Genomic DNA, 42,674 nt, shown 5'->3' with positions numbered 1-42,674 from the left:
AAAGTCCGGGCTTTGCGCATAAAAAAAGGTTGTGCCAGCATTTTGACACAACCTCTTTCCTTTTGCTTCTGTGTTGAAAGAAAACTTAAATAAGGCTTAAACCCGATGGTTGATGAACAAAACGTTTGCAGAGAAGTTTAGTATATGCAGATTGCGGTTACACACCGATTGGTTGATGTGGATGAGAGTCGTTTCATTCGTAGTTGTTCGTTTGTGAGTGTGTGTTTTCCGCAATCTGCTTTTCCCTTCTCCTTTTAGTTTTTAACTCTTCAATTATTCTCCAGCCACCAGTCTATCAGCTTTCTTGCGATGCTCAGCTTTCGTGGAATTTCGGGCAGGTTGTCTTTGGAATAGAAAGCGGCGGAGGTCAGTTCATCTTCCTGCAGTTTTATTTCCCCGCTTTCGTAGTCGGCAATGAAGCCCACCATCAATCCGCTGGGATAGGGCCAGGGCTGGTTGCTGAAGTAAGTGATGTTCTTTACTTTCAGCCCCGTTTCCTCAAAAACTTCCCGTTCCACACATTCTTCCAGTGTCTCGCCGGCTTCGAGGAAGCCTGCCACCAGTCCGTAGAAGGTTCCGCGGAAGTTCCGGGCATGCACCAGTAGGATTTCGTCTCCTTTGCGTATCAATACGATGATGGCGGTGGAAACGGGAGGGTACATCTCATTGCCGCAGTCGGGACACTTCTTCATGATGGGGGTCTGGTGCTCCATAGCGGTGCCACACACGGGACAGAAGCGGCTGTGCTCGTCCCAGTAGAGTATCTGGAAAGCCTTTCCTGCGGAACGGTACTCGTCTGGCGCGATGTAGTCGTACGATGCTCGCAGGCCTATCATTACCCATTCGTCGGTTTCGGTCACGGGCTGTTCCAAGGCGAATGCACGTACTTGCTTGCCGTTGGGGGGGAACACTTCGTGTATATTACTTCCGGCTTCCGGTGTCAGAGGAGGCTCTATACTGACGGGTACGCTGTATTTTATTTCTCCTTTGTCTGTATATCCTTTTTTCAGCAGCAGTTGGTCTTTGAAGAAGACGAACCACTGCATGCAGGGTTGGGGTTCTGTTGATTTTTCCATTGTTTGTTGTTTTATTATTTTGGGGGGATGAACACGAAAATACAAAGGCACAGAGATTCTTTTCAAATTAATTTCTATGTCTCTGTGTCTCTGTGCTTGCCCCCCTAAATTTCGTTTGCTGTGTCTTTTTCTTGTCGCACATAGACCGTTGACCTTCCCATTCCGCGGCGGCGCAGGAACCCTTGCCGGATGAAGTTGTTCAGTTCGTCTATGGCGGCATGTCTGGTTAGTCCGCTTAGCTGGATGTATTCGTTCTTGTTGATACATACATTCTGCTTGAGGAACAGTTCCAGTTCGGCTTTTCTTGTTTCTTCGGTGGTCTCTACTACTTTTTTCGATTTCTTGGTAGTGGAGTGTACACGTTCCAACGTCATTTTCTTCTTGATGTTGTTGCGGAACGTGCTGCTGATGCGCAGGTGTACGTTTTGGAATTGGACGGATTCGGAGCGGATTTTCTTTTTCTCGTCGTCGGTCTCGCGCAAGCATTTCAGTGAAGTGCTGAAGAATCCGAGTTCTCCCAGCTCCACGATGTTTCCGTTGGCCAGCAAATCGCACAACTCGTCAATGCAGGCATCCAATGCTGCCCCTATCACATTCTTGGGCAGATGTTGGAAAGTTGCGATATGTTCCACAAACTCCTTTTGGGTATAAGTCCTTTTCGGGCAGATACGTGCGTGGAGTGCTTTCTTGTCTTCTTTCCCGTCGGGCGAAGGCGTTTCGTAAAGGTCGTAATACGCGCTCATAAGATATTCATTTTTGTTTATAGCGATAAACAGTTCTCGTCGCTTCGGGGAATTATTTTTGTCGCTAAGCGGATTAATTTTCTTCTTCCTAAAAACTAATCGTCCGACAACTGTTGCGTTATCGTCCAACGGTTGTTTAATTATCGTCCGACAGCTGTCGGACGAAACAGAAATGGGTATGGGACGATTAATTCTTAGTGAACAAAGGTATAAAATATAGTGATACGAAGAGTAGTGTTTGGGGAAGAAAGTTTTAGTTTTCGGCAAAAGAGGGATATTGGGAATGATAATTAGTTTTTGGAAATAAAAAATCCCCCGTTAAGGACGAGGGAACCTAATGTTTTCACAACGGAATAATCCTTATTGTGACTTGCTTCATTTTAGTATGACAAATGTATAAAATAAATATGGAAATACAATGCTTATATTGAAAAAAAAAATACCTTTGAAGAAAATATTCAAAATATAATACTATGAGAACGATACTTGGATTGGATTTGGGAACCAATAGTATAGGATGGGCTGTAATAAACTCTGTAATTAAAGAACAGACCGAGAAAATTTGGATAGAAATGGCTGGCAGTAGAATAATTCCGATGGATGCTGCTATCTTGGGAGACTTTGACAAAGGGAATTCTATATCACAGACAGCCGAAAGAACCCGTTTTAGAGGGGTGCGTCGATTGAGAGAGCGACAATTACTACGCCGTGAACGGTTGCATAAAGTTTTGAAGATTCTTGGCTTCCTGCCGGAACACTATTTAAAAGGAATAGATTTTGAAAAGCATACGGGTAAATTCTTGTCAGGCAGCGAACCGAAATTGCCATGGGTAAAGGATAGATGGGGAAAATACTCTTTTTTATTTCAGACAGCGTTTAATGAAATGTTGGCGGATTTTGCAAAACACCAACCTTCATTGGTTTTTGATGGTAAAAAAATCCCTTATGACTGGACAGTTTATTATCTCCGTAAGAAAGCTTTGACAGAAATGATAAGTAAAGAAGAACTGGCATGGATTCTTTTGAACTTTAATCAGAAACGTGGTTATTATCAGCTTAGAGGAGAAGAGGAGGAAGACAATGCAGGAAAATCAGTTGAATTTTATGCATTGAAAGTCTTGTCGGTGGAAGCGACTGATGAAAAGAAAGGCCGGGATATATGGTATAATGTACATCTGGAGAATGGATGGGTATATCGTAGAAGCAGTAATGTCCCATTGGACTGGGAAGGACGGGTAAAAGAGTTTATTGTCACTACTGACTTAAATCCGGACGGTACTCCAAAGCTTGATAAGTATGGTGAGGTGAAGCGTTCTTTCAGAGCGCCTAAAGAGGATGATTGGATGTTAATAAAGAAAAGGACTGAAGCGGACATTGCCGGTACTCATAAAACGATTGGGAGTTATATATATGATGCTTTGTTGCAGGAGCCACAACAAAAGATAATGGGAAAATTGGTGAAAACAGTAGAACGAAAGTTTTACAAGGAGGAACTGAACTTGATTTTGCAGAAGCAATGTGCTTTTCATGCAGAATTGCAGGATAGAGATTTATACATGAGGTGTATTGAAGCGTTGTATCCAGGTAATGAAGTGCAACGGAGAAATATAGCTAACCGGGACTTTATCTATTTGTTAATAGATGATGTCTTGTTTTATCAAAGGCCGTTGAAAACCAAAAAGTCATTGATAGCTAATTGCCCTTATGAGGAAAATGAATATGTAAACCGCAAAACAGGTGAAATCAAAACAGCTTCGTTAAAGTGTATAGCCAAGTCACATCCTCTTTTTCAGGAATTCCGTTTATGGTATTTCCTTTCCAATATTCGGGTATATCAAAAGGAAAGGGAAGTAAATGGAACTTTACATTTGGATGTGGATGTGACAACGGAGTTTTTGAAAACAGAAGATGATTATGTGGCTCTATTTGATTGGCTGAACTCTCGAAAGGAAATAGATCAGAAAGCTTTTCTGAGATATCCTGCGTTTGGACTGAAAAAGGAAATAAATAATTATCGTTGGAATTATGTCGAGGATAAGTTCTACCCATGTAATGAGACGAGACATGCGATTCTTTCCCGTTTGGAAAAGGCCGGTATTGGTATTGACTTTTTATCTGATGAAAAAGAAACAGCCTTGTGGCATATCTTATATTCTGTAAGTGACAAGCAGGAAATAGAGAAAGCATTGGCGACTTTTGCGGTTAAGAACGGATTGAATGAATCCTTTGTGGAAGTGTTCAAGAAGTTTCCTCCTTTCAAGTCTGAATATGGCGCTTATTCTGCCAAGGCGATAAAGAAGTTGTTGCCTTTGATGAGGTGTGGAAAGTATTGGGATATGTCGTTGATTGATGGTACAACCAAGGAAAGAATAGAAAGGATAATAGCAGGTGAGTGTGATGAGAGTATAGGTGCCAAGGTTAGAGAAAAGGCGATGAACTTGTCGGATATATCTTGTTTTAAGAGGCTTCCGTTGTGGTTGGCTTGTTATGTAGTGTATAATCGTCATTCCGAAGATAAAAAAATAACCAAATGGGAAACCCCTGCTGATATTGATGCTTATCTGGCTGCTTTTAAGCAACATTCACTACGAAATCCTATCGTAGAACAAGTGATAACCGAGACATTGAGAGTTGTCAGGGATATTTGGAAACAGGTTGGGAAAATTGATGAAATCCATATTGAGTTAGGGCGCGAGATGAAAAATCCTGCGGACAAGCGAAAAAGAATGACTACTCAGATTCTGGAGAATGAAAATGCCAATTTACGTATAAAGGCATTGCTTGCTGAATTTGTGAATCCGGAATATGGGGTAGAGAATGTCCGTCCCTATTCATCAAGTCAACAAGAAATATTGCGGATTTATGAGGATGCAGTTTTAAAGGGGGAAGAACAGATTCCGGAAGATATAGATGTGATATTGAAAAAATTCAATACCAGTAAATTACCGACGAAATCAGAATTCTTGCGTTATAAATTATGGCTGGAACAGAAATATCGTTCACCTTATACCGGTGAGCTGATACCTTTGGCTAAATTATTTACTGCTGCGTATGAGATAGAACATGTTATACCTCAATCCCGCTATTTTGATGATTCATTCTCTAACAAAGTGATATGTGAATCTGCTGTGAACAAGTTGAAAGATAATCAACTGGGATATGAGTTTATCAAGAATCATCATGGACAGAAAGTGGAAGTGGGTTTTGGAAAGACAGTAGAAATCTTTTCTGTGGATAGTTACGAACGTTTTGTAAAAGAACAATATGCAAAATCGGGCATAAAAATGAAGAAATTGTTGATGGATGATATTCCCGAGCAATTTATTGAACGCCAATTAAACGATAGCCGGTATATCAGTAAGGTTGTCAAAGGACTTTTGTCGAATATCGTTCGTGAAAAGAATGATAGCGGTGAATATGAACCGGAGGCTGTTTCAAAAAACATATTAGTTTGTACAGGAAGCGTGACGGACAGGCTGAAAAAGGATTGGGGCATGAATGACGTCTGGAATAGTATTGTAAGTCCTCGTTTTGAACGTTTAAATGCTTTGACCGAAACCCAGTGTTTTGGACATTGGGAGAATAAAGACGGAAAAAAAGTTTTTCAAACAGCAGTGCCCCTTGAATATCAGAAAGGATTCAGTAAGAAGCGTATAGACCATCGGCATCATGCTATGGATGCAATAGTAATAGCTTGTGCTACACGGAATCATGTAAACTATCTGAATAATGAGTCTGCAAGCCGGAATGCGAAAATTTCCCGTTATGATTTGCAGAGACTGTTGTGTGATAAGAGTAGGGGGGATGGTAATGGTAATTATAGATGGATTATAAAGAAACCATGGACTACTTTTACGCAAGATGCAAGGGAAGCGTTGAGTGGGATAATAGTTAGCTTGAAACAGAATTTGCGTATAATAAATAAAACAACCAATATCTATCAACATTTTGATGCAAATGGGACTCGTGTTTATGAGAAACAGAAAATCGGTGATAGTTGGGCTATCCGTAAACCGATGCACAAAGATACGGTTTTTGGAGCGGTAAATTTAAGAAAGGTAAAGGTGGTACGCCTATCTGTCGCTTTGGATACTCCTTCTATGATTGTTGACAAAAGAGTAAAAAATAAGGTTCTTGAATTGTTATCATATAAGTATGATAAGAAGAAAATTGAAAAATATTTCAAAGAGAATGCTTTCTTGTGGAAAGAGCTGGATATAGCCAAAGTCGCTGTTTATTATTTTACGGAAAATACTACTGAACCTTTAGTTGCAGTACGTAAATCATTGGACTCAACTTTCAATGAGAAGAAGATAGCATCGGTGACGGATACTGGCATACAGAAAATACTCCTGAATCATCTGAAATCAAAAGAAGGAAAGGCGGAGTTGGCTTTTTCTGCAGAAGGTATAGAAGAAATGAACCGTAATCTTTTACAACTGAATGATGGTAAAGGACATCAGCCTATATATAAGGTGAGGGTGTATGAACCGCGTGGAAATAAATTTAAAGTCGGTGTACTTGGCAATAAAGGTGCCAAATGGGTGGAAGCTGCTAAAGGTACTAACTTGTTCTTTGCTATTTACATAACAGAAGATGGAAACAGAACGTATGAGACTATTCCTTTAAATTGGGTTATAGAGCGTGAGAAACAAGGGCTTGTTCCTGTACCGGACAGAAATGAAAAGGGAGATAAATTATTGTTTTGGCTGTCTCCTAATGATTTGGTATATCTGCCAACCGAAGAAGAGCGGGATTTTGGTAGGATAAATGAACCGATAGATAGGGGGAGGATTTATAAGATGGTTTCATCTTCTGGTAATCAATGCTTTTTTATACCTCAAAGTATATCAAATGCTATTATTCCCACTAAAGAATTAGGTTCTAATAATAAAGCAGAAAAATCATGGGATGGTGAAATGATAAAGAATATTTGTATTCCAGTAAAAGTTGATAGGTTAGGCCGTATTATAGAAGTTAAGTATAGAGTAAATGAATAATATAAAGTTGTTTCAAGAGAAAAAGATTCGTTCCGTATGGAACGAGGAAGAACAGCAATGGTATTTCTCTGTTGTAGATGTAGTTGGTGTATTGACTGATAGTGTGAATCCTACGGATTATCTGAAGAAGATGCGAAAACGGGATGAAGAACTGGCTACTTACCTGGGGACAACTTGTCCCCAGGTAGAAATGGTGACAGATACAGGAAAAAAACGAAAAACGTTGGCGGCAAATGTGCAGGCTTTATTCCGCATCATTCAATCTATTCCTTCTCCTAAAGCTGAACCTTTCAAGCTTTGGTTAGCACAAGTAGGTTATGAGCGTGTACAGGAAATAGAAAATCCGGAATTGGCTCAAGAGCGCATGAAAGAACTATATGAGCAAAAAGGTTATCCAAAAGATTGGATTGACAAACGTTTGAGAGGAATCGCCATTCGTCAGAATTTGACGGATGAATGGAAAGAAAGGGGAATCACGGAAAAAAGTGATTATGCCATTCTTACGGCAGAAATATCTAGAGCAACGTTTGGATTGACTCCTTCGGATTATAAAATATATAAGGGGCTGACGAAGAAAAATCAGAATCTTCGTGACCACATGTCTGATTTGGAGTTGATATTTACAATGCTTGGAGAACGTGTCACAACGGAAATTTCTCAGAAAGAAAAACCAGATACATTTACTAAAAGTAAGCAAGTAGCACAACGTGGAGGAAATGTAGCCGGAGTAGCACGTGAACAAGCTGAAAAAGAGTTGGGTAGAAGTGTTGTTTCTCCTGAAAATTTTCTGTTGGATTCTGATAAACAGAATGATACTTTAGAGCTTCCTTTTCTTGAAAATGATGAATGAATAACTTGTAAAGTCTATATGCTATGATTAAGAAAACACTTTATTTTGGGAATCCGGTCTATTTGTCTTTAAAAAATGCCCAGTTGGTGATTAAATTGCCGGAGGTGGTGAAGAACAGTGCTTTACCCGAAGGGTTCAAACGAATGTCCGAAGTGACTAAGCCAATAGAAGATATTGGAGTAGTGGTGTTGGACAATAAGCAGATAACCATTACTTCGGGAGTATTGGAAGCTTTGCTTGAGAATAATTGTGCAGTCATAACCTGCGATTCTAAAAGTATGCCGGTTGGTTTAATGCTTCCTTTGTATGGGAATACTACACAAAATGAAAGGTTTCGTCATCAACTTGGTGCGTCTCTACCATTGATGAAACAACTTTGGCAGCAAACAATAAAAGCCAAAATAGAGAATCAGACGGTAGTATTGCATGAATGTGCTGGAGAAGAAATAAAGTGTATGAAGGTGTGGGCTGCAGATGTAAAGAGTGGAGATTCTGATAATTTGGAGGCTCGTGCAGCTGCTTATTATTGGAAGAATTTGTTTAAAATAGAAGGCTTTACAAGGGATAGAGAAGGTATTCCTCCTAATAATTTGTTAAATTATGGGTATGCTATTTTGAGGGCAGTTGTTGCTCGTGCTTTGGTGACAAGTGGGCTTCTACCTACTTTGGGAATACATCATCATAATCGTTATAATGCTTATTGTCTGGCAGATGATATAATGGAACCTTATCGCCCTTATGTGGATAGGTTGGTATATGATATATTCAAGGAAGCAGAACCGAATTGTGTTGAATTGACGAGAGAATTGAAAGCGAGGTTACTGACAATTCCTACATTAGAGACTGTTATTTCGGGAAAACGTAGTCCGTTGATGGTAGCTGTTGGGCAGACTACGGCTTCTCTGTATAAATGTTTCAGTGGTGAGTTGCGTAAAATATCCTATCCAGAGATGTGATGGACCGGTTTAGTGAATATCGCATTATGTGGGTATTAGTGTTGTTTGATTTGCCTACCGAAACCAAGAAGGATAAAAAGGCGTATGCGGAATTTAGAAAGAATCTGCAAAAGGATGGATTTACGATGTTCCAGTTCTCTATATATGTTCGTCATTGTGCGAGTTGTGAGAATGCGGAGGTACATATAAAAAGAGTTAAATCTTTCTTACCGGACTATGGAAGTGTCGGAATTATGTGCATTACGGACAAGCAATTTGGAAATATAGCACTTTTTTATGGGAAAAAGACTGTGGATGTGAATACGCCTGGACAACAATTAGAATTATTCTGAAAAAATCCCGCGCAATGGCGGGATTTTTTTAGAAGCAGCATTCTTTTTTTATATTCTAACACTATGTGTAATCGTTTGAATATTAGATTGTTACTTGTAATCAGCTGTTTCCAATGGTTCAAAGATACTAAAATGAAAGCAAATCACAACCCGTTCGCTATACGCGTTCGGCCTTTTCTTGCTGTTTCCAATGGTTCAAAGATACTAAAATGAAAGCAAATCACAACAGTGGGGATGTGTCGGTTTGCTCTGTTGGCGCTGTTTCCAATGGTTCAAAGATACTAAAATGAAAGCAAATCACAACTAACCAAGCTTATGCTGAGAACGTAATCGAGCTGTTTCCAATGGTTCAAAGATACTAAAATGAAAGCAAATCACAACGGAACTTCTACTGGTCTCAAGGTCACTTATGCTGTTTCCAATGGTTCAAAGATACTAAAATGAAAGCAAATCACAACGAAAATGAAGTAATAGATACTATGGTAAATGCTGTTTCCAATGGTTCAAAGATACTAAAATGAAAGCAAATCACAACGGCTAGTTACACTGGTTTACGTGAATTGCAGCTGTTTCCAATGGTTCAAAGATACTAAAATGAAAGCAAATCACAACGGACATAGCTTTGCCAAATTCTACTTATCGCTGTTTCCAATGGTTCAAAGATACTAAAATGAAAGCAAATCACAACAAGCAAGCAGTATTGGATTATAATGATTATGCTGTTTCCAATGGTTCAAAGATACTAAAATGAAAGCAAATCACAACTCAAACCGACCGGACAAAAACTAAACTCTAGCTGTTTCCAATGGTTCAAAGATACTAAAATGAAAGCAAATCACAACGTACTTCTCACATAAACGTCGAACACAAAGCTGTTTCCAATGGTTCAAAGATACTAAAATGAAAGCAAATCACAACGGTTTCGTCTGTGATGAAACCATCTGACAGCTGTTTCCAATGGTTCAAAGATACTAAAATGAAAGCAAATCACAACTTGTTGGTGTTACTTTCTCATATGTCATTTGCTGTTTCCAATGGTTCAAAGATACTAAAATGAAAGCAAATCACAACTTAAAGAATATATTAAAAATAATTTGAATAGCTGTTTCCAATGGTTCAAAGATACTAAAATGAAAGCAAATCACAACACATGAGACATTACCGAAACCCTTTCACGAGCTGTTTCCAATGGTTCAAAGATACTAAAATGAAAGCAAATTACAACGTGTGTGCGTGTCTGTGTGTGTATTTGTTTTCCAAAGATAGTGAATCTTAATAAGAATTTCTCTGATTCTCCTACTATTTTGTATCTTTACACGCTTTTCTTTATACATAAGTACTGACTACAAATAAATCATATTGTGGAAATAACCGAACGCATCCGTCTCCTCCTTTCCGAAATGAACCGGGGAGTATACGAAAAAGAAACCGAGATAAACCTCTCCCTGCTGGTAGCCCTGGCAGGTGAAAGTGTTCTTCTTCTGGGACCTCCGGGAGTAGCCAAGTCGATGGTAGCCAGGAGGCTAAAGTCGGCTTTTACAGATGCCCGTGCCTTTGAATACCTGATGTCCCGCTTCTCTACCCCCGACGAGATATTCGGTCCCGTCAGCATCAGCCGGCTGAAAGAATCCGACAAGTACGAACGTGCCATCGACGGCTATCTGCCCACATCCGATGTCGTGTTTCTGGACGAAATATGGAAAGCAGGCCCTGCCATACAGAACACTCTGCTGACCGTCATCAACGAAAAACTTTTCCGCAACGGCGACAAGGAACTGCGCCTCCCCCTCAAACTGCTCGTAGCCGCCAGCAACGAACTGCCCGCGCAGGGTGAAGGGCTGGAAGCTCTGTGGGACCGTTTCCTTATCCGCATCCTCTGTACCTGCGTCAAGCAGGAGGAGTCTTTCTACAAGATGCTGCTGGACGATTCTGCCGACCATCCGGAAACGACTGCCTGCGAATGGCAAATCTCCGACCGCGAGTATGCCGAATGGCAAGCTGAGATACGTCGCGTGACCTTGCCTCTCGATGTTCTTTCCTGCATCACAGCCATCCGTCGGGGCCTGACAAGCGTGGAGATGCAGGACTCGGACCTGCACCGTAATGTATACGTCAGCGACCGCCGCTGGAAAAACATCGTGAAGCTGCTCAAGACCTCCGCCTTTGTCCACGGCCGCACAGAAGTCTCCCTGACCGACTTGCTTCCCGTTTACCACTGCCTATGGAGTGAGCCTGATGAGAGCCTTGCCATCCGTGACATCGTTATCCGTGCCTTGTTCGTGCCCCACACAAAGCAGATTGCCGGTATCGCCTCCTCGCTGAAATCCGATTTGAAAGTCAGCCATGTGCGCGAAGCTCTCGACAAGGCCCGCCTTGCCGGCGACCGTAGGGATGATGACCTGCTGATAACGGACCACTTCTACTACCAGGTGGAGAAACATGGTACGGGCAACACCTACATCTTTATCGTGGACTACAAGAATCTGAAGGAGTATAGCGCCAAAGATGCTCCCACCTTGGGCGTAATGTATGCCGATCCTTTCAATCCCAAGCGTACTATCATCCGCGCCTTTGCCGATACCGGCGCCATGAAAGAGAAAGGCACCGAACGCGTCACCCTCTACCGCGACGACAAGCATCTCTACATCAATGGTGTGCGCTTCCCCATGCGGCGCCTGCAGCGGGGCGAGGAGCAACAACTCTGGCTGGGAAACCTCTCCATCACCGACCGTGATTATGAGACGGAACTGGACACTGCCGCCGCCGGCATAGACCGCTTGGTGAGAGACTTGTCCGACAACCTTTTCGTCTCCGAAGAAGACAAAAAGAGCGTAGCGCAATACGTCTCCATCGTCCGCAAGGAAATAGCTTGGGCGCGTGTGGACATGCGTAAACTGAGATATGGAGACGAATAATCCTCCGGTAACCGAGAAGAAGATGAACACCACCGCTACCCGATATGACGCCGCCTTCTACGTGCAGGCACTAGACCGCTTCGTAGCTACCGGAGAGTGTGCGGAGACGGATACTGAGCCTTTGTATGCCTATCTTCTTTCTGTGATGAACGACTCTATGGTCAAGGTGCAGGTGCTAAGTGATGAACTCTGTGCCCGTATCTTTTACGACACCATGATTCAGTTCATACAATTGAATTTGGATAAGGAGAAATATAACTTCAGGAAAAGCCAGTCGGAACGGAATGAGATGAAACTCGTGCTGGAATGGTCCATAGCAAAGCGGAAAGACGGCTGGCAAGCCTTGCTCCAGCAGATTTCCGACAAATACCGGAAGTACGGCTTCGACTCCCGCTTCTATCGTAGCCACTTCGGCACCGAAGGAGGGCATGCGGACGATGAAGTCTGGGAGAAAATGGTGGATGACTGGGAAGGCGCTTTCCAATTGAAGATGCACGAAGAAAAGGAGAAAGAGATAGCTTTCCGCAAAGACGCCCTCGAGCGCAGACTCCGTTCCAATCTGAAAGACATCCCCGAGTACGTCCGCCAGAACCGGGTGGACAAGGACGAATTCTTCCAGACTTGGGGCATGATGAGCGGTCTATGGAATACCGTCGACTTTGAACGTATACGGAAAATCGTGCGTATCCAGCGGTCGTGTCCCGAGATAGTGAAAGTGGCCCGCAAGATGGGGCGTATGGCAGATGACGAAGGACGTGAGCAAATCCGCGTTGCCGAGGGAAATGTCTACAAAATGGAGCACTCCTCCAAATGCGACATTCTGGGCATCAGCACCGGCAACGACCTCAATGCCCTGCTTCCCATTGAGCTTGCCCATTCCGCTGACAGCGAACTGGAAGATTTGTTCGTCTACAAATACCTTACTCGCAAGCTCCAGACCTTCCGTTATAAATCGGAAATCATGCAGCCTGCCCGGCGCATCGAAACCAAGCCTGCCCGTCCCAAAGGTCCGATGATTGTCTGTCTGGACACCTCGGGAAGCATGGCTGGCAAGCCGGAGAAGATTGCCCACTCCCTGCTGATAAAGCTCCTGGAGATAGCCGACCGTCAACGGCGGAACTGCTTTCTGATAGCCTTTTCCGTCTCCATTCATCCGATTGACGTAAGGAAAGAGCGGGCAAGGCTGCTCGAATTCTTCTCAAAGACAGCTTGCGGGGATACAGATGCCACCCGTATGCTGGAAGCCACGTTCCGCCTGCTCAAAGGAGGCAGGGAGTATATGAATGCCGATGTGCTTTGGGTCAGCGACTTCAAGATTCCTCACTCTTCACCTGCCTTTATGGAGGAGATTCGCCGTTGCCGGGAAGCCGGTACGCACTTCTACGGTCTGCAGATTGGTATCACGGACAATGAGTGGACACCGTTCTTCGACCGTATCTATCGGGCGGGATACATTCCTTCGCGGAATTACTGAAATAGGGTTTGCCCTGAAAGCGTGCTTATTGAAGGCTATGTTTCAGCAGTAAATATCTGCCTGCCACTTGCACTCCCATTTCCCGGCAGGTCGGTACTTATTTAAAATAGCCGTTAAAATCTTCTTATTCATCGTTTATCCGTGGTTCTTTTTGCAAAGTTATACAAAAAGAAGAATCGGCATATGATTGGTAATCTTTGAAAAGAAAACGGATGTGGAAGATAACTCCGTTAAAGGGTTTCCTGCTTCAGCGCTTCCACAAACCGGTCTATCTCCTGTAGTTTCGCCGGGATGTCGATGCCTTGCGGGCAGTGCGGGTTGCATTGGCCGCAACCGGTGCAACGGTTTGCCTGGCGAAGGCGGGGAACACTGCGGTCGTAGCCTATCAGGAAGGCGCGGCGTGCCTCGCGGTAATTCTCGTCCTGGCTGCTCTGCGGCACGTTGCCCTCGTTGATGCAGCGGTTGTAGTGCAGCAGGATGGCTGGAATATCCAGTCCGTAGGGGCACGGCATGCAGTATTTGCAGTCGTTGCACGGCACGGTGGGGTATTGCAGCATTCGTCGGGCGGTATCTTCCAGCAGGGTACACTCTTCTTCCGTACATGGAACAAGCGGGGAGAAGGTACGCAGGTTGTCTTGCAGATGCTCCATGTACGTCATTCCGCTTAGTACGGTCAGCACATCGGGGAAAGTACCTGCGAATCGGAAGGCCCAGGAAGCTACGCTCTCCTGCGGACGGCGTTGTTTCAGACGTGCCATCAAGTGGTCGTTCAGGCGGGATAGGCGTCCGCCCAGCAGCGGCTCCATGATGACGGCGGGAATGTTTCGCTTCGTCAGCTCGGCATATAGGTATTCGGCATCCGTGTTGCGGGTATTCACTTCTTTGGCATGCCGCCAGTCCACGTAGTTCAGTTGGATTTGTACGAAGTCCCATTTCAGTTCGTCGTGGCGGGAGAGCAGGTAGTCGAATACTTCGATGTCTCCATGATAGGAGAATCCGAGGTTGCGGATGCGTCCGGCTTCGCGCTCTTTCAGCAGGAAGTCCAGCATGCCGTTGTCCAGATAGCGGGAGTGGAGGGCTTCCATGCCGCCCATGCCGATGCCGTGCAGCAAGAGGTAGTCGATGTAGTCCACTTGCAGGTCGCGGAAAGAACGGTGATACATGGCAAGAGACTCTTCGCGGCTGTGCGTGCCGGGACTGAAGTTGGACAGCTTTGTGGCAAGGAAGAATTTCTCCCGTGGGTGGCGTTTCAAGGCAATGCCCGTGGCGCGCTCCGACAGACCTTGCACATAGGCGGGGGAGGTGTCGAAATAGTTCACTCCGTGGGCAATGGCATAGTCTATCAGGTCGTTCACGGCTTCCTGGTCTATTTCGTCTCCATTTCCGTCGGCACGTTTCCGGGTGGGCCATCGCATGCATCCGTATCCCAGCAGAGAAACCCGGTCGCCCGTGTTGGGATTGGTGCGGTAGGTCATTTTGTCGGTTGGTATCTCGCCCAGCGCGGCCGATTCGCTGTCACCGTTGTTCTTGTTGCCCGAACAGCCGTATAGGGCTGCTGCCGAGGCAAGCGTTCCTGCACCGGCGAGTTTGAAGAAATCGCGGCGGTTTATCTTGTTCTTATTGTCTTCTTTCATTGTGATAGGACTGAAATTATAAATGGATATTAGGGTGATAAACTTGCTTCAGACAGTTCTGTGCATCACATGGCCTTCCACATAAATGGCACTGAACGGACGCGACGGACAAAGGTTCTCGCATGCTCCGCATCCGATGCAGCGTTCGGTGTTGACTACCGGTATCTTGATGGAGGTTTCGTCTTCCGGGTCTGAAGGAACCATCTGTATGGCACCGGCCGGACAATGGCGGGCACAGTTCCCGCATTCCATCTTGTCTGTGATGCAGATGCAATTCTCCTTAATCCATACGGCATGACCGATTTGGACGGCCGATTTCTCGGCGAGGCTCGTCAGATGGATGGCATCGGTAGGACACACCTCCGCACACTTGGCGCATTCGGGGCGGCAGTAACCGCGTTCGTAGGACATTTCCGGCTGCATCAGTTTTGTCAAGTCCGAAGAAGGACGGAGCACTTGGTTGGGACATACCGATATGCAGAGCTGGCAGGCTGTGCAGTGTTGTGCAAAGTGGCGGGCGCTCAGTGAGCCCGGAGGAGTGATGGGAGTGGCGCGCTTGGGGATTTTCTTGTCCTCGATGACAGCCAGTCCGCCGTCCACTTTCTTCTCCTGCGCCTTGAGGGCTGCCGTAGCAGCAAACACAGCAGTTGTAGAGAGAAATGCGCGGCGGGTGTCGTTTACCTGCTCCGGTGCCACGGAGGTTTCCCGGGAGACTGCAACGGAGGCCGGCTTGCGGCGCGTGTAAGTGATGGCACCTTTCCTGCACTTGTTGATGCAGTCCATACATGCCACGCAACGGCTGTAATCTATTTCGTGTGCCTTGATGTTGATGCACGATGCCTTGCAGTTGCGGGCACAAAGTCCGCAACTGTTGCACTTCTTTGTGTCAATCACCGGTTTCAGCAAGGAGTGCTTCGAGAGGAAGCCAAGCACTGTACCTACCGGACAGATAGTGTTGCAATAGGTACGTCCGCCCCGCCATGCCAGCACGATGAGGACTACCAGAGTGACCGTGGCAATCAGCAGGGTAGTGAGACTCTTCATCCATACATCCGTTTCATAGAAGGCATAGCTGTCTGCACGTTCGGCCAGGTAGGCCAGTCCGTTGTTTGCCCACTGGTAGAGCGGGGAGAAAAGGCTGGAAACGATGCGCCCGTATGAGCTGTAAGGGGCCAGTAGCGCGACAAAAGAGTTCAGCCCGCCGACGATGGCAAGTACGAATACTCCCAGCACGCCGTAGCGTAGCCATTTCAATGCGGGCGAGTAGCGGAAACGGTTCTTCTTCCGTTTGGCGGAGAGCCGGGAAACAATGTCCTGGAATACTCCCAACGGGCAGATGACGGAGCAGTAGATGCGTCCGAATACCAAGGTCAGCACTGCAAGAAACAGCACTACACCGATGTTCAGTGCCAGCACGGCCGGCAGGAATTGTATCTTCGCCATCCATCCGAACCAGGTATGCAGTGTTCCCGTGAAGTCGAGGAACAACAGCGTGATGAGTGCGAAGAAGATGACGGCAAGGGTCAGTCTGATGGTACGTAGCATAAATGTATTGTATAGCGGTTAGTATTCGTTCTTTATACCTTTTTTCCCATCTCGTAGGCTTCGTGCATGGAAGGCTTGTCGTTTATCTCGCCCACCTTCCAGGCACCCACGCCATAAATGGTGCCGCATTCTTTGGGCTCTTCCAGGCAGTCGAGGAAGCCACGGAAACCATCGATGGTACGCTCCATCATGGGGACACTTTCTTCGGCGGCGGCGATGATGAAGTAGAACTCCTTGTCCTTTATTTCAAGGTAGCGTGCGCAACAACGGTCAATCAGTGTCTTCATCTGCGCGCTCATGGTGTAGAAGTAGACGGGGGTTGCCATGACGATGACGTCGGCGGCAATCATCTTTTCCACCACTTCGGCGGCATCGTCCTTTTGCGGGCAGGGTTTGCCGTACATGCTGCATACGCTGCATCCCGTGCAGTAGTTGATGTGCTTGTCTTTCAGGAAAATCTTTTCTACTTGATGTCCGGCCTCTGCGGCACCGCGCATGAATTCGTTGCACAAGAGGTCGGAGTTTCCATTCTTGCGAGGGCTGGAGGAGAGGATTAATACTTTTTTGCTCATATTCGTTGATCGTTAGTTAGTAAATGATTACGTGCTGCAAAAATAGGCAGATTTTATGAGAACGGCAGTATACACATTACGGTTGTTGTTACCTAAATTACTGATTCATTCCAAAAGTATCTCCCGTTCGATGCCGGTGTCTTTCAGAAACTCCCGGTCGTGGCTGATGGCAATTACGGTGCCGGCGTAGTCGCGTATCGTTGCCGTTATTATTTCTATACTCTCGATGTCCAGATTGTTGGTGGGTTCGTCCAGAATGAACATATCCGGGGTATTGTCGGCAATCATCAGGCAGCAGAAGGAGAGGCGCATCTTTTCTCCGCCACTCAGTTTGCCGCACGGCTTGTTCCACACGTCGCGGGGAAAGAGGTAACGGTTGAGGATGGTTTTCACTTCATGTTCCGGCAGGTGGCGGTGGTTGAAAGCTTCTGCTTGTTGGAGTACGCTGCGCTCATTACGGACGAGGGAGTATTCCTGGTCCAGATAGACGGAGGTGAAGTCGGCACGCTCCATCACTCCGTCGGTGTGGTGCAATTCGCCCATGATGAGTTTCAGCAGGGTTGTTTTTCCACTGCCGTTTTTTCCTTTCAGGCTGAGGCGGTCGCCGCTTCTCAACTGGAAGGTGAGGGAGGAAGACCAGAGCTCCTTTACTGCCTCCGGACGGGTTGTCTCCATAGGAGAAGCCGCGAGGCTGGGATAATGAAAGTTGACGTCCTTTGCCTTGACCAGAACTTTCCCCACATGCAGATGAGAGGCATTGAAGTCTGTTTTCAGCTTGTCCGTCTGCGACAGTAAACTTTTGATGCCTGCCATTTCCGTCTGCAGCTTTTCCGCTTTCTCCGCATGTATGCTGCTGAGTCTGCTACTGCTGTTTTCCGCATTGTTTTTCAGTGCTCCCATCATGATGCGGGGAATCCCCTTTTTAATGGAGTTTTTTTCTCCCCGCACATTCTGTTTGGCCTTCCGTTCTTCTACTTCGCGTGCCACTTTGCGGGCAAGGCGCAGGGCTTTCTGCTTCTCTTCCAGTTGTTGGGTAAGGGCTTTCTGTTGCAGGGCCTTCTGTTTTTTGTAGAAGTCGTAGTTTCCGCTGTAATACGTCAATCCCTGGGAGGAGAGTTCGCAGATGGCAGGCAACTGATTCAGTAGCGTGCGGTCGTGACTGATGACGAGCACGGTAGCCGATGTCCGTCGTATCAAGTTATACAGACGTTCCCGTCCATCCGCGTCCAGATAGTTGGTCGGTTCGTCCAGCAGGATGGCTGTTGGGTTGTGCAACTCCATGCCTGCTAGGAAGATGCGGGTCTTTTCGCCGCCGCTAAGTCCTTCCATCGGACGGGAGAGTGGGATACCGTCCAGTCCCCAGCTGTCGAGAGAAGCCTGGGCGCGTTCTTCCACGTTCCAGTCATCATTGAGCGTATTGAAGTGCTTTTCGGTAGCGTCACCGCTTAGGATGGCATGCAGGGCAGATAGCTTGTGGCTGATTCCCAAAGCTTGTGCTATTGTCTGCCGGTCGTATTGTCCGAAGTGCTGGGGCACGTAGTACAGATGTTCGGGGCGTAGCACCGTTCCCGAACTTGGTGACAAGTCTCCTGCCAAAATGCGCATGAGGGTAGACTTGCCGCAACCGTTATTTCCGGTCAGGGCTATTTTATCTCCGGAGTTGATACTCAAGTGGAGGTGTGAAAACAAGATTTCCTTATCTGCATGGATATAGCTAAGGTCTTTGATGATAAAGCTCATAAGTTTCTACTGTGTTTTTAGAAGTAAGAATGATAGGGGAGATGCAAGCATTCCCCGAAATTGAAATTCTCGAAGGGGAGGGGTACGGACAAACACAGCATTGGCTAAACATCTATATAGGTGATGCTCAGCGTTCAGTCTGAAAAAGCATGTTGATAGTGATGTTTACCGAAACGTGTTGTCTTTAGTCGGATATTCTCATCGGTGGAATTAATTGGTTAGTGGGCGCAAAGGTAATGATTTCCACTGAATAACAAAGGCTTTTTGCGATATTAATATCGTGTCGGCAAGAAGTTAATATCGTGTTTGCAAGAAATTAACTTCCTGCAGACACGATGTTAATACTTTATTGGTTCTGTTACTTCATGGCCGAAGCATCGAACGAGAGTGGCAGTAATTCTCCCACATTCTTCAGCTCGTAGATTCCCTTTTTGCCATACAGCAACACCCGCATTGGCTGCTTGAAGCGCTTCTCCGTTTCGAGCATCACTTGCCGGCAGGCGCCGCAGGGCGGGATGGGAGACTCCAGGAACTCGTCGTGCTCGTTGCGTGCGGCAATGGCGAGGGTGGTTACTGCCTGGTCGGGATGTTGGGAGTTGGCATAGAATAGGGTGGTGCGTTCTGCACACAGCCCGGAAGGATAGGCGGCGTTTTCCTGGTTGGTGCCGGTCACTACAATACCGTTTGCCAGTCTGGCTGCAGCTCCTACCGAGAAGTGGGAGTAGGGGGCATAGCTGCGGTTGGTAGCCTCGCGGGCGGCATCCATCAGTTCGCGGTCGGCGGCATCCAGTTCTTCATAGTCGTATATCTTGACGGCGATTTCGATATTCAATTCTTTCATAAGGCAAGGGGTTATTATTTGTAATTAATGTTACAAAGATAGGAAAGAGATTGGTTATTTCAATTCTTTTACGGACTTTTGTGCAAAACTCAACATTTTAAGCATGAAACGGATTTTCAGACTGACTGCTATCATAGCATTTCTTTTCATTTCCATTACAACAGTGCAGGCACAACGCCGGAATGCCCGCTACAATGAGTATATCAAGCAGTATGCCCCCCTTGCCGTGGAGCAGATGCAGCGTCATAAGATACCTGCCAGTATCACACTGGCGCAGGGATTGCTGGAGAGCGGTGCCGGATACAGCGAGCTGGCACGCAAGAGCAACAACCACTTCGGTATCAAGTGTGGAGGCAATTGGCGTGGACGGACAGTGAGGCATGATGACGATGCCCGCAATGAATGTTTCCGCGCCTATCGCCATCCGAGGGAATCATACGAGGATCATTCCGATTTCCTGAAACGGGGAGCACGCTATGCCTTTCTTTTCAAACTGAAGATTACGGACTATAAAGGCTGGGCGCGTGGCCTGAAGAAGGCCGGTTACGCTACCGATCCGTCGTATGCCAACCGCCTGATAACCATTATCGAGGATTATGAACTGTATAAGTACGACAGCCGTGGCATGAGCAAGCGCGATGCCCGCAGTTGGGAGAGGGAACTGAAAAAGAAGCCCTGGCTGGCCAATCCGCATCGGGTATACATAGCCAACGATATGGCTTATGTGGTGGCACGCAACGGAGATACTTTTCAGGTCTTGGGCAAGGAGTTTGGCATCAGCTGGAAGAGGCTGGTGAAATACAACGACCTCCATAAGGAATACACGCTGGAGGCGGGAGACATCATCTACTTGAAAGAAAAGCGCAAGAAGGCTGCCAAGCCCCATACCGTCTACATTGTGAAGGACGGCGATTCCATGCACACCATTTCCCAAAAGTACGGCATCCGCCTGAAGAACCTTTATAAGATGAATCGCAAGGATGCGGAATATGTGCCGGAAGTTGGAGACCGCTTAAGATTGAGATGAGGCGGTGTGCCTATAGGAGCGTATAGGGATGGGTATATATCTGAGATGTCATTAAAAGGCTTTTAATATCACATTGAAAGGCTTTCAATAGCGTATTAAAAGCCTTTTAATGACAATTCACTATAGTGAAGGGATGGGCAGGATCGGTAAGGATAGGAGGCTCATTTGCATAAACAAGCGGTTGGAGGTACAGATGTGGTGAATATATCCGAAAATGTACAGGGTGTCCGAAAACGGACACCCTTGTTTTTTCTCTTTCCGCTTACTTTCAGTAGGTTATGATTTTGGCATGGATTTAGTGTATGTTAAGCGTTATGTCCGCAAACAATAAAATTTAAAGATATGGATAGAGAAATCCCCAAAGAAGTGCGTAGCAAGGAACGCAATAAGAAAATCATCCGCTACGGTGCTATCGGTGTGGCAGGTATCGTAGTGGTCAGTGTACTCATTTCATTGATGCGTACGGGAGTGAAGGAGAAAGACCTTGTGTTCTCCAAAGTAGGCAAGGGAACGATTGAAGTCAGCGTCAGCGCCTCCGGCAAGGTAGTCCCGGCATTCGAGGAAATCATCAACTCGCCCATCAATACCCGCATTTTGGAAGTGTACAGAAAAGGTGGCGACAGCGTGGATGTAGGTACCCCCATACTGAAACTGGACTTGCAGAGTGCCGAAACCGACTACAAGAAGATGCTGGACGAAGAGCAGATGCGCAGCTACAAGCTGAAACAGCTGAAACTCGACAACCAGACCAAGCTGACCGACCTTCAGATGAAAATAAGAGTCTCCGCCATGAAGCTGGACCGCATGAAGGTGGAGCTGCGCAACGAGCAGTACCTCGATAGCCTCGGTTCGGGTACCACCGACAAAGTGCGTCAAGCCGAACTGAGCTACAACGTAGCACAACTGGAATACGAGCAATTGCAGCAGCAATATGCCAACGAGAAGGAAGTGCTGGCTGCAGAATACCAAGTGCAGGAGTTGGACTTCAGCATGTTCCGCAAGACACTGGCCGAAACCAAACGTACGCTCGACGACGCGCAGGTGCGTTCGCCCCGGAAGGCCATCCTCACTTATATCAACAATCAGATTGGAGCCCAGGTTCCCGAAGGCTCACAGATTGCCGTCATCTCCGACTTGAGCCACTTCAAGGTGGAAGGCGAGATTGCCGATACTTATGGTGACCGTGTGGCTGCCGGCGGCAAGGCCATTGTGAAGATTGGCAGCGAAAAGCTGGAAGGTTCCGTAAGCAGTGTTACTCCGCTTTCGAAGAATGGCGTCATCTCCTTTACCGTGCAGTTGAATGAGGACAACAACCGCCGACTGCGTTCCGGTCTGAAAACCGACGTCTATGTGATGAATGCAGTGAAGGAAGACGTGATGCGCATAGCCAATGCCAGCTATTATGTGGGACGTGGGGAGTATGAACTTTTTGTACGCAATTCCGACAAGGAAATTGTAAAGCGCAAGGTGCAGCTGGGCGATTCCAACTTTGAGTTTGTAGAAGTGGTCAGTGGCTTGCAACCGGGTGATGAAGTGGTGGTGAGCGATATGAGTAACTATAAGAACAAGAATAAGTTGAAACTGAAATGATAAAGGTTTACTGGAAACAAGCCTGGGAACTGTTGAAGCAGAATAAACTGTTCAGCATGCTCTACATTGTGGGTACGGGGCTGGCCATTTTCTGGTTGCAGACACGTACGAGGCGCGAGGAAGTGGGAGTGATGCTGTCGTTCGGAGCTACACGTAGTGACATTGTCCGCCTGCTGATGGGCGAAGGCACGGTATTGACCGTGGTCGCTTCACTGACTGGTTTTCTGCTTTATTTGCAATATGCACTGAAAGAAGGGCTGGCCAAAGGACAGAATTGGGTGGAGAGCACAGAGAGCTATTGGGTGTCGGATTTCACCTCGCATTATCTGCTCGTGTCGCTCGTCATCTCACCTGCGGAAGCCCTGCGTGACGAATAGATGAAAACGGACAAGGTGTTCATTTTCGGACACCTTACTGCATGTATAAATAGCAGATAATCAATAATAAACGGTCTTGGCACAACTTTTGACCTCTTGAAACAGAAATTGTGCGGAATAGAAACGGAACAGAATAATAACAATTAAATACTTACCATTATGATTAAGTTAACTGGCATCAACAAGATTTATCGTACAAACGAGATTGAAACCGTGGCATTGGAAAATGTAAACCTCGAAGTGGACAAGGGAGAATTTCTCAGTATCATGGGACCTTCCGGTTGCGGAAAATCTACGTTGCTGAACATTATGGGTTTATTGGATGCACCCACCAGCGGTACCATCGAAATAGCTGGTACGAAAGTGGACGGCATGAAGGACAAGGAGCTGGCTGCTTTCCGTAACCAGAAGCTGGGTTTTGTGTTTCAGTCTTTCCATTTGATTAACTCGCTGAATGTATTGGATAATGTAGAGCTGCCTTTGCTGTATAGAAAGGTGTCTGCCAAAGAACGCCGCCGTTTGGCAGAAGAGGTATTGAAGAAGGTAGGTTTGAGCCACCGCATGCGCCACATGCCTACACAGCTTTCCGGCGGTCAGTGCCAGCGTGTAGCCATTGCCCGCGCCATTATCGGCAACCCGGAGATAATCCTCGCCGATGAGCCTACCGGTAACCTGGACTCCAAGATGGGGGCCGAAGTCATGGAGCTGTTGCATCAGCTGAACAAGGAAGACGGACGTACCATTGTGATGGTGACCCACAATGAAGAGCAGGCCAAACAGACTTCACGTACCATCCGTTTCTTCGACGGACGTCAGGTGGAATAATTACTGCTTAGCAACTGTCAACTATTAATTATCAACTATCAATTAAATGAAATGCAAACCGTAAGACAAGCTTTTACTATCTTGAAGCAGAATCCGCTGCTGAGTATAATTTCCATACTGGGTACGGCGTTTGCCATTACCATGATTATGGCTATTGTGATTATCTGGCAAACGAAGTATGCCGATTTGGAACCGGAAGTGAACCGTAGCCGGTGCCTTTATTTTTCTGCCATGCATATAAGCAGCAAGACAGAGAAGAGGATACAAAACTATAATACTCCTTCACCGGCATTTATGAAAGAATGTATACAGCCGCTGTCCGAAGTGGAAGCTTGTACTGCTTTTGCTCCGGCCAGTGCCGCTTTGGTGTCTCTTACAGATGGCAGCAACCGGGTAAAAGTGGATGCTATGCAGACCGACCAGGGTTTCTGGAAGGTATTCAGCCTGCAGTTTTTGGCAGGACATGGTTTCGGCGAAGAAGACCGTGCAGGAGGTACAAAGGCAGTTGTGGTTTGTGCTTCTGTGGCACGTAAGCTGTTTGGCACGACGGATGCGGTGGGGCAGCAGTTATTGTTGAACCGCGAACCGGTGCGTGTGATAGGAGTGGTAAAGGATGTTTCTGTCACGGCAAAGGATGCTTACGCACAAATATGGAGCATGTATCCGGCGGATAAGTTGGAAGTGACTTCGGTATGGAGTTATGGCGGTGATACTCATATTGCTGTACTGGCACGTACATCCGATGATTTCCAGACCATTCGTCAAGGTATTGCCAAACGGATAGAGGCTGTCAATGCAGGATTGGGAGATATGCAGCTAGACATCATGGAGCAACCGGACGGCATCGTGGCTCATGTGAACCATGTATGGTCTAACGTGGGACCGGATGTGACGATGCTATACCTGCAATATGCCATTGCATTGTTCATCATTCTGTTGGTGCCGTCGCTCAATTTGTGCGGACTGAGTAACAGCCGGATGCAGCAGCGCATCTCGGAGCTTGGAGTGCGTAAGGCCTTCGGTGGAACGCGCGGTGTACTGATACGCCAAATTCTGAATGAGAATCTGGTGCTGACACTGCTTGGCGGTGTGGGAGGATTGTTGTTCAGCTATGTGGCTGTATGGGGAATGCGTACCTGGCTTTTTACCAATGACCAGAATGTCGGTACGGCCGGTGACTTTAGCCTGAGCATGGAAGCATTGTTCAGTCCTTGGGTATTTCTGCTGGCTTTTGCTTTCTGCATGGTCATCAATATGCTTAGTGCCGGACTGCCTGCATGGATGGCGGCAAGACGGACAATTGTAGATTCACTAAACGATAAATAAAACAAGAAGTATTATGAAATTCATTTTACACAACTTACGCATGATATGGGCACGCCTGAGCAATAGTGGGTGGGTGTTGGCCGAACTCTTTCTGGTATTCATCGTGATGTGGTTTCTTTGCGATTCTCTGGGATGTATGAAATATACTTTCTATCGTCCGTTGGGATATGATATCGACCATGTTTATCGTCTTACTACGGTGCAGGGAGGCGAGAGCCGTGATACGACATTGCTCAATGCCGACAAGTATCTGAATATCCTGAAAAGGCTGGAGCAAGAACCGACTGTAGAGGCCGCCTCGTTGAGCTATTGGAGCTTGCCTATGAGTGGCGCGAATAGTTATAACACGCTGGCTGTACAAGATACCATCGGGCAGAACGGGCGTATAATTTATGCTACCGGTGGATATACACGGGTTTTTCATATGCAGGAGCAGCAAGGGCGGACTTTTGCCGCTTTGCCTGTCGGTATCAATAATGTGATGTTGAGCCAGGCTATTGCCGATGCCTTCAAGAAACGGTTGCCGGAATTCTCACTCAACACACCGCTGACATGGCGTGGAGATACGGTGAATACGGTTACTCAAGGTGGCATTGTCGGCAGCTTCCGCGATTACCGCTATGGCAATGACGCTCATTGGATTTTTATGCGCCTGGGCGAGCAGCTTATGCGTGAGAGATTCGGAAATCAGCAGGCGCAGATTGTGTTCCGTGTAAAGCCTGCTGCCGACGGGCCGGACTACCGGGAACAATTTCTCCGCGAGATAGCGCCGAGGCTGGATACGGACAATATATTTGTTGCCAGTGCGGAACCTTACACGCAAATGCAGGCACAGTTTGAAGTGATGTATGGAGATACGGACAAAGTGAACAGTCAGACAATAGTGGTGCTGTTCCTCTTGGGAAATGTCTTCTTGGGACTGATAGGTACTTTCTGGGTCCGCACGCGCCGCCGTCGCTCCGAAATAGCTTTGCGGTTGGCGATGGGTAGTACCAAGCAGCAGGTCTTTGCCCTTCTTATGGGAGAGGGGTTACTGCTGTTGGCGCTGGTTACTCTGCCTGCCATGCTGGTATGTTACAACGTAGGTGTCGGCGAATTCACCATTGGACGTACTGCATTGATTGCCACTTGGCCCGTGGAGTGGAGCATGATGCGCTTCCTGATAGGCTCGCTGGGGGCTTGGCTGCTGATAGCGCTGATGGTGATGATGGGCATTTGGTATCCGGCACGGCAAGCCATGAAGATAGAGCCGGCAGAGGCACTGCATGAAGAATAAGAAAATAATATCAACGATAAAAAAGAACGTATCATCTGTTTGTATCGAACACATCACTTGTTTGGGGCAAATACATCATCCGTTCGTACTAAACACATTGTCTGTTTTTTTTGAGTAAGTCATCATTGTAATAAATGAGCAAGAATATGAAGACAAATATTATAGGTGTTATCATCGCATTGGCATTGGCATTTGCAGGCGTAATTTGTGCATGGGGACAAGATAACAAAGTGAGTGAAGTGCGTAAGGTGGAGGCTTTCTCATCCATCAGGATAACTTCTGTGGGTACGGTTTACTTCACACAGAGCGACAGCTACTCCCTACAGATTGAAGGACGGGAGAAGTACGTGAAGAATACGGAGAGCACAGTGAAGGATGGTCATCTCACCATCGGCTTCAAGGATAAGAAGATGCGCAACCAAGATGACGGTGTCACCATCCGTCTCTCGGCTCCGGATTTAAAGATGGTGGAATTTGTCGGTGTGGGTGAATTCAACTGTGAGGAACCCTTGAAGCTGGATAAGCTGGAGTTTGAAGTGAAAGGCGTGGGTGATGTGCATGTGAAGGATTTGACTTGCCGCGACCTACGGGTGGCTTTGCGGGGTGTGGGTAGTGCCGACATCCATGTGGTTTGCGATTATCTCTCTGCCAAGGTGGGAGGAGTCGGCGAAATTACTCTGAGCGGAACTGCCGGGCATGCTGACATTTCTAAAGGAGGCATAGGCGGGGTAAATACTGATAATTTGAAAATAGGCCGTTCCCGCCCGAAAGGCGATGAAGGTGCAGCCCGCTGAAGCATTACATGATGAATAGAAAGTTATGAAACAAATTTTAGCTCTTGTCCACCAGAATCCCTTTTTCAGTGCTGTTTCCGTCATTGGTACGGCAGTGAGCATCACCTTTGTCATGGTCATTTACATGGTGTATGACATCCAGACGGCTGACTTGGCTCCCGAGTCGCACCGCAGTAGTATGGTATATTCCTCTTATGGATACTCTTACCGTAAGGCCGACCACAGCAATTCTAATACGGGTATGTCTTATCGGGCTGTTAACGCTATTTTTGCAGAACTTCCGGGTGCGGAACTTGTCACCTATCTGGGACCTACCTATCTTAGATATTGTGGGGATTCACCCGCGCGGGGAATGCACCGCACGGTTCGTCAGGTGGATTTGAACTATTGGCGTGTCTACGATATCCCTCTTGTGGCGGGCCGTCTTTTCAGTACCGAAGAGTTCGATGCTTGCCGGGATGTCGTGGTTATAGGCGAACAGCTTGCCCGCGAAGCTTTCGGGTCTGCCGAAACAGCCATTGGCAAGAATTATTTTGTTAACTTTCGCCCTAAGCGCATTGTCGGGGTCACCAAGGATGTGAGCTCTCTGTTCACATTTGCTTATGGAGAGTTGTGGATGCCTTATTCCACCCGGGATTCTGGTCTGGGCAGTGAAGGGCTGCGGGGAGGTTTCGAGGCTGTGGCTCTTGTCAGGCCCGGTGTCGGCAGAGAGGAGCTCAAGCGGCAGATAGAACAGTCGCTTGCCCGCTTCAACGAGACACTGACCGAATATAAACTGGAACTTCCCGATCTCAGCACTTATACGGAACGGCAGTTTTTCCGTAATGACACGATGAGCCCTGCCGTAACCTGCATAATTCTGGGGTTGATATTGCTTATTGTGCCCGCCATCAATGTCAGCGGACTTATATCTTCGCAAATGTCCCGTCGCATGGCTGAGCTTGCGGTAAGGAAAGCATACGGTGCCAGCCGTTCTACCTTGATGGTGCAGTTGCTCCGCGAGAACCTGGCCTTGGCATTTGCCGGCGCATTGCTCGGTTTTCTCTTTTCGTGCATATTCCTATGGCTGGGCAAGGACTGGATGCTTGGCGATGGCGCTCCCGGAGCGAATTTTGATGTAAGCATCTGGCTCTTCCTCCGACCTGCGGTTTTCGTGGCTGTATTGGTGGTATGTCTGTTGTTCAACCTGCTTTCTGTGTTTATTCCGGCCTGGCATGCCACTCGCCGTCCCATAGCCGAGGTTCTTGGCGGTGAATGAGCGGATAAACAAATTCTAATTTAAAAACAGTAACGAGTATGATACATTCTATTTTGCACCAGATATGGAACCAGCGCCGCAGTAACGGCTGGCTGTTTGCCGAGCTGTTGATTGTATTTACATTGATGTGGTATTGTGTGGATGTGCTCTATGGCTTTACCCATGCAGAGCGGCAGCCTAAGGGGTATGATTTGGAGCATGTCTATAAGATAAGGATTTCCTGCAACCCCACACAGATAGTGTCGTGCACGTCGGAAGACAGCCTGCAGACCTTCTGGTTCAAACCGATGGAGGAGGTGCTCCGGCGTATCAGGCAATATCCTGCAGTGGAAAGTGCTGCCACGTGGTTGGGTACCGATACCTATACCCGCGGGCGTGTTTACCAGGGGTATACGACGGACAGCGTGCATGTTGTCGAGACTACAGTGCGCTATGTGTCTCCCGAATATTTCGACGTCATGCGTATTCCGTTGTTGCAGGGGAATGTCTCGGATTGGAATTCCACTGCCAGTCCTCTGCCTGCCGTGGTGACCCGTGATTTGGCAGACAGTCTTTTTCAGACAAGTGCCGAGGCGGTGGGTCGCGAGTTCCTGGATTATTACAACGGAGGTCTTCGTTACTGTGTCTCTGCAGTCTGTGCTTTGCAGAAGACGGATGATTATGCCCGTTACGGACCTTTTGTTCTGACTCCTTTTCCCGGTTGGTTCTATGAGGCCCAGTACCTTCCGTTCATCTCCCTACGGATACGTCCGGAGGCGGATACGGATAATTTTGCAGCCCGTTTCTATCAGGATATGACGTCGCAGCTGCAGGTTGCTCCATTCTATCTTTTCGACATACAGAGCTATAAGGACCAGAAGATAGAACGGGATGCTGCCGAAGGAATCACCCCCTATATCCGTAGTGCAAGGCTTATTGTGATATTCTTCGTTTTCAATGTATTCATCGGGCTGATGGGAACTTTCTGGTTCCGTACCCGCCATCGCCGCAGCGAGATTGCTTTGCGCATGGCCATGGGCAGCAGCCGCGGAAGAATACGCTGGCAATTGCTGGGTGAAGGGTTGCTGCTGTTGGCGCTTGCCTCTATCCCCGCTTTGACAATATGTATCAATATGGTTATGGCGGATGTCACTTTTACGGAAGCCACGGATGCCACTTGGGGGAGATTTGGCATATGCGTTTCTATTGTCTGGGTATTGATGGCATTGATGGTGATTGCAGGAATCTGGTATCCGGCTTCACGGGCCATGGAGGTGCAGCCCGCTGAAGCATTGCATGATGAATGAGTTTTTTTGAGTAATCTGTGCTCATTCTAGGGAACGTATTTCCCCGTTTCAGGCGAGGTGGTGATACCGGATGCGAACGAATAATCATTCAATCCGTTTGCAGGCATTGGCTTGCAGGAACTCCTCCAATATATCCTCGTAATTGCCATGCAGCATGATGTGGTGGTTGCCCAGCGGTGTCTTGAGGAAATAATCGGCAGGAGAGTTCATCTTTATCCGCACTTGGGTGCGGCACATATTGATGTAGTTTGTATTCTCAACAAGCGCGCCGGTGCTTAAGTAATATTCGTCCAGACTCTCGTTTCCGCATTTCATGATGGTTACGTCTCCCGTTGGCAGAATTCCCTGAATACCGATGCCGCTCTCCGTTTCAAAATGGTTGCGTATGATGAATTGCTCCGTTTGTGCGATGCCGATGGTGCAGTGTGCCAAGATGATTTCATTGGTACGGGCATTTATCATGGAAGGGTTGGCCATGAAAGAGTTCTTTCCCGTCAGCACTTTTACGGCCAGCATGGTGAAGACGGATTGCAAATCACCTTCACATCCGGCAATGATTCCGTCGTCGTTCAGCAAGGCAAGGGCAAGGCAGCCGGTGGTTCCCGTTTGGTCTATCAGGCGGAAGCAGCTGAGGGTAATGGCGCTCAGTCGCTCTTCCTCTACAATCCTTTTGATGGCCCGATACAGCCGCACGGCCTTTATCATGTCTTCGGGGCTTGCCTCGCGGCAGGCAAGCGCTTTTTCTGCCAGGCTGGCGCATGCTTCGCCCACCTCCTCGTCCGTTATCTGTCCGTAGTATTCGTAAATGCGGTCCAATGAGACGTCTGTGTACTCGATACCCCAGCGGCGCTTGGCAAGCAGATAATCCACATTGCTGGCAACGAGCCAATTGGACGGAGTGCCCATTACGCCGATGCGCATGCCGAAAAGGCGGCGTTGTGCCATGAAATTGCTGTGCAGAACAAAGATACGCTTGATGGTCTCGGGCAGTTCTCCGTGAAGAATCTCGCTTTTCATTCCTCGGCCGCGCAGCCAGGAAGATATTTCGAGGGCTGCGGCCAGTGAGTTCTGCATGCCGTCTGCCAGGAGGATGGTGGGGCGGGGAAGGGACTCGAAATGCTGGATTACCAGTCTTTCCACGCCTCCGGTCGCGATGAATATGATGCTGAAGTCATCGGGTGATAACTTGTCTATGTCTTTGTAATCAATGAAGTTGACGGTAAAGTACTTCTCCAACTCAGTCAATATCACTTCGTGGGAGTTACGGATTGATGCTTGTTTATGCAGTATGGAAGCAAAAGTTATAAGGTTGATGACCATGATGTTATTTACAATTTTACAATTTACTGTTTATTAATTGAGCCTGCTTGGTTCGTTTGCTTTTTCAAAGGTACAAGTTTCTGTTTACATATCATAGAGTTTTCACGATAGATAAGTTTTTTAAAGTTTTTATTGTCCTGCCTTCCTTTTGGTTTCAAATAATTCGCTACATTTGCAACTTTAAGATAAAGTGATAGCAATGTCACCTATAGATACTCTATATTGAATAGTAAATCGTAAAATAGTAAATAGACCTCATGCCAACAATATCCATTCGCGGAATGGAGATGCCCGCATCTCCTATCAGAAAGCTTGCCCCTCTGGCAGATGCTGCCAAACAAAGAGGCGTACATGTATTCCACCTGAACATCGGACAGCCCGACCTGCCTACACCGCAAGTCGCGATTGACGCGATACGGAACGTCGACCGGAAAGTTCTGGAGTACAGCCCCAGTGCGGGATACCGCAGTTACCGCGAGAAGTTGGTGGGCTACTATGCGAAGTACAATATCAATCTGACTGCAGACGACATCATCATCACTTCCGGCGGTTCGGAGGCGGTGCTGTTTTCTTTCCTGGCTTGTCTCAATCCGGGTGATGAAATCATTGTTCCCGAGCCGGCCTATGCCAACTATATGGCGTTTGCCATCTCTGCCGGAGCCAAGATACGCACCATTGCCACGACCATCGAAGAGGGTTTCTCGTTGCCCAAGGTCGAGAAGTTCGAAGAGCTGATTAACGAGCGCACGCGTGCCATTTTGATTTGCAATCCCAACAATCCTACGGGTTACCTCTATACACGCCGTGAAATGAACCAGATTCGCGACCTTGTGAAGAAGTACGATTTGTTCCTTTTCTCGGACGAGGTGTACCGTGAATTTATTTATACGGGTTCTCCCTATATCTCTGCCTGCCATCTGGAGGGCATTGAGAACAACGTAGTGCTGATTGACTCCGTGTCCAAGCGCTATTCGGAGTGCGGCATCCGCATCGGTGCCCTGATTACGAAGAACAAGGAAATCAGGGATGCCGTCATGAAGTTCTGCCAGGCGCGCCTCAGTCCTCCGTTGATTGGCCAGATTGCCGCAGAAGCATCGCTGGATGCCGATGAGGATTACCTGCGCGACACATACGATGAATATGTAGAACGCCGTAAATGCCTGATTGACGGATTGAACCGCATACCGGGCGTATATTCGCCCATCCCGATGGGAGCGTTCTATACGGTGGCAAAGCTTCCGGTGGATGATTCCGACAAGTTCTGTGCCTGGTGTCTGTCGGAGTTCGAGTACGAGGGGCAGACGGTATTCATGGCTCCCGCTTCCGGTTTCTATACTACGCCGGGGTCCGGTCGCAACGAAGTGCGTATCGCATACGTACTGAAAAAAGACGACTTGAACCGCGCCTTGTTTGTCCTGCAAAAAGCATTGGAAGCCTATCCGGGACGAACCGAATAAAATGAAATAATTCATTAGGCGCGGATTACGCGGATTACACGGAAAACTTAAGATAAAGAGGTCTGTTTCAAATCTTCCGTGTAATCCGCGCCTACAAAATAATGGCCCATGAACTTATCTCGCTTTATAGCGTTGCGCATTTATCGCAACTCGGAGCCGGGCAAGCAGGTTTCCCGTCCGGCTGTTCTTATCGCCATGGTGGGCATTGCCCTCGGACTGGCGGTGATGATTATTGCCGTGTCCGTCATTGTCGGCTTCAAGAGCGAGGTAAGGGATAAGATTGTGGGGTTCAGTGCCCATATCCAGATTGGGAACTTGGATGCTGCTCGCTCTTATGAGACGCGTCCGGTGGTGGTGGGCGACAGCATGATGGCTGCGCTTTCCGACTATCCCGAAGTGGAGCATGTGCAACGCTACTCCACCAAGCTGGGGATAATAAAGACCGCCGATGCCTTTCAGGGAATGGTGCTGAAGGGTGTGGGGCAGGAATATGACAGCACCTTCTTCCACCGCCATCTGCTGGAGGGGGAGTTTCCGCAATTTAGCGATTCTGTTTCGTCCAACCGTGTAGTCATCTCAAAGTCTCTTGCCAGCAAGCTACAACTGAAGCTCGGTGACAAGATAGACACCTACTTCATCCAAGATGATGTGCGTGCCCGCCGCCTGAAGATTGTAGGTATCTATCAAACCAACTTCTCCGAATACGACAACCTGTTCCTGATTACCGACCTCTGTCTGGTGAATAGGCTGAATAACTGGGAGCCCGGCCAGGTGAGCGGTGTGGAGCTGGAAATACGCGATTATGACAAGCTGGAAGAAACCACCTATGAGATAGCTGCCGATGCGGACGGGAATCCCGACCGCTATGGTGCCGAGTATTGCGTCCGCAATGTAGAGCAGCTCAATCCCCAAATCTTTGTCTGGCTGGGCATTTTGGATGTCAATATCTGGGTCATTCTCATTCTGATGATTGGGGTGGCGGGGTTCACCATGGTGTCAGGCCTGCTGATTATCATCATAGAGCGTACCTCCATGATAGGCGTGTTGAAGTCTTTGGGAGCCAATAACTTTACCATCCGTAAAGTCTTCCTTTGGTTTTCGGTCTTTCTCATCGGGAAAGGTATGTTCTGGGGGAACATGATCGGCCTTGCATTCTATTTCGTGCAGCGCTGGTCTGGCTTGTTCAAACTCGACCCTGAAACCTATTACATGGCTACTGTTCCGGTATCTTTCAATATCTGGCTGTTTCTGCTGCTGAATGCTGGTGCATTGCTGGCTTCGCTACTGATGCTGCTGGGTCCTTCATTCCTGATTACACGCATCCATCCGGCAACTTCCATCCGTTACGAATAAGAGAGTCACTTTCTCAGAAAACCGCTTTTCTTGCGGAACAGGCAGTACCACTTCCAACGCAAAGACTGTATTGGCTGCAATAGGTCGAAAACCGGTAGGGTGAAGTAATAACTGCGCTGTTCTTCCAGGTCGCAGGCAGTCTTGTTGACAATGACGGCCTGCATGGTGAAACGGAGCAGGAACAAAAGAAAAGCCACGCCTGCTGCCAGCCAGTGGAAATGCAGAATGCCGATAATCATGGCGGCTGTCCAAGTTGCGTGGAATGCCAGGCGGCTCAGGGTTTCAAAACCGGCCAGCCGGCGTTGCATTCCATGATACAGCCGTGCTGTGGAGGCATAGCCTATTTTCTCTTCTTTCCAATCCTTGGCACGCAGAAGCGGCGGCATGCGCACAATGGCTTTGGCATCCGTTTCCACCCGTGTGTTTTCCGGGGTGGCCACGTGGTTGATGAACAAATCGTCGTCTCCGCGTTGCAGGTTGAGGTGTGCGGAGAATCCTTTCTGCTGGTAGAAGAGTTCCTTCCGGTAGGCCAGGTTACGCCCGATGCCCATGTAGGGGCTGCCTGCCAGGGCAAATCCCAGATAGCGCATGGAAGTGAACAGGTTGTCGAATGCAGCCCGTTTGTGCAGCCAGCCTTTGCCGCGCTCGTAGCCGCTGTAGCCCAGCACCACCTGGGTGCGTGGCGTGAAGTTGCGTGCCATCAGTCGCAGCCATTGGTTGCTTTGGGGCATGCAGTCAGCGTTGGTAAACACCATCCAGTCATATTTGCTGGCCTTGATTCCAAGCATCACGGCCAGTTTCTTGCGGCTGATGTAGCGGGAGGACTCGGGCACGAAGCTGTGGTAGAGATGGGGATATTTCTCTTCGAGGATGGTCAGGTAGTCCTCGCTCTTGTCGGTGTCGTCGTCGTTGATGACGATGACTTCAAATTTGGGGTAGTCCTGCTCCAGCACGGCGCTCAGGTTGCGGCGCAGATTTTCAGATTCCTCGCAGACGCAGATGATGACGGATATGGGTGGCAGTTCCTGGGTGAAATGCGTGTCTCCCTGTTTCACGGCACGGCTGCGTGCATGGATACGGTTGTAGAGACAGAGGTAGTAGATAATTTGAATAAGGAACAGGCCACCCGCCGCAGCGAGTACGATAATTTCAGTAGAATCTGATGTAAATGCTTCCATGTGCAGTAGGACGTTTATGTGCTGCAAATTTACACAATTTCCGGCACTACCTCAAACTTTGTTCCGGGAAAGTGCTTGGACAAATACTGCTTGATGTATTTCATCGTGTCTTCCTGGATAGTCTTGTCCTCCACAGTGGGGTAGAGGTTGTAAAGTACCGTATCGAGCGCGATGCTCCGGTTCTTGATGGCTTCGAAGTTCAGCAGGGTGTGGTTGATACTGCCCAGCTTTCCGGAGGTGACGAAGATAAGCGGGTACTGCTTCTCTGCAATGTAGTCTATCGTCAGGAAATCTTCGGTGAGGGGAACCATCAGACCTCCGGCGCCTTCCACGAGCACGGTATCATAGCGGTGGGAAAGTTCCCTGGTGGCACGCTCTATTTTTCCGAAGTCTATCGGGCGCTTGTCTATGCGAGCGGCGAGGTGGGGGGAGCAGGGATAGGAGAATATCTCGGGCATGGTCAGCCCCTCTTTGTCTTCCGGCAGATAGCCGGTTCCGGTGAGGCGACGGTGCAGGTCGATGTCCTCGGAATGACCGGTGTTGCCGGTCTGGATGAACTTCTGGGTGACGACACGCAGGCCGCGTTGCATAAGCTCACGGGCGTACCAGGCGGTGCAATAGCTTTTTCCGGCATCTGTATCAATGCCGCTGATGAAGTAGATGTTTTTTGTTTCCATTATTCTGTTTTTTTTCGTGCGACGATATAAATAGGGTGATAGGTTAGGCTTACGTTGCCTGCGGCATCACTGAACCGGGTGGTGTATGCTTCGCAGAAGGATTGCAGGCGGCTGCGCGTCCACATCCTTTTTTCCGTTCCCGTCACTCCGGTTTGCTTCAGATGCTTCAGCACTGCCTGAGGGGTGGGGAAGGACAGGGTCACTACCTCTTCCTCGGCATGGAGAACATCGAAGCCGGGAGAGAGCAGGGCTTGCAGCTCCTCAATGGAGAGATACTCCAGCCCGTGCCCCGTCAGTTGGCGTATTTCGTGCATGTTTGTGGTGCCGAAGGTGCTGAAGGCAAGCAGTCCGTCTGCCATCAGTACTTGGTGGCAGCGGGTGAGGAAAGCGCCAGGGTCATTGAACCATTGCAGGGTGGAGCACGAGGTTATCAGGTCGGTTTCTGCGGGGAAGTCGAGAGCTTCGGCATCACCGGGCAAGAAGCTGACGCGCGTAGTGCATAGCTCCCCGACGCATTCCTCCATATCCCGGCAGAGGTCGTTCAGCAACAGCGTTTCCGGTTGCAAGGTGTTCAGCAGGATGCGCGAGTAGCTGCCCGTTCCGCAGCCAAGCTCTACGATGTGGCGGAAGTGTGTAGGAAGTTGCGGACGGGGTATGCCTGCGGAAAGCAGGGCGTCAGTCAGCAGGCGCATCATTTTTTCGGCTACTTGCCGTTGCACGCTGGCTTCGCGGTCATAGGTGCTTCGCGAGTAGGAGAAGCGTTTTGCTACAAGTTCTTTGTCTATGGAGCGGGTAGGGATGTCTGTCATTTTTTTCAATTCTTTTATTGTCTATCCAGTTCTCTCAGATGGCTTAGAAAGTCGTCAATGGGCATCGACCACATGTCTTGCAGCAAGAAGCGGAACATTGGTTCGTCATAGTGGGCGCAGTCTACAACAATTAGTTTGTCATCATTGAACATGTCATCGAAATTTGTTTTCATATTTTCTAAAGGGAATATGCGGTCGTTGGCGCCTATGAAAGCGTAGTCATAATTGATGTATTGGCATTTATCGTTTGCATAGGCATCCGTCTCGTCATTATTGGGGTAGATATAATTGCCGTTTTCATCGATGGTTATCCCTCTCATTCGGGTGTATTTTTTCTCAATGAGTTCCAGCTCTTCCTTAATTTCGTTGAAGTCTCGGCGGGGAGTGATGGCAAGGAAGGCTTTGTAGGCATTGCTGTCTTTGCACATGCGGCGCATGAACTTCTGGAGCGAGGCGGGAGTCAATCCGCTCAAGGTGTCTCGGAAGGTCTTTTCGGGAATTCCATCTGTGTCACCGATAGGGGTAATGGTACCATTAAAAGCTATAAGCATCAGTTTCTCCTTGGGCACGGAAGCCAGTGCGATAGGAGCAGCCCATACGCCCATAGACCATGTCACTACGTTCACTTGCCGGTATTGCTCTAGGATGGAAGTATCGAAATCGAGCGTGCGGTAGTCATAGCAAATCATGTAGTCCATGCCTTGGGGGCAATATTGTTTAAAGGGTGTTTCGTCGGCGGCCCATCCTGCGAAGAACAGTAGCAGCTTGGGGTTGTTTTTTTTGATGATGTAAACTTGTCTCATAATAATATATGTGATGAGTTATCTTACACTATATATATTTAATCATTTCTTCTATCTCCTGCTCTGTAATGTCTGCCGTCAGCGAGAAGCGGATGCGTGATGTTCCTTCGGGCACCGTGGGCGGGCGTACCGGCAGTGCATAGAATCCATGCCTCTGCAGCAGCTCTGCGCACAACACGGTGTCGGTGCTGGGGCCGATAATCAAGGGGACGATATGGCTTGCGCTGGGGCATCCGTACCCCTTGGCTTGTAATGCTTCGCGTAGCGTCCGGCCGATTCTTGCCAGATGCTCGCGGCGGTCTTGCATTCCGGCAAGTTTCCGTACGATAAACAGTGTCCAGGCAATGCTTGTCGGAGGCAGTGCCGTGGTGAAGATGAGGGTTCGCATCCGGTTGACGAGGTACTCGCGTATCGTATGACAGCAGGCGATGTATGCGCCGGCAGATGCCGCTGCCTTGCCGAAGGTGCCCACGAGGAAATCTATATCCCGGATGCATCCGGTTTCTTCGGCGCAGCCCAGGCCTCGTGCTCCTTTTACGCCGAAGGCATGGGCTTCGTCCACATAGAGCAGTACGTTGGGATATTTTTTTTTCAGATGCACCAATGCCGTGAGGTCGGCTTGGTCACCGTCCATGCTGAAGATGCTTTCTGTGACGATAATCAGTTGCCGGTATGTCGTATGATGCTGTTCCAGCAGGCGTTCCAGTTGCGCCAGGTCGTTGTGGCGGAATCGGATGCAGCGTGCGGTGGATAGGCGGATGCCGTCGATGATGCTGGCATGCACCAGCTTGTCTGCCAATATCAGGGTTTGTGCATCGCTCACGGCGGGCAGAATCCCCATATTGGCATGATAGCCGCTATTGAGCACCAGCGCTGTCTCCGTGCCGAAAAGTGTGGCGAGTTCCGTCTCCAGTTCTTCGTAAATCCCGAAGTTTCCCGTCAGCAGGCGGGAGGAGGAGGAGGTCGGCAGGAAGTTGTCCGGCGTCAGATTTTGCAGGAATTCTTCCCTCAGCCGATGGTCGGCGGCCAGGCCCAGGTAGTCGTTGGACGAAAGGTTCAGCATGCGTCGGCCATCGGCTACCACTGTGCGCCCCTCGTGCGTCAGTTGCGGCAGTAGGCGCAGGTTGCTGTGTTCTTTTAGTGTTTGCAGTTCTTGCTGCATATATTCGGTTGTATTCATAATTCTTTTTAATGTGTCCATATGCCAATGTTAGCACATTCTTATAATTTTCATCAATCCTCCCGTCAGCTTTGTCAGCTGTTGCGGCTCTATAATGAACGGAGGCATCAGGTATACCAATCTTCCGAACGGGCGTACCCAGATTCCCTCTTCAACGAAGCGTTTCTGCATCCACGCCATGTCTACGGGCTCTTGGGTTTCAATCACCCCGATGGCTCCCAGCACACGTACATCCGTCACCTGCGGCAGTCGGCGTGCCGGCTCGAGCTCTTCCAGCAGTTGCCGGCTGATGCGGTTCACCTTTCCTTGCCAGTCGTATTCGGGCGAGGTCAGCAGCTTCACCGAAGCGCATGCCACGGCGCATGCCAGTGGATTCCCCATAAAGGTGGGGCCGTGCATAAACACCTCCGGCGTATGGTTGGAGATGGTATCCGCCACTTCGTTCGTTGTCAGTACGGCAGACAGCGTCATGTATCCGCCCGTTATGGCCTTTCCTATGCACATGATGTCCGGTTCCACACCCGCGTGCTCCCAGGCAAAGAGCTTTCCCGTCCGTCCGAAGCCCGTGGCTATTTCATCGAATATCAGCAGCAGGCCATGTTCCTTGCATATCTGTGCCGCTTCGCGCAGGTACTGGGGGTGGTAGAACCACATGCCGCCAGCGCCCTGCACCACAGGTTCGAGGATAAGCGCTGCCAGTTCCTCGTGATGCTCCTCTACCAGTTTCCGCAGTTCCACCGTATCCCGTTCATCCCATTCGCCGTGGAAGCGCGAGCGCGGCTGCGGCACGAAATAGCGCATCGGCAATGATGCCCCGAACAGCGAATGCATGCCCGTCACCGGGTCGCAGACAGACATGGCATTCCATGTATCCCCGTGATAGCCCGAACGGATAGTCACAAAATTGTTCTTCTTCGCCTTTCCCTTGCCATACCAGTACTGCACGGCCATTTTCAAGGCCACCTCTACTGCCACCGAGCCCGAGTCGGCATAGAATATCTTCTGCATGGACGGCGGGACAAGCGGTAGCAGCAACTGGCCCAGTTCAATGGCAGGGTCGTGTGTCAGCCCTCCGAACATCACATGCGACATCTTGCCCAGCTGTTCCTCTGCCGCCCGGTTCAGTATGGGGTGGTTGTATCCGTGGACGGCGCACCACCACGACGACATTCCCTCTACGAGGGTTTCTCCGCTTTCCAGGGTGATGGTGGCGCCTTCGGCACGCTTCACCTTGTACACCGGCAGCGGGTTGGTTGTAGAAGTATAGGGGTGCCAGAGGTGCTCTCTGTCGAACTGCGAACCGCAGAACCGGTATCCGGCATCTTCTATCAGCATCTTGTCTTCCGACACTTTCGAACCGAGCGTTGTCAGCAGGTCGCCCACGATGGCGGAGTTGATGCCGATGTGCAGCGCCTGCTTCACAGCCTCCTTGCTTAGTTGCGAGCGTCCTCCGGCAAAGCGGAGGAAAGCTGTCGGGTTGATGAAGCGGAAGAGGGCGATGGTGGTCAGTATTTCCTCCTCGCTGAGTGGTGCCTGCTGTTCCAGCGGTGTACCGGGGATGGGGCTCAGGAGGTTGATGGGGATGGACTGTACTTCCAGCTCGCGCAGTGTGAAGGCGAATTCGATACGTTGCTCCATGCTCTCGCCCATGCCGATGATGCCGCCGCTGCAGATGTCCATGCCTACGTTGCGGGCGGCTTGCAGGGTGCGCAACTTCTCTTCCTGCGTGTGCGTGCTGCACAGTTGGGGAAAGTAGGAGGGGGCTGTCTCCAGGTTGCAGTGATAGCGGGTGATGCCTGCGTCATGCAGTGCCCGCATTTCGTCTTCGTTGAGCAGTCCCAGTGATGCGCACAACTGGATGGACGAGTGCCGGCGCATGTGCCGGGCGGCTTCGCACAGTTTCTCCATGTTTCTGGAGGAGGGCTTCCGTCCACTGGTCACCAGCGAAAAACGTGCCACGCCCTGGGCTTCATTATGCCGGGCATGCCGCAGGCATTCTTCTTTGTCCACCAGGTCGTACACGTCTGCCTGGGTTTTGTAGTGCGACGACTGTGCACACCACTTGCAATTTTCCGGGCATCGTCCGGACTTGGCATTAATGATGGAGCACATATCAAACTCCTCCGAGGCCAGGCCCTGGGTTATCTCGTGGGCAGCTTCGTATAGTGCTTCCTTGTCGGGTTGCACAGCCAGCCATTCGGCTTCTTCCTTGCTGATGTGGCTGCCGCGCAGCACTTGTTCCTTCAACTTCTGTAGGGTCATATCTTTCTTGGGTTAAGTTCGTGGATAAAGACAGAGGTACGGATTGCCGGGGCGGTGCAGCTCGTCATTCTGCTGCATGGCTTCCGGTAATTCGTACCTCTTATTCTCTTTTGTTTCAGGCTATATGTGTCTTGTCCGCCTGTATTCCCGCAGGGGCGGATGACTTGTGTTTCAAAAAGAATGTGCCGGTTTGTTCCCAGCTCCGTGAGGATACTTGTTAGGGCGCTGCTGCTACCCAGCGGAATGCCGGTGTCGGTTTCTCTTCCTTCCGTTTTCCCTTTCCAGGTACTCTCTTCCCCGCATCCGGCATGTCCGTCGGTTCCCGCAGTTTTCTGTTTGGACAGAGAGCTGTCTGCCACGCTTTTGCGCAGGCAACCGATGGTGACACACCGTCCTATGCTGGCAAATGCAGCGTAGGCTTTTCTGCTCCAGCGGCGGAAGCGGATGGTAGGTGCGGTGGGTGATGTATTCCTCATGTTTTTTTCAGCCTGATGCGGTTTTGTTTCCTTTTAGCGGGTGCAAATGTAGAAAAAATAATTTCATAACGGTAACGGTAATGTATGAAAAAAGAAAAGGCTATCTATCCCAGACAGCCAATCTTTCGTTAACCTTAAATCTAATACTATGAAAAACACACTGCAAAGGTACGTGTTTTTTGATAGTCTCCAAATATGCAGTAAATAATATCATGTTTTATAACAACACTTAATAGTCATTAAGAAGTTTATCTGCAATAGTCATCATATATTTACCTTCAATATATCATCCGTTTGCCTTTAATGTATGATGCATTTGGTGTGGACGGATGATGCGTTTTTGTGAACTATATATTGGCAAACAACTATAACTTTTCAAATTTATGAATGTAATTGTAGAACGCTTCCAACGGCATAAAATTGTGAGCGACCCCGGTCTCGCCCATGTTGTACTATCTCCGTCAGAAACCCAAGACTTGCGGCACCATAGACGTCGATGTTCTTGCCGCCTCCATCCAGAAGAACTGTGTCATGACGAAAGGGCGACGTAAAGCACGTCATCGAAGCCCTGGTAGAGGAGATTCAAGGCAACCTTGCCAACGGTGACAAGGTGAAGCTGAACCAGCTGGGTACTTTTCACATGACGTTCCGCTGTCCCGGCATGGAGACCTCGGAGAAGTGTACGGTGCGCATTATCGCGAAGGTGAATATACGCTTTATCCTCGACACGGAGCTGAAGTTGGTGAACGGCAGCACCGCCGTGACCCGCAGCCCGGCTATGTGGACTATGTGCTCGACAAGCCCGAGGAGGGTAGTTCTGGCGAAGGCAATCAAGGCGTCGGTCCAGCAATGACGGTGATCAGGGCGAGAATCCGCTGGGATAAAAAATGAAATTTTATTCTGCATCATTTTGAGAGTTCTTTTTTGAGGAGATTTTTCTCTGTTTCTATGAGGATCATAGCAAGCTGTGTGGCAAATAGAAACAGGAAGATAGACCAGAAGGAAGCTCAAAAGAAGCTGAATAAAGAAATCTTTTTGAATATAATTTGAATAGGCTTAATCCTTAACCCTTAATCCTTAATTTAAATTTCCTCTCAGAGCCTGTTTAAATTTTCCTCAATAATAATCTTATAGCGGCTAATTTGACCATTTCCTCTGCCGAGTCGAATGTTAGTTCATAGTTTCGGCAGAGCCTTCTATTGTAATCCATCCATGAGAATGTTCTTTCCACAATCCATCTCTTTTGAATGGGTCTGAATCCCTGTTCCTTGTACGCACTGATAACAACCTGAATGACATATCCGAATTTCTTTCTTATGTTATCGACAAGTTCTCCTCGGTAACCTCCATCGGCAAGAATGTTTCTTACACTGGAGCACATCTCCTTAAGAACCCTCATCAGCAAATAAGCGGCTTTACTGTCATGCACATTAGCTATGGTGACCATAACGGCAATAAGAAAGCCATGCTTATCCACTATGACATGCCGTTTTATGCCTTTTACCTTTTTGTTTCCATCAATACCGTTCAAAGAAGCATTGTTCCCCCATCTGACGCTTTGACTGTCCATAATTCCTACACTGGGTTCCATGCTTTGACCGCGTTTCACACGTACATGCCCACGCAATCTCTCTAACAACAAGTCAAAATCCAACTCTTAAAAATTACACAATAATTTTGTTAAGCATGATTTTGCAGAAAGCAAGTTGAACCATAGGCTCT

At 48.4% G+C, this 42,674-nt stretch carries 32 protein-coding genes, 2 pseudogenes and 1 CRISPR repeat array; of the genes and pseudogenes, 18 read left to right on the top strand and 16 right to left on the bottom strand.

The window, feature by feature from the left end; genetic code table 11:
• Nucleotides 1-269: 269 nt before the first annotated feature.
• Nucleotides 270-1,076, bottom strand: a complete 807-nt coding sequence (gene nudC / locus E5355_RS13045) for an NAD(+) diphosphatase (protein WP_136010689.1) — start codon at nucleotides 1,074-1,076, stop codon at nucleotides 270-272.
• Nucleotides 1,077-1,180: 104 nt separating this feature from the next.
• Complete coding sequence (locus E5355_RS13040) at nucleotides 1,181-1,819, bottom strand: HU family DNA-binding protein (protein WP_136010688.1); 639 nt, start codon at nucleotides 1,817-1,819, stop codon at nucleotides 1,181-1,183.
• Nucleotides 1,820-2,292: 473 nt separating this feature from the next.
• Here E5355_RS13040 and cas9 point away from each other — a divergent pair, with 473 nt between their 5' ends.
• The 6 genes from cas9 to E5355_RS13010 all read left to right on the top strand — a co-directional run bounded on the left by cas9 (nucleotide 2,293) and on the right by E5355_RS13010 (nucleotide 13,346).
• Entirely contained in the window at nucleotides 2,293-6,819 is a 4,527-nt protein-coding gene (gene cas9, locus E5355_RS13035) for a type II CRISPR RNA-guided endonuclease Cas9 (protein WP_136010687.1), read from the top strand.
• Nucleotides 6,812-7,669: a BRO family protein gene (locus E5355_RS13030; protein WP_005832239.1), complete on the top strand. Its 858-nt coding sequence runs from the start codon at nucleotides 6,812-6,814 to the stop codon at nucleotides 7,667-7,669. The genes cas9 and E5355_RS13030 overlap by 8 nt, the downstream gene beginning before the upstream one ends.
• 23 nt (nucleotides 7,670-7,692) lie before the next feature.
• On the top strand, nucleotides 7,693-8,625 hold the full coding sequence (gene cas1, locus E5355_RS13025) for a type II CRISPR-associated endonuclease Cas1 (RefSeq protein WP_005832238.1): 933 nt from the start codon (nucleotides 7,693-7,695) through the stop codon (nucleotides 8,623-8,625).
• Complete coding sequence (gene cas2 / locus E5355_RS13020) at nucleotides 8,625-8,957, top strand: CRISPR-associated endonuclease Cas2 (RefSeq protein ID WP_005832235.1); 333 nt, start codon at nucleotides 8,625-8,627, stop codon at nucleotides 8,955-8,957. Before cas1 ends, cas2 begins: the two co-directional genes overlap by 1 nt.
• Nucleotides 8,958-9,060: 103 nt before the next feature.
• A CRISPR array of direct repeats spans nucleotides 9,061-10,182; the repeat unit is 47 nt; unit sequence GCTGTTTCCAATGGTTCAAAGATACTAAAATGAAAGCAAATCACAAC.
• Nucleotides 10,183-10,318: 136 nt separating this feature from the next.
• Nucleotides 10,319-11,872 carry an AAA family ATPase gene (locus E5355_RS13015; RefSeq protein ID WP_136010686.1) on the top strand — a complete coding sequence of 518 codons (1,554 nt, stop codon included), beginning with the start codon at nucleotides 10,319-10,321 and terminating at the stop codon, nucleotides 11,870-11,872.
• A gap of 22 nt (nucleotides 11,873-11,894) precedes the next feature.
• Nucleotides 11,895-13,346: a hypothetical protein gene (locus E5355_RS13010; RefSeq protein ID WP_136010691.1), complete on the top strand. Its 1,452-nt coding sequence runs from the start codon at nucleotides 11,895-11,897 to the stop codon at nucleotides 13,344-13,346.
• Nucleotides 13,347-13,576: 230 nt separating this feature from the next.
• Here the strand turns inward: E5355_RS13010 and E5355_RS13005 are convergent, their stop codons facing one another.
• The 5 genes from E5355_RS13005 to cdd all read right to left on the bottom strand — a co-directional run bounded on the left by E5355_RS13005 (nucleotide 13,577) and on the right by cdd (nucleotide 19,678).
• Complete coding sequence (locus tag E5355_RS13005) at nucleotides 13,577-14,980, bottom strand: aldo/keto reductase (protein WP_136010685.1); 1,404 nt, start codon at nucleotides 14,978-14,980, stop codon at nucleotides 13,577-13,579.
• A gap of 48 nt (nucleotides 14,981-15,028) precedes the next feature.
• Nucleotides 15,029-16,525, bottom strand: a complete 1,497-nt coding sequence (locus E5355_RS13000; protein ID WP_136010684.1) for a 4Fe-4S binding protein — start codon at nucleotides 16,523-16,525, stop codon at nucleotides 15,029-15,031.
• 32 nt (nucleotides 16,526-16,557) lie between these two features.
• Nucleotides 16,558-17,097, bottom strand: a complete 540-nt coding sequence (locus E5355_RS12995) for a flavodoxin family protein (RefSeq protein WP_136010683.1) — start codon at nucleotides 17,095-17,097, stop codon at nucleotides 16,558-16,560.
• A 105-nt stretch (nucleotides 17,098-17,202) separates the two neighbouring features.
• A complete protein-coding gene (locus tag E5355_RS12990) occupies nucleotides 17,203-18,837 on the bottom strand; it encodes an ABC-F family ATP-binding cassette domain-containing protein (protein ID WP_136010682.1) in 1,635 nt (544 codons plus the stop codon).
• A 358-nt stretch (nucleotides 18,838-19,195) separates the two neighbouring features.
• On the bottom strand, nucleotides 19,196-19,678 hold the full coding sequence (cdd, locus tag E5355_RS12985; RefSeq protein ID WP_005837423.1) for a cytidine deaminase: 483 nt from the start codon (nucleotides 19,676-19,678) through the stop codon (nucleotides 19,196-19,198).
• A 103-nt stretch (nucleotides 19,679-19,781) separates the two neighbouring features.
• Between cdd and E5355_RS12980 the strand changes: the two genes are divergently transcribed.
• From E5355_RS12980 to E5355_RS12935, 9 genes and pseudogenes are all read left to right on the top strand, one after another.
• Complete coding sequence (locus tag E5355_RS12980; protein ID WP_136010681.1) at nucleotides 19,782-20,705, top strand: glucosaminidase domain-containing protein; 924 nt, start codon at nucleotides 19,782-19,784, stop codon at nucleotides 20,703-20,705.
• Nucleotides 20,706-21,047: 342 nt separating this feature from the next.
• A complete protein-coding gene (locus E5355_RS12975) occupies nucleotides 21,048-22,295 on the top strand; it encodes an efflux RND transporter periplasmic adaptor subunit (protein ID WP_136010680.1) in 1,248 nt (415 codons plus the stop codon).
• Nucleotides 22,296-22,324: 29 nt separating this feature from the next.
• Nucleotides 22,325-22,672: pseudogene (locus E5355_RS12965) on the top strand (FtsX-like permease family protein); the annotation flags it as partial.
• A 159-nt stretch (nucleotides 22,673-22,831) separates the two neighbouring features.
• Nucleotides 22,832-23,497 (top strand): ABC transporter ATP-binding protein, encoded by a 666-nt coding sequence (locus E5355_RS12960; protein ID WP_136010679.1) that lies wholly within the window; start codon nucleotides 22,832-22,834, stop codon nucleotides 23,495-23,497.
• Between the two features lie 51 nt (nucleotides 23,498-23,548).
• The gene (locus E5355_RS12955; RefSeq protein ID WP_136010678.1) at nucleotides 23,549-24,823 is read left to right on the top strand and encodes an ABC transporter permease; all 1,275 of its coding nucleotides are present in this window, start codon (nucleotides 23,549-23,551) and stop codon (nucleotides 24,821-24,823) included.
• 13 nt (nucleotides 24,824-24,836) lie between these two features.
• A complete protein-coding gene (locus E5355_RS12950; protein ID WP_136010677.1) occupies nucleotides 24,837-26,099 on the top strand; it encodes an ABC transporter permease in 1,263 nt (420 codons plus the stop codon).
• A 146-nt stretch (nucleotides 26,100-26,245) separates the two neighbouring features.
• A complete protein-coding gene (locus E5355_RS12945) occupies nucleotides 26,246-26,893 on the top strand; it encodes a GIN domain-containing protein (protein WP_136010676.1) in 648 nt (215 codons plus the stop codon).
• Between the two features lie 25 nt (nucleotides 26,894-26,918).
• Nucleotides 26,919-28,151, top strand: a complete 1,233-nt coding sequence (locus E5355_RS12940) for an ABC transporter permease (protein ID WP_136010675.1) — start codon at nucleotides 26,919-26,921, stop codon at nucleotides 28,149-28,151.
• Between the two features lie 38 nt (nucleotides 28,152-28,189).
• Nucleotides 28,190-29,437: an ABC transporter permease gene (locus E5355_RS12935; RefSeq protein WP_136010674.1), complete on the top strand. Its 1,248-nt coding sequence runs from the start codon at nucleotides 28,190-28,192 to the stop codon at nucleotides 29,435-29,437.
• Nucleotides 29,438-29,521: 84 nt separating this feature from the next.
• On the opposite strand, the gene E5355_RS12930 is transcribed toward E5355_RS12935, so the two are convergent.
• A complete protein-coding gene (locus tag E5355_RS12930) occupies nucleotides 29,522-30,757 on the bottom strand; it encodes a fucose isomerase (RefSeq protein WP_136010673.1) in 1,236 nt (411 codons plus the stop codon).
• Nucleotides 30,758-31,014: 257 nt separating this feature from the next.
• Here E5355_RS12930 and E5355_RS12925 point away from each other — a divergent pair, with 257 nt between their 5' ends.
• Nucleotides 31,015-32,214 (top strand): pyridoxal phosphate-dependent aminotransferase, encoded by a 1,200-nt coding sequence (locus E5355_RS12925; RefSeq protein ID WP_136010672.1) that lies wholly within the window; start codon nucleotides 31,015-31,017, stop codon nucleotides 32,212-32,214.
• Between the two features lie 108 nt (nucleotides 32,215-32,322).
• On the top strand, nucleotides 32,323-33,567 hold the full coding sequence (locus E5355_RS12920; RefSeq protein ID WP_136010671.1) for an ABC transporter permease: 1,245 nt from the start codon (nucleotides 32,323-32,325) through the stop codon (nucleotides 33,565-33,567).
• A gap of 5 nt (nucleotides 33,568-33,572) precedes the next feature.
• Here E5355_RS12920 and E5355_RS12915 read toward each other — a convergent pair whose 3' ends face one another.
• Genes E5355_RS12915 through E5355_RS12885 form a run of 7 tightly spaced genes read right to left on the bottom strand, consistent with a single transcriptional unit; the run spans nucleotide 33,573 to nucleotide 40,952 of the window.
• Nucleotides 33,573-34,745 carry a glycosyltransferase gene (locus E5355_RS12915; protein WP_136010670.1) on the bottom strand — a complete coding sequence of 391 codons (1,173 nt, stop codon included), beginning with the start codon at nucleotides 34,743-34,745 and terminating at the stop codon, nucleotides 33,573-33,575.
• A gap of 29 nt (nucleotides 34,746-34,774) precedes the next feature.
• Complete coding sequence (gene bioD / locus E5355_RS12910; RefSeq protein WP_136010669.1) at nucleotides 34,775-35,422, bottom strand: dethiobiotin synthase; 648 nt, start codon at nucleotides 35,420-35,422, stop codon at nucleotides 34,775-34,777.
• Nucleotides 35,422-36,231, bottom strand: a complete 810-nt coding sequence (gene bioC, locus E5355_RS12905; RefSeq protein WP_136010690.1) for a malonyl-ACP O-methyltransferase BioC — start codon at nucleotides 36,229-36,231, stop codon at nucleotides 35,422-35,424. Before bioC ends, bioD begins: the two co-directional genes overlap by 1 nt.
• 14 nt (nucleotides 36,232-36,245) lie before the next feature.
• Entirely contained in the window at nucleotides 36,246-37,034 is a 789-nt protein-coding gene (locus E5355_RS12900; RefSeq protein ID WP_136010668.1) for a pimeloyl-ACP methyl esterase BioG family protein, read from the bottom strand.
• A 28-nt stretch (nucleotides 37,035-37,062) separates the two neighbouring features.
• Complete coding sequence (locus E5355_RS12895; protein ID WP_136010667.1) at nucleotides 37,063-38,214, bottom strand: 8-amino-7-oxononanoate synthase; 1,152 nt, start codon at nucleotides 38,212-38,214, stop codon at nucleotides 37,063-37,065.
• Nucleotides 38,215-38,244: 30 nt separating this feature from the next.
• Nucleotides 38,245-40,476, bottom strand: coding sequence for an adenosylmethionine--8-amino-7-oxononanoate transaminase (gene bioA / locus E5355_RS12890; protein WP_136010666.1), 2,232 nt, complete (start codon nucleotides 40,474-40,476; stop codon nucleotides 38,245-38,247).
• Nucleotides 40,473-40,952, bottom strand: coding sequence for a hypothetical protein (locus E5355_RS12885; protein WP_136010665.1), 480 nt, complete (start codon nucleotides 40,950-40,952; stop codon nucleotides 40,473-40,475). Before E5355_RS12885 ends, bioA begins: the two co-directional genes overlap by 4 nt.
• 383 nt (nucleotides 40,953-41,335) lie before the next feature.
• On the opposite strand from E5355_RS12885, the pseudogene E5355_RS12880 reads away from it, so the two are divergent.
• Nucleotides 41,336-41,836 (top strand): annotated as a pseudogene (locus tag E5355_RS12880) (HU family DNA-binding protein).
• A 221-nt stretch (nucleotides 41,837-42,057) separates the two neighbouring features.
• Here E5355_RS12880 and E5355_RS12875 read toward each other — a convergent pair.
• Nucleotides 42,058-42,543, bottom strand: coding sequence for a transposase (locus E5355_RS12875; protein WP_246866953.1), 486 nt, complete (start codon nucleotides 42,541-42,543; stop codon nucleotides 42,058-42,060).
• Nucleotides 42,544-42,674: the final 131 nt, after the last annotated feature.

It is taken from the genome of Bacteroides muris (ex Afrizal et al. 2022) (genome assembly GCF_004793475.1).
GTDB classification, from domain to species: Bacteria; Bacteroidota; Bacteroidia; order Bacteroidales; family Bacteroidaceae; genus Bacteroides; species Bacteroides muris.
The sequence above is the reverse complement of the archived record's forward strand: the minus strand, read 5'-3'. Positions and strand labels throughout refer to the sequence as shown.

Coding starts and splice junctions, on each gene's coding strand:
- nudC (WP_136010689.1), bottom strand. CDS start 1,076: ATGGAAAAATCAACAGAACCCCAACCCTGCATGCAGTGGTTCGTCTTC.
- E5355_RS13040 (WP_136010688.1), bottom strand. CDS start 1,819: ATGAGCGCGTATTACGACCTTTACGAAACGCCTTCGCCCGACGGGAAA.
- cas9 (WP_136010687.1), top strand. CDS start 2,293: ATGAGAACGATACTTGGATTGGATTTGGGAACCAATAGTATAGGATGG.
- E5355_RS13030 (WP_005832239.1), top strand. CDS start 6,812: ATGAATAATATAAAGTTGTTTCAAGAGAAAAAGATTCGTTCCGTATGG.
- cas1 (WP_005832238.1), top strand. CDS start 7,693: ATGATTAAGAAAACACTTTATTTTGGGAATCCGGTCTATTTGTCTTTA.
- cas2 (WP_005832235.1), top strand. CDS start 8,625: ATGGACCGGTTTAGTGAATATCGCATTATGTGGGTATTAGTGTTGTTT.
- E5355_RS13010 (WP_136010691.1), top strand. CDS start 11,895: ATGAACACCACCGCTACCCGATATGACGCCGCCTTCTACGTGCAGGCA.
- E5355_RS13005 (WP_136010685.1), bottom strand. CDS start 14,980: ATGAAAGAAGACAATAAGAACAAGATAAACCGCCGCGATTTCTTCAAA.
- E5355_RS13000 (WP_136010684.1), bottom strand. CDS start 16,525: ATGCTACGTACCATCAGACTGACCCTTGCCGTCATCTTCTTCGCACTC.
- E5355_RS12995 (WP_136010683.1), bottom strand. CDS start 17,097: ATGAGCAAAAAAGTATTAATCCTCTCCTCCAGCCCTCGCAAGAATGGA.
- E5355_RS12990 (WP_136010682.1), bottom strand. CDS start 18,837: ATGAGCTTTATCATCAAAGACCTTAGCTATATCCATGCAGATAAGGAA.
- cdd (WP_005837423.1), bottom strand. CDS start 19,678: ATGAAAGAATTGAATATCGAAATCGCCGTCAAGATATACGACTATGAA.
- E5355_RS12980 (WP_136010681.1), top strand. CDS start 19,782: ATGAAACGGATTTTCAGACTGACTGCTATCATAGCATTTCTTTTCATT.
- E5355_RS12975 (WP_136010680.1), top strand. CDS start 21,048: ATGGATAGAGAAATCCCCAAAGAAGTGCGTAGCAAGGAACGCAATAAG.
- E5355_RS12960 (WP_136010679.1), top strand. CDS start 22,832: ATGATTAAGTTAACTGGCATCAACAAGATTTATCGTACAAACGAGATT.
- E5355_RS12955 (WP_136010678.1), top strand. CDS start 23,549: ATGCAAACCGTAAGACAAGCTTTTACTATCTTGAAGCAGAATCCGCTG.
- E5355_RS12950 (WP_136010677.1), top strand. CDS start 24,837: ATGAAATTCATTTTACACAACTTACGCATGATATGGGCACGCCTGAGC.
- E5355_RS12945 (WP_136010676.1), top strand. CDS start 26,246: ATGAAGACAAATATTATAGGTGTTATCATCGCATTGGCATTGGCATTT.
- E5355_RS12940 (WP_136010675.1), top strand. CDS start 26,919: ATGAAACAAATTTTAGCTCTTGTCCACCAGAATCCCTTTTTCAGTGCT.
- E5355_RS12935 (WP_136010674.1), top strand. CDS start 28,190: ATGATACATTCTATTTTGCACCAGATATGGAACCAGCGCCGCAGTAAC.
- E5355_RS12930 (WP_136010673.1), bottom strand. CDS start 30,757: ATGGTCATCAACCTTATAACTTTTGCTTCCATACTGCATAAACAAGCA.
- E5355_RS12925 (WP_136010672.1), top strand. CDS start 31,015: ATGCCAACAATATCCATTCGCGGAATGGAGATGCCCGCATCTCCTATC.
- E5355_RS12920 (WP_136010671.1), top strand. CDS start 32,323: ATGAACTTATCTCGCTTTATAGCGTTGCGCATTTATCGCAACTCGGAG.
- E5355_RS12915 (WP_136010670.1), bottom strand. CDS start 34,745: ATGGAAGCATTTACATCAGATTCTACTGAAATTATCGTACTCGCTGCG.
- bioD (WP_136010669.1), bottom strand. CDS start 35,422: ATGGAAACAAAAAACATCTACTTCATCAGCGGCATTGATACAGATGCC.
- bioC (WP_136010690.1), bottom strand. CDS start 36,231: ATGACAGACATCCCTACCCGCTCCATAGACAAAGAACTTGTAGCAAAA.
- E5355_RS12900 (WP_136010668.1), bottom strand. CDS start 37,034: ATGAGACAAGTTTACATCATCAAAAAAAACAACCCCAAGCTGCTACTG.
- E5355_RS12895 (WP_136010667.1), bottom strand. CDS start 38,214: ATGAATACAACCGAATATATGCAGCAAGAACTGCAAACACTAAAAGAA.
- bioA (WP_136010666.1), bottom strand. CDS start 40,476: ATGACCCTACAGAAGTTGAAGGAACAAGTGCTGCGCGGCAGCCACATC.
- E5355_RS12885 (WP_136010665.1), bottom strand. CDS start 40,952: ATGAGGAATACATCACCCACCGCACCTACCATCCGCTTCCGCCGCTGG.
- E5355_RS12875 (WP_246866953.1), bottom strand. CDS start 42,543: ATGGAACCCAGTGTAGGAATTATGGACAGTCAAAGCGTCAGATGGGGG.